The sequence below is a fragment of the Carboxylicivirga litoralis genome, assembly GCF_025499605.1.
Classification (GTDB): Bacteria; Bacteroidota; Bacteroidia; order Bacteroidales; family Marinilabiliaceae; genus Carboxylicivirga; species Carboxylicivirga litoralis.
In genome coordinates this window covers 1-57,671 of the sequence record NZ_JAFMVC010000011.1, presented here as the reverse complement: position 1 = coordinate 57,671, position 57,671 = coordinate 1, and the positions used below count along the sequence as shown (strand labels likewise).

The following is a 57,671-nucleotide window of genomic DNA, read 5'->3' as shown; positions in this document are numbered from 1 at the left end:
GTCGGACATGGAAGATTTCCGCTTTATGACCACCGGTGAATATGCAGGAATTGGTTCCTTAATTTCGAAACGTGGCGAATACGTGGTAATTGCCGAGCCTTACGAAGGTTTTCCGGCCGCATTGGCTGGTTTAAAAGCAGGTGATAAAATACTGGAGATTGATGGCAAAGACATGGTGGGTAAAAATACACCTGATGTGAGCAACAATCTGAAAGGCCCTGCTAATACTGAATTAAAAATCAAAGTGCAGCGACCAGGAACCGAAAAACCAATAACTGTTGAACTGGAACGTCAAAAGATTTCGATTAATCCGGTGCCTTACTATGGCATGGTTAACGAAGAAACAGGTATCATCCAGCTAAATAACTTTACACAAGACTGTTCACGTGAAATTGAAAAAGCCTTTTTGGACCTGCGTGATAAACAGGGAGCTAAAAGCATTGTATTAGACTTACGTGCCAACCCGGGAGGATTGTTGGACGAAGCCGTGAAAATTGTCAACTTATTTGTTCCTAAAGGTTCAGAAGTGGTGAGCACTCGCGGAAAAGTAAAACAGTGGGACAAAACCTACAATGCCATGCGTCAGCCAATAGATACAGTGATGCCACTGGCCGTATTAATCAGTCGTGGTTCAGCTTCGGCTTCTGAGATTGTGTCAGGTGCTTTGCAAGACCTTGACCGTGCTGTGGTTCTTGGTCAACGCTCGTTTGGAAAAGGTTTGGTTCAAACAACTCGCAACCTGTCGTACAATGCCAAGTTAAAAGTAACAACGGCTAAATACTATATTCCTTCAGGCCGATGCATCCAGGCCTTGGATTACACGCATCGCGACGAAGATGGTGCGGTTGGTTTAGTAGCTGATTCGTTAATCTCTGAATACAAAACATTGAATGGTCGCTCGGTATTTGATGGTGGCGGTATTTCACCAGATATCAAAGTGGAATCGCCAAAATATGCTAACGTTACCTTTGCATTAGTGGTGCAAAGCATGATTTTTGATTATGCCACGAACTTTGTTTTAAAGAACAAAACCATTGATGCGCCTGAAAAATTCGCTGTTTCAGAAGAAGCCTACAATGAGTTTATCGAGTTTGTGAAGGCTAAGGATGACTTCCGTTACGAATCCTTATCACAGGAGAAATTCAAAGACCTGGTGAAAACAGCCAAACGCGAAGGTTACTACGAAAAAGCTGAAGCTGACTTTACGGCCATGGAAGAACTATTGAAGCTGGACGTAGAAAAAGATATGCGCCAATTTGAGGATGAAATAAAGGAGTTAATGGTAATGGAGATAACCAAGCGTTACTACTACCAAAAAGGCGCCATTAAAGCCAGTTTAAATAACGATGTTGAATTGGAAGAAGCCAAGAAGCTGTTAAAAGACATGAGTCAGTATAATGGTTTGCTCGATGGCACTGTGGCCAGCCATGCCGGCGACCGCCCTTCAAGAGCTAAGAAAAGCTAACAACTTAGAAAGATAGATACAGAAAAGCGCTTGCCGATTGGTAAGCGCTTTTTTAATAGCCTAAAACGATTCTTGTATTTTGGTTTTAAATGGTCATAATTGAGCATTATACCGGCATCCACCTGAAAAAATACAAGTCAAAATCATCCATAGGTAATTTTATTTGCTTATACAGCTCAAAGCCACTTCTATTATAAAAATGAAGGTTGGCTAATGTTGATGTTTCAAGGTAAATAGGTAGTTTTTGCTTATTACATAAACCCATAATTTCAGCCAGCAATTTACTTCCTATACCTTGTCCTTGCAAAGATGCATCGACTCCAATAAACCACAAATGACAATAGGGTATCTGTGGATGAAATTGCTTAATAAGCTTTTCGCGCTTCATCAACTGAAACCCCATTCGAAGACCTGATACTTTAAACACATAAAACAGGTCATCCCATATGGATGCTTTTTTTCTATTGGATTGGCTACACAATACTGCTCCTGTTTTATCCGAATTTAAAAAAGCCTGCTGGTTACGAATACTAATACGACTAACGTAAGCTATTTGATTTTCGATACGCTGCAGTCGTTTCCCATCCTGCTTCACACAGCGGTTAACACTTCGGTTATTGACAAAAGCTGGAGCAAGTATTTTAATGATGGTAGGAATATCCTGACTGGTAGCGGTAATCATTGGTTTGAGATAAAAGTTGCCAGACATGAAAACACATGCAGTAGCTTAATTTAATTATTCACTTACTTTTTAAATATAAAAGTGGTGCAAATAACATTATCCGAATTACCACCAGTTGTTGAAACCAAGGTATATCCTTTTGTTTCAATCTCATTGATTTTAGCATGAATAGCTAATAAGTTTTGCTCTGGTTTACTCGCATTGAGTTTGCCCAAGGGCTCTTTCTCCACCGTTCCGTCTTCATAAATAGTCACCATACTCGATGGTTTCATACCATATATCTCAAAGGTACGAACCATAATGACTGAATTATTGGGTGATGGAGTTTCCGGCTCTTGTGGAGTCATTAAGCTGGTGAGTGTAAATATTCCCACAAGCGAAACCATAAGGAGTAGAATGATGTGTGATTTTTTCATAAATATATTGATTTAGAATGTGTGTTTAGACTTTATCATCTGGATTATTTAATAGAGTTAATAAATCGTTGTTATAATTTTACTGCATGCTATACTTTGCACTCTCTTCCTTCATTCCTTCGTTTTGGTATGCCATGGCCAAAATCTTAAAAGCCAGCTTTTTATTTGTCTCATCCAATTTATCGAGTCCTTTTTTATCAACCAATTGCTTGATTACCTTTTTATTTTGATTATTCAAAACACTGGTATACAAGGCTAATAACTCTATTTTTTCAAGCAACAAAGCGTCTTTTTTACCACAAACTTTTGACGCTTTTTTAAGTAGTTTTGTATCCTGATTAACTACATAACGACGATATCCACCTTCTGTGTTTTTTATTTCTTCTTTTAATAAGCGGTCGGCTTCTAAGCAATTTTCAAAACTAAGCGTTTCTTGTTCCATCAAATACATCGCTCTGGTAAGTCCACTTACATCTTTAGGAAATGATGCCAATGCTTTAAACATACTACTATGATTACTAACTCCATTTAAAACCTCAACAATATTACCATGACAATCCATAACAATAATAGCCGGGATAGCTTTTATCATGTAGCTATTAGCAACTTCAGAATAGATATCTACATCAACTTTAACGCAGTTAAAGTTAGCCATGGCTGTTTTTACCTCTTCTTTACTCCACACCTCTGCATCCAATTCGCGACATGGACCACACCAATTTGCCCAAAAATCAACGAGCAATAATTTATTATTCTTTTGGGCCATGTTTTTTGCCTCATCAAATGAATATACCCAATTTTGTGAATAACATGCACACGTTAATACAAATGCGATTATAGTAAGGTTAATTTGTTTCATAATAATTACTTTTAAAATATTATTAATATAAATTAAATCGTAAAGCGGCAGTTCAACACTGCCACTTTTTACTTTTGTTATCTAATTATCAGGTGTAATACCAACACCGCCAGTACCCGACCCTTTGCGCTTAAATGTTATGGTTTTACGACGCAATACCTTAGGCACACGTTCTAATAACTCATCCGGCGCTTTTTCATAGGTGTAATCGGCACGTATAGTTATCTCCTCGTTTTCTCCCGTAGGATGTTGAACCCCCTTTATCTCCATACGCAATGTATTGGCATCAACCACATGCAAATACCCACTAACAGAAATCTGGTTAACTCCTCCTGCAAAATCAGAAGGTCCAATGCGAAAAAATATCGTATTTAAGTTATTAATATCATCGTAACCTGTGCCACCTATAGATATATCAAAGTTAGTTTGAAAATCGGGGTGGGTAATGTTTTCAGCCAAACACCTATCAATATAACCTGAACAACCCCATTCCATTCTTTCTTTGTATTGTATATCAAACTTTAGATTTACTTCTTGCGCCAGCCATTGTCCAACCAATTGACGATAGGCAATCTTTGCCTCAAGTTTATCCTTCAAATAATCCTTTCCATTATAGGTATCCATCATACCTAGATTTCCATATTTTGTATACAGCATTTTTTCCTGCATGGGTGTGATGGGGGTAATATCAGGATTTATTTCAATATCTTTTTGTGCTAAACCATTTATTGTTAAGCTAATGGTAAATGCAATTATTATTAACGTTTTCATATACCAAACAGTAATAAGCAAAGAAGCTGTCCAAAAACACAGTTCGTTCATCAAGTTGCGTCCTGAGCTAATTGAAGGGGTTCATCTCATTGACCGAGTTCATTTTTCGTTTTCGGACAACCACTTTATATTTTACTAATTATCAGGTGTAATACCAACACCGCCAGTACCCGACCCTTTGCGCTTAAATGTTATGGTTTTACGACGCAATACCTTAGGTACACGAGCCAATAACTCATCGGGCGTTTTTTCATAGGTATAATCGGCACGTATAGTTATCTCCTCATTATCTCCAGAAGGATGACGCACCCCTTTTATCTCCATGCGTATAGTATTGGCATCAACCACATGCAAATACCCACTAACAGAAATCTGATTAACGCCTCCTGCAAAATCAGAAGGCCCAATCCGAAAAAATATAGTTTTTAAGTTATTAATATCGTCATAGCTACTACCACCTATTCTTATATGGAATCGAGTTTGAAAACTTGGGTGAGTAATGTTTTCAGCAAAACATCTATCTCCATATCGATAGCTGCGATAATCATCCCGTTCTTTAAATTGTATAGTCAATTCCAAATCACTTATTTCCTGTGCCTGCCATTGACCAACCAATTGACGATAGGCCGTCTTTGCAGCCGGTTTATATTTTATATATTCCTTTCCATTATAGGTTTCTATTGTACCTATGTTATTAAATTTAGTATACAGCATTTTTTCCTGCATGGGTGTGATGGGTGTTGCATCAGTATTAAGATTAGGCTTTTGCGCAAAGCCATTTAATGCCATGCCTATGGTAAATACAATTATTATTAACGTTTTCATATATTTTGGGTTTAGTTATTACAAGGTGTTACTTTATTTTTTCGATTACTTGGATGTGGATTTTCCTGAGTAATATGGTACCAGGTATCCGCTGATGAAAAATCAACATTGTTATTATTACTTGAACATAATAAACTTATACCATATTGACCAAATAATTCGGTAAAAACTTCTCGTGATATTTGATCCATATCTATATATCCATTAGGATTAAAATCCTCTATTTCATTCTGCATTCTCATTTCTTGTTGCTCCATTAACTCATCTGCTCTATTGTGAAAATTGGAGTCTATAAAAGTTTGCTTGTCATCAATCTGCAATATGTAAGTGGCTTTATCGTGTATGACCATAAACACAAAATCGGGTGTTATTGTAGAGGTACCGTCGGTTAACATATCGTGTACCAGTCCCACATCAGTAGCACTAAAGCAAGTGACAGTCAGCGGTTGGTCACCGCCATTGGCCGCCCGTTTAGTATGGTTGTGTACCATCATATCTACTGTTCTGTATCGTCTCCAATGCATATCCACAGTGCCTCCATTAGCTGCGCCCTCTCTATCGTCGCGAGTGCCATCGGAATAAAAAATAGTGGCATGCTCGGTGTCATATTTAGCATTTTGCCGTAACTCTTTTAAGCGGTCAATATATGTTTGAGGCAATCCGGTATTAATGTAATATATACCTTCGCAAGGATCTTTTGTTATAGTATTCGAATTTGATGAGTCACTACCTTCACCTGTTCCACCACCACTACCTCCATCAAATCCACTGTAATCACTACCTCCACCGCCACTTCCGCTATCTGTATTTTCCCAAACATGTACATATGTGGTTTCGCACTCATAGCGTGTACTAACAAGTTCGCCATCAACATAACCTTCAATGGTATAACATTTTTGCACAGCAATCGTTCCTTTTAATTGTGTTCCCGATTCTGCCGAACCTAACCTAACATTACCATTTGGCAAATAGTCACTTTGACCAAATACCTTAAAATCGGCCAATATAAATAAGTCAATCACTTTTTCAAGTGTTAAATCGGGTTTAAGCGAATCAACATATGCATCGTATTGACCGCGCCTTATAACATAACACTGCAGGTAATTGTCTTTAAATGCCGAAATAATCAATGCCTGCACTTGCGTATCAGCATCATTATAAACAGGTACTTGTAACACATTTTCGTTTTCGATAGTAAAATACCGGGCATTCTCCCAGTCACTATAACCAAGTTCATCTACAAACTCAGGAATAAAATTAACCCTATCGTTATAGGCCTTAAGTGAATCAATTGATAGGTTTGTAAACTCCACTTTTTCATTTGAAGCTCCACTCTTCAGATTTTGATAATCGAAAAAACGATTGACTTCCACATCATCGTTTACATGATTTGGGTGTTCTTCTTGTTCGCAGCCTATTACTGCTCCAATTAAGATCAAAAGGCATAGGTACTTTAGTTGTGTGTGTTTCATAGATTTTGTTTTAAAATAATAAATGGGTTTTAGTTGTTAGTAATTAGTCTGTAAACAGTGGCCCCGATAGTTATCTGGGTAGGCAGAAGAGAGAAGGCAGTAGGTGCTACTATAATGTAATTATTACATCCCCACCCCACTACCTTGGGCAGCGCACTTCCTCTTGCTTTCAAGTACAAAGGGAAAAGCCATCCTTGTTGCCTTACTGGCCATTGGCTATAAGCCAACAGCCATTAGGTTTATTCCACTACTCTTCTTCTTCGAGCTTACTGCCAGCGCGCAGGTCGACAATTACGCGGGCCGCTTTGTAGATATTATACACCTTAGGCTTACTGGCTTTGAGCAGTTCTATTAGCTTATCGGCTTTATTGCGCAGCAGGTCGTTGGCTTCTTTCATCAATACATCAAGCTCCTGGCGTGCCTGGGCACGGGTAACAATGGCATTACGCGGAGCGGCAATAACCGTGGCAAACTCGTCTATTTCGTTTTTAAGTTGTGATACATCTTCAACCGATTGTCCATAATCAACCAATGCATCGCCCAATTGCGCACCTTGTGTATACACATTGGTACAGGTAATTTTCAATTTCTCAGCCGACATGGCGCCCAGCAACGACGGCGACACTTTGCAAGCCACCAGCAAGTCGGGTTTCCCCTCTATTTGAGCATACACATACATGGCAGCCGCCAACTTAACGGTGGCGTCAATCATTTCTTTTTCCGCCTGTTGTTTAAGCTGTGTACTACCGGTGGTGTTGCCTTGCTGAATTTGATACACCCCATCAATTTCGGTTAATGCGGCATAAAACTCATTAATAATAGTTTCGAATGCAGGGATGGTGTTCATCTAGTTTGAATAGGTTTCAAACACATGTTTTACGGCCATAAACATAGCCAGTTGATTACGTTGTTTTGCAGTCATTGTATAAACTTAGATTAGTTAAAAAAGAGCATACCAATGCCCTCTACTTATTAATTGCAAAACCGAAAAAGCGTAACACTTACAAAATCAAACCAAAGAGTGATTATAGGATTAACAAAGGATTTTATTAGATGAATAGTTGAATTTCATTGATGAATATTTAAAATAATTAATATCATAATATTATTTTATTATGTATTTATAATCTAGTATACCACCTCTTTATACCAATTTCATGCTCATATACTACTAAACCTATACCAAATACTAAAAACGTTTCGCAGCTAGGTCATAGTCTCTTCCAGAAGACTAATTGGTACTGACAGACACGAATTAGGTACCATCAGCATATTAATAGCCACAGTCTGCATGATAATAGATGCTGTTAGCATTATACTTAATATAGTTAGCACCAATCTAGGCGTAATCAGAGATGTAAAAGGTGTTTAAATACATGTCCTAGATACAGACAGTGTCGTGAAAGATATATTCAGGAGAATACTTGGCGCACACAAATTCACAATAGGTATTGATAATATCGTGATAGATACAAACAGCTTTACACCAGATACTAAAAATAGAGTAAATAATAGTAACAAAGCAAATACCGAAGAAACCACTTTTAGACATCCTTTTCCCCCAACCTTTCCACCTTTTCCAACCATTTTAAACGCGTATCGCGCCTCGATGATTTAACGGGTGAAAAAGCCGTAATTTTAATTGGTTTAATACCGCAGAAGTTAAGTATGCCTTTTTTCATTGCATTGTGTCCCGGCTGCTTAAAAATAAAACGGTAGTACCAGCCTGGTGTGTCCATGGTTACTATCAGGCGTGCACTTTTGCCTGTTAGTAGTTAATCCCATAGGGGCGAGTTGTCGCGATAGCTAAACGCAAAACCAGGTAAGAAAACGCGATCGATAAAACTTTTGAGCAAGGCAGGTTGCGTGCTCCACCAAATGGGATACACAAACACCAGGTGGTCGGCATCTTTTATGGCTTGTTGAGCCATCACCAGATCAGGCTCCAGATCAGTTCGCTGATGATAACCATGTCCCAGCATGGGTGAGAATTGCAGGTCAGCAAGGTTAATCAAGCAGCAAGTAGCTCCTGCTTGTTCGGCTCCTTTTTGATAGGCTTTGGCCAATGCGTGGCATAGACTTTTATTATTGGGATTTCCGTTGATAATAAGGATGTTTTTCATGCCTTGAGGGTTTGGTATTGATGCAAGGTAGGAAATTTTTTAGCTTGCTTAGAAATGATAAAGTGTCGAACTGAGAAATCGAGGAACTGATAAATCGGGAAACAAAAAACCGGCAAGCTCTTCGAACTTACCATGAAAATATCGTGGGTTCGAACTATCTTACATCATCAATCAAACATCGCAAATCCTCACATCCACTACTTCATTTCATAAAAATTCTCGCCATTCCTTATACAGTTCTCAATGGCTTTTAATTCGTTTTCGGCCAAAACCTCCGACTCGTATTTACCTAACTCCTCTCCTGCCTCCAAACTGCCTTGAGCTACCATTGCCCCAGTTAAATAATATTTTCCAAAGGACTTCACCAGTTTAATTTTCGAAACATCAACTAAGGTCTTTTTGTCTTTTGTTTTAATCCACATAGGTTTGGTTTATAATTGATTATTATCTGTCGAATTGAAAAATTGATGATCGAGGAACTGTTAATACAAAACTCTGAACCCGAAACTGGGCACCTCAGAACTATCAAGCATCTCATATCTCAACATCCTAATGCGCTTCTAGCCAATTAACTCCAACGCCCATATCTACATCGAGCGGTACCGATAATTGAATGGCATTTTCCATTTCTTCTTTCACAATGACTTTCACCTGCTCTTCTTCTACCTTTAGTACATCGAAGTTCAATTCATCGTGCACCTGCAATATCATTTTTGAAGCGATATTTTCGCTTTCAAAACGTTTTTGGATATTCACCATGGCCTGCTTGATAATATCGGCTGCAGTACCCTGTATGGGCGCATTAATAGCATTACGCTCGGCCATGCCACGCACCACCCCATTGCGCGAGTTAATATCACTCAGGTTACGCTTGCGACCATACAGTGTTTCCACATAGTTGTTTTCGCGGGCTTTGGCCACGCTACCATCCATAAACTCCTTCACACCCGGGAAACTCTCAAAATAACCGTCGATAATCTCTTTGGCTTCCTTGCGTGGGATGGTGAGGCGCTCGGCCAGTCCAAAAGCCGAAATACCATAGATAATACCGAAGTTGGCCGTCTTGGCTTTGCGTCTCATATCACTGGTCACCTCTTCTAAGGGCACTTTAAATATTTTGGCAGCTGTAGCCGCGTGAATATCCTCGCCCCGGTTAAACGCCTCGATCAAATGCTGGTCTTTGCTAAAATGCGCCATCAATCGCAACTCTACCTGTGAGTAGTCGGCCGATAAAAACACATGCTCATCATCCGATGCCGTAAAGGCTTTACGTATCTCTTTTCCATTCTCATCTCTAATCGGAATATTTTGCAGGTTCGGGTTATTGGAACTTAATCGTCCGGTCACCACAGTAGCCTGGCTATAGCTGGTGTGAATCTTACCGGTTTTTTCATTAATCAGTTTTGGCAGAGCCTCCACATAGGTATTTAAAAGTTTAACTAAACCACGGTATTCCAGAATAGCCGGAATAATCTCGTGTTTATCTTTAAGTTTCTGCAGAATCTCTTCTCCAGTGCTGTATTGTCCACTCTTAGTCTTCTTGGCTTTGGCATCTATTTTCAGATGCTCAAACAACACTTCGCCCACCTGTTTCGGACTGGAAATATTAAAAGGCATACCTGCCAATTCTTCTATCTTTTTTTCCAGCTCGATGATTTGTACACGTAGTTTTTCCGCGAAGTCTTTCAAAGCCTTGTCATCAAGCTTCACCCCTTCAAACTCCATATTGGCCAATACGGCAATTAAAGGCATTTCAATGTCGTGAAACAACTTCTCCACATCACTGCCCTTCAACTCCTCTTTGAATTTCTCCGCCAACTGAAACGTTATATCCGCATCCTCAGCGGCATAATCAAGAATATTCTCCTGGGCAATATCGCGCATATTCTTTTGATTCTTGCCTTTAGGCCCAACAATTGCTTCGTAAGATATTGGTGTATAATTCAGATAGGTCTCGGCCATAAAATCCATGCCATTCTTCAATCCCGGATACAGCAGATGATGCGCCACCATAGTATCAAAATACGGCCCTTTAACATTGATGCCATAGTTCTTCAGCACCAGCAGGTCGTATTTCAGGTTCTGAGCAATTTTTGTTGTTCTTTCATCCTCAAACACGGCTTTAAATGAATCAACAATAGCATTATCTATCAAACCATTATGCATCACAGGAACATAATAAGCTTCATGGGCTTTCCAAGAGAATGACATCCCAACTAGTTCAGCCTCCATCGCATTTACCGAAGTGGTTTCCGTATCAAAACAAAATTGCTTCTTAGTACTTAACTCAGCTCTTAAAGAAGCTAGCTTTTGTTCGTTGTCAACCAGGTAGTAATGATGTACCACATCTTTTAGGGTCTGGCGCGATGTATAAGTTTCTTCCACCACTTCTTCTACGGGTGCTGCTGCCATCCCAAATAAATCGCCCTGAACAGGCTTTGTTCCATACAAGGCATTGATGCGCGATATCAGATTCTTAAATTCCAGCTCATCAAACAATTGATTGATGGCCTCCATGTTAGGCTTTTCTTTTTTCAAGGACTCCACATCCAGCTCTACCGGCACATCCAGACGAATCGTTGCCAGTCGATACGATAATTCCACCTGCTCGCGGAAATTTATCATATTCTCCTTCTGCTTGCCTTTTAGCTCGTCGATGTGCTCATAAATACCCGGAATGCTGCCATAGGCCTTAATTAGGTCTTTGGCGCGTTTCTCGCCCACACCAGGGCACCCCGGAATGTTATCAGCTGCATCGCCCCACAAAGCCAGTATATCAATGACTTGAAGTGGATTTTCGATTTCAAACTTTTCCTTTACTTCGTCAATGCCCCAGATGTCGATACCACCTCCCTTGCTGCGAGGCTTATACATAAACACATTCTCTTTCACCAACTGGGCATAATCTTTATCGGGCGTCACCATATAGGTTTTAAAGCCAGCTTCGGAAGCTTTAGCAGACAAGGTGCCTATTACATCATCGGCTTCAAACCCGTCTTTTACGATGACTGGAATATTCATGGCCTCAATCAATTGCTTGATATATGGCACCGATGCCTTGATATCTTCAGGTGTGGCATCGCGATTAGCTTTGTATTCGGGAAATTCTTCGTGACGAAAATTAGGCCCTGACGGGTCGAAAACAACAGCAATGTGCGAAGGATTTTCTTTGGTTAAAATCTCCAAAAGCGAATTGGTAAATCCAAAAATGGCGGATGTATTAAACCCTTTGGAATTGATTCGTGGGTTACGAATAAATGCGTAATAGGCTCTGAATATTAATGCATAAGCATCTAACAAATACAAATCCTTCCTTTCTTCTGCCATAGCTATTGTGTGTTTTTTTTGCTAAGATAAATAAATAGCTGCTAGCAACTAGTGTCATGCCAAATCTAATGCTGTAGTTTAAAATATAAATCCCTCTCTCCCTTCGGGTGTCTCCCCAAGGGGAGTATGGTAGAATATACAAATCTTCCCCTGGGGAAGTGCCGATAGGCGATGGGGGCAATAAAATTAACAATACAAGCCGCTGGCTTATTTGCAGCTTGCTTAAAAATAAAAACGGATAACATCGCTATTTTAAAATTAAAAATAACAATGTCATCCGTTACTAGAAGCTATTGGCTATCAACTGGAAGCCATCAGCTTTTATTCATTATCACTTGCGAACCACTCAGCATAGCTGGTGGCAGTTTCGTTGAGCTTTAAGCTGAATAATTGAATATTTTCAGGCAACCTTTTTTTAATGCGTTCAGCAAAATCAACCAACATATTTTCACAAGTCGGCTGATAGTCAACTATCTCATGACGCTCTCCCATCTGAGGTAAAGCCAACAGTTGTTTCGAAGGCGCATTGTTACTAAGTACAACAGCATGGTCAAGCTTATCCACTATCTCTTCGTTTACAATCTTTTTCAAATCACCAAAATCCATGACCATGCCTAGTTTTGGATTGCTCATATCATTAATTGGCTCTCCCAACACTGTCACATTCAATATGTACGAATGTCCATGCAGGTTTTTGCATAAACCATCGTAATTCCATAAGGCATGTGCCATTTCAAATCGAAACTCCTTGGTTAATCGTATTTTTGCCATCATCACTAAATAAAAAAAGACTGAATAAATCAGCCTTAATATCTTCAACTTCTTACTCGATTACTTTACTATTGTACATTTACTCACACAGTCAACTATATTTCTCAGACTATTGTGTTTCAGATAGTAAAATGTATTTTTTCCCTGGCGCTCACTTGCCAAAACACCTTTATCCTTTAGAATACCTAAATGATGAGATGTAGTTGATTGCTCAATATTTAGCAATTTATGAATTTCAGTAACCGTTAATTTACTACCATCTTCTAAGTGGCTAAGAATGGCGATGCGCATGGGATGTGCAATAGCTTTAAGCATACCTGCTGCCCGGTCAAGCATCTCCGTATCTAAATCTTTAATCTTCATCATTTGGTCAATATTATTAAAATACTTACAAATGCAAATATATAACTATCTTGTTATATTAGCATTACGAACGGGCAAAAATATTTAAATATTTAGATAATATCAATATGATGGATAAAAATCCTGAATATTATTTAAATTTGGCATCCATCGCTAAAAGTTGGTATTAGAAAGAAATTGACATGTCAGATACATCAATCATAAAAGCTCCTATACAGGAGGAAATGAAGCAATTTGAGCCTTTTTTCAAGGAACAATTGAAGTCTAAAATTCCTCTTCTCGATATTATCACGAATTATGTATTACGCCGCAAAGGGAAACAAATGCGACCGATGCTGGTGTTTTTAGCCGCAAAATTAAATGGTGAAATATCTGAAGCCAGTTATATTTCGGCCACTCTCATTGAGCTATTGCATACAGCTACACTTATTCATGATGATGTAGTTGATGAAACTTATCAGCGACGAGGATTCTTTAGTATTAATGCCTTGTGGAAATCAAAAATCGCGGTTTTAGTGGGTGATTTCTTTTTATCCAAAGGTTTAAGCTTATCACTAAAGACTGACCAAATTGATGTATTAAAAGTCGTTTCGGAAGCCGTTACTGAAATGAGTGAAGGCGAATTGCTTCAAATCGAAAAATCACGTAAACTGGATATTACAGAGGATGTTTATTACGAAATAATTCGTAAAAAAACTGCTACCCTCATTGCTGCCTGCACCAAAGCCGGTGCCCTGTCTGTTGGAGCCAATGGTGATAAATTCCAAAGTATGGCTGATTTTGGAGAAAGCCTGGGTATTGCCTTCCAAATTCGTGATGATTTGTTTGATTACGAGCAAAATGGCCTAATTGGCAAACCTACAGGCAATGATATCAAGGAGAAAAAATTAACGCTTCCTCTGATTTATGCCCTCAACAATGTGGATAAAAGCGAACAACGCCGCATTCTGCGCATGATTCGTCGCCACCATAAAAATGAAAAGAAAGTGCAGGAGATCATCGCGTTTGTTAAGGCTAACGGTGGCATTGAATATGCTAACGAACAAATGGAAGCCTATGCACAAAAAGCGAAAGATACGCTCAACAACTACGAAGATTCAGAAGCTAAAACGGCTCTGTTAACAATGGTTGATTACACGCTAAAACGTAAAAAATAAACTATCACAACATAAAAAAATCGCTTCTTGATCCCATGTGGAACGATTGAAGCGATTTTTTTTATTTCAATACTTCAGATTAAAAGTACTTAATCTCTTTTCGATAGCCATTTTCCAGTTCAAACACATCACTTAATAAGTTATTGGCCAATCGACTGGCTCCTATCCTGAATAGTTTATTATTCAGCCATTCTTCGCCACATATCTGTTTCACCAGGCAATAATAAATCAAGGCATCTTCGGCGGTTGAAATTCCTCCGGCAGGTTTAAAACCAATCTTCTGTCCTGTTTCGTTGTGGAACATTTTAATAGCTGACAGCATCGTAAAAGCTGCTTCAAAGGTGGCTGCCTGTTGTTGTTTACCAGTCGATGTTTTAATGAAATCTGCGCCATATTCCATAGCGATGATACTCGAATTCCATACATCTTCTTGCTTATCAAATGTGCCCGATTCAAGGATTACTTTTAAATGCGCCTCCCCCATTACACTTTTAATAGCTTTAATCTCCTCGCCTACAAACTCGTAGTTGCCTTCCATAAACTCACCAACCGACTGTACAATATCAATTTCGGTAGCACCAAAATCAACAGCACGTTGCGTTTCCATCTTTTTAACATCAAGGAAGGTTTGTGATGAAGGAAAACCAGCTGAAACGACGGCACGTCCTATTGCTTCATCCTTCAAACCACTTTTTAATACGGCTGCAAATGCCGGATAAACACACATGGCAGCTACCTGTGGAACAAAATCGAAGTGAGTTGGCAATTCATTCACTTTTTCTACAAAGTCCCTGATACTATCAGCAGAGTCTTCTGTATTTAAAGATGTAAGGTCAATGCAATTGAATAATAGTTTTAAAACCTCCTTATCCTGTTTTAAAGCCTTAGCTTCTTGTTTAGCACGTTCAATTCCTTCTGCCATTTGCGCATCAGAAATTGTAAATTTGAACTTATCCAATAGTCCTTCCATATCCTTAAAGCTTATAGCTGTTAGCTACTTGCCACCAGCTTGTTATAATTATTTTAATTTATCGTTATCTAAGTGTCGTGTCTTATCACGCTCTGTCTTTTTGGCCATGTTTTTAGCAAAAGCTTCTTCCAGATCCACCCCTGTTTGATTGGCCAGGCAAATCAACACCCAAAGTACATCGGCCATTTCGTCGGCCATATCCACTTTTAAATCTGATTTTTTAAAAGACTGGTCACCATATTTGCGAGCCATAACACGGGCTAATTCACCAACTTCTTCTGTTAAAATGGCCATATTGGTCAATTCACTAAAATAGCGAACACCAAAAGTCTTAATCCACTTATCAACGTGTTCCTGAGCTTCAGATAATTTCATTATTCCTTTCTTTTAGAATCAATTATAATGGTTACAGGCCCATCATTAATCAATTGCACCTGCATATTTGCTCCAAACTCGCCTGTTCCTACTTCAACGCCACTCGCCTGTTCAAGTTTTTGAACAAACTCTTCATACAAAGGAATAGCAAGCTCTGGCCCTGCGGCGTTTATATACGATGGTCTGTTTCCTTTTTTTGTGCGCGCCTGCAGTGTAAACTGACTAATCACTAATAAACCGCCTTTGACGTCTAAAACTGATTGATTCATTACCCCTTCTTCATCATCGAAAATACGCAAATTAACAGCCTTTTTAACCAGCCAATCAATATCATCCGAAGCATCATTAGGTTCGATACCAACTAAAATCATTAATCCCTGTTTAACGGATGATTTAACCCGACCAGCAATTGCAACGGATGCTTCACTCACTCTTTGAATTACCAAACGCATAAATTGTATTTTAAAAGTCGAAAATACAATATATCTTTCGATAGTTCACATTAAAAATTCAAAACCCGACCATTTGGTCTATTTCTGTCCTAAACAAAAAAGGTAGATTGAAGTTTATTAGGAAATATAAAACCTCAGAAAATAAATGAACGGACTATTAAGCACTACAAATAATCCGGCCTTTAACCTGGCTACAGAAGAGTACTTGTTAAGACATTCGGATAAAGACGTTTTCTTTTTATACACTAATTCGCCTTCGATTATTGTAGGGAAGCATCAAAATACACTGGCGGAAATTAATTATCGCTATGTCAATGAAAATAATATACCAGTATATCGCCGATTATCAGGTGGAGGCACCGTTTACCACGATAATAATAACTTAAACTTTTGCTTTATACAAACAGGTAAAAAAGGTGAATTAGTGAATTTTGCTAAATATTCAGAACCTATCCTTCTTGCGCTTAAGTCACTAGGTATCAATGCCACGTTTGGCAAACGCCATGACATCCAGATTGAGGGTAAAAAAGTATCAGGTAATGCCTCACACGTCTACAAAAATCGCGTAATGCACCATGGTACTTTACTCTTTAGTTCTGATTTACATGTATTAAATAAATCGCTTAAAAACAACCCTTTAATAATAAAAGACAAAGCAGTAAAATCAGTTCGGAGCGAAGTAACCAATATTTCAAATTATTTAGAAGCCTCGTTTGCTTATGAGAAATTTGTTCAAAGCATATTTAAGGCGCTTTTAAGCTATTATCAGCATTCATCTACACTATTACTCACTTCTGATGAAATAGACAAAATACGGACTATTTCGGAGGAAAAATACAACACTTGGGAATGGAACTATGGTTACAGCCCAAACTTTGAATTAAACCAACGCTACAAGCTTAAAAATGGGGTTCGCATAAATAGTCACATAAAAGTTGAAAAAGGATTGATTACTGAATGCAATATAAAATCATCGAACCAAACATTCGAAAATTTAATAACGGAAATTCAAAAATTAGTCTTGCATGTTCAACACGATAAAAAAACACTAAAAGATATATTATTTTTAACAATAGGTAAAAATCAATCAACTCAAATCATTTCTCAACTGATTGATGGGTTTTTTAGCTAGAAGTAGTTTTTATCAGATAGAACTACAGATACATTATAACACTGTTCTACTGGTATTTACAAGGTTTTACCTTCATTAAAATATGAATGTATTTTATTAGCCTTATCATTCCCCACAACAGCCGCTAAATTTTCGATTGTAGCTGCTTTTATATTGTTAAATGACTTAAATTGTTTATATAGCACCTCAATTGTTTTATCACCTATGCCAGAAATATTGTTTAGCTCTGATTGTATAAAATTGATGGAGCGTTTTTGTCGATGAAAGGTAATTCCAAATCGGTGTGCTTCATTTCTAAGGTGCTGAATTATTTTTAAGGTCTCTGAATTTTTATCCAGGTACAAAGGAACGGGATCACCTGGATAAAATATTTCTTCCAAACGCTTCGCGATTCCAATAACCGAAATTTGCTCCGTTAATTCCAGGTCTCTCAAAATTTTTACAGCAGCTCCAAGCTGGCCTTTACCACCATCAATGACGACTAATTGAGGTAATCCCTGCCCTTCATCTTTAAGACGCTTATAACGCCGATAAACCACTTCTTCCATTGAAGCGAAATCATTGGGACCTTCAACCGTTTTAATATTAAAATGACGATAATCCTTTTTAAACGGCTTTCCATTTCGAAAGACAACACAGGCAGCCACAGGATTTGTACCTTGAATATTGGAGTTATCAAAGCATTCAATGTGACGAGGTAACACTTTTAAACGTAAATCTGATTGCATTACTTTCATCAAACGTTCTTCCCGTGGTTCCTTTTTATGAAGAGACTGTTGCTTTAGTTTATCTAGGCGATAGTATTTAACGTTTCGTTCCGATAAATCCATTAATTTCTTTTTATCACCAATTTTAGGAACACTAAAACGAATCCGTTCAAAATCTACATCCAACTTAAATGGTACCAAAACTTCACGCGCTAATAACTTTAAACGGGTTTGAATTTCGGTGATCGCTAACAACAATATTTCTGCCTTGGTTTCATCCAAACGCTTTCGAAATTCCATTGTGTGCGATTGAATAATGGCGCCATTAACGACTCTAAGAAAATTAACGTAAGCTGATTTGTCATCATCAATGATGCTAAACACATCAACATTGGTAATCTTAGGATTGACTACAGTTGATTTCGACTGATAACCTTTTAATAATTCAATTTTATTTTTTATCTCTTCTGCCCTCTCAAACTCTAATTCTTCTGCATAATTCATCATTATCTGATGCATGTATTTCAATACAGAAGATATATTTCCCTGAAGTATTTCTTTAACCGCTTGTATGTTTTCCTGGTAAATTACTTCCTCATATTGACCGATACAAGGTGCTTTACACTTTCCAATATGAAACTCTAAACATTCACGAAATTTACCTTCAGAAATATTTTCCTCACTTAAGTTATGCTTACACGTACGAATTGGATATATCTGTCGAAATAATTCAATAAGGGTTCGCACCATTCCCACCGAAGTATAAGGACCAAAATAAGCACTTCCATCGCGTACAAAATTACGTGTTTGAAATACACGTGGAAATCGTTCATTTTTGACGACTATATATGGAAAAGATTTATCGTCTTTCAGTAGTATATTATATCGGGGCTGATACTTTTTAATAAGGTTATTCTCGAGCAATAAAGCGTCTTCTTCCGTATCAACAACAATGTGTTTTATGTCGAAAATATTACGAACAAGTATCCTGGTTTTACCATCATCATGCTGTTTTGAAAAGTAAGATGAGACGCGTTTCTTTAAGTTTTTAGCCTTACCTATATATATGATAATACCATCTTCGTTAAAATACTGGTAAACACCAGGAGAAGATGGTAGTGACTGAACCAATAATTTCAGTCTGTTTTCACGTTCAGAAGTACTATTTTTCATCCAAAAATAAACTGGTAAAGGCGAATTTGTTCACATCAAAAAGTCCTTTATCTCCAATTTTTAACGAAGGAATAACCAATAAAGACATAAACGCTAAAGTCATAAATGGTGCCTTCATGTTACATCCCATTTGTTTTACAAAGGTGTTTAATGCAGTATATTTACTTGCAACTTCATCACCCGGTTGTGTACTCATCAAGCCGGCAACAGGCAGTTTTAATAATAGTTTCTGTTCCGAATTACAAGCAATAATACCTCCTTTTGATTCAATGATACCATTAATTGCAGTTAATAAAGACTCATCATCACATCCAATAGCTACAATATTATGACTATCATGAGCTACAGAACTAGCCAATGCACCTTGTTTTAAACCAAAATTTTTAATAAACCCTATAACAGGTTTAGTCGGAGAATAACGATTTACAACAACAATTTTTAGAATATCTTCGTTTATATTTGATTGTAAACACACCCCTTTTTGACTACTTGTTTGCCAAATGTATTCATCCGTCAATAACTCACCATCGTCCGCTAGCATCACTTTCACTTTAGAATTATCATCTGGAGCTATAACTTTTAAATCATTTAATACTAACGGAGAGCAATTAAACTTATTAATCACATCCGACTTTGGTAGATCGAATAATATATTTCCTCCTTCAGCAACTTTTACACCGTCAATATAGGTGGCTAAAACATTAAAAGAATCCAGCGAATCTACTTCAATAAAATCAGCATTATCTCCTTCACGAAGTAATCCAACAGGTAAATTGTAATGCTGAACAGGGTTAATTACCGCTGTTTGATACATGTCGAAAATGGAATACCCTTTACTTAATCCAAGGCGAATTAGTCGATCAATATGCCCTTTTTCAATAATCAAATCAGGGTGACTATCGTCGGTACACAACATTGTATTGAGCGGTTCTTTGATAATTAATTCATGCAAAGCCTCAAAATTTCGTGCCGCACTTCCCTCTCTAATTTGTGTTTTTATACCAAGTTTAATCTTTTCCAGTGCCTCTTCAATTGTAAACGATTCATGATCGGTACTAATTCCACCATCGGCATATTTAACCAACTCATCCCCTTTTACACCAGGTGCATGTCCATCAATTGGTACATTATATTGCTGCGCCAATTTTAGTTTCTTCCAGACTTCTTTATCCTGATAAATCACTCCTGGAAAATTCATCATTTCTGCTAAAAAAGGAGCCCCTTTTCGAAGTAAATATTCTACATCATCACTTTCAATCCGACTTCCTGAACTTTCAAAATCAGTAGCAGGCACACAAGATGGAACGCCAAAAAAACACTTCAAGGGTACCTTTTCTGCATCATTCATCATATACTCCACTCCTTTAACGCCGAGTACATTTGCTATTTCATGAGGATCAGAAACTACTCCGACCGTTCCACGTGGAACAACTAATTCCGCAAATCGAGATGGTATTAACATACTACTCTCAATATGAACATGACTATCAATTAAACCAGGTAAAATATAGTTGGAATAATTTAATTCACTTTTTTCAATTTTTATAATTACATTATTACTAATCGTAATCCTTCCAGGAGAAACAGAACGGTTAAAAATATCAACAATATTACCTTCTATAATCATATTATTTGTTTCACGTGGAACACTATCGCCCCATTAATACTAATAGAACATTTATATCACTAGGAGAAACACCAGAAATCCGACTAGCCTGCCCAATCGTTTCTGGTTGAATTTTTGTTAGTTTTTGACGAGCTTCGGTTGAAAGAGACTTGATAGAGTCGTAATCAAACTTATTGAGAATATTTAAATTTTCTAGTCGTTTAAACTTGTCAGCTAATATTTTTTCACGATTAATATAACCAGAGTACTTTAAAATAATTTCAGCTGCTTCTAAAATTTCATTTCGACGATTATCAGGAATCGTTTCAGAAAACTCTTTAAAAGAAACAACTCCATCTAATAAGTCAGAAATCGAAATTTGAGGACGCATTAAAATATCAACCAACTTTACCCCTTGCTTTAAGGGCGAAGTACCTTTTGATTCTAACCAATCGTTTAAAAATTTTGGTTTAACACTATAATCCTTTAGAAATTGAATGACCGAGTCACGCAATTCTATTTTTTGATTTAGGTGGATCATACGCTCCTCTCCTGCTAAACCAATTTTAAAACTTTTAGGTGTAAGACGTGTATCCGCATCATCTTGGCGCAAAAGAATTCTGAATTCAGCACGTGACGTAAACATGCGATATGGTTCATCTACCCCTTTTGTGACCAGATCATCAATTAACACACCAATATACGCTTCATCCCTTCGAAGAACAAACTCTTCCTTCTGATTAATTTTTTGATGGGCATTAATGCCAGCCATCAACCCTTGTGCTGCCGCTTCTTCGTATCCTGTTGTTCCATTAATTTGTCCAGCAAAATAGAGATTACTAACAGCCTTAGTTTCTAAAGTATGATATAATTGCGTAGGTTCGAAAAAGTCATATTCAATGGCATAGCCAGGTCTAAAGACTTTAACATTTTCTAAACCAGGAACAAGCTTTAAAGCATCAATTTGAGTTTGAAGCGGAAGTGACGAACTAAACCCATTAAGATAATATTCGATGGTAGTTTCACCTTCGGGCTCTAAAAACAGCTGATGCCTTTCTTTTTCTGCAAACGTAACAATCTTAGTTTCAATACTAGGACAATAGCGAGGACCAATGCTTTGTATAGTACCGTTATACATCGGTGACTCATCAAGCCCTTCTTCTAGTTTTTTATGAACATCAGGATTTGTATAAGTGATATAACAACTCCTTTTCTTTAATCCATTATCAGGTTGAGGAAGATAACTGAAGTGATAATTATCTGAATCACCCTTTTGCTCTTCACATTTATCAAAATTAATACTTCTTTCATCAATACGAACCGGTGTTCCTGTTTTCATACGACCAACAGTAAACCCTCTATCAAAAAGCTGTTCAGATAAACCTTTTGAAGCTGGTTCAGAAACACGACCACCTTCGGAAGTTACTGAACCAATGTGCATTAACCCATTTAAGAATGTGCCTGTTGTTAAAATCACAGCCTCTGATAAGAACTCCACATTATTTGCAGTTCTGACGCCTTTAATTATGTTATCCTGAAAAATTAACTGCACAACTGAGTCTTGCCAGAAAGAAACATTTTTAGTTTGCTCTAATTGTGATCGCCATTCTGAAGAAAAAACCATTCGATCACATTGTGCTCTTGGACTCCACATAGCAGGACCCTTAGATCTATTAAGCATCCTAAATTGGATTGAGGACTTATCAGTAATAATACCAGTATATCCACCCAAGGCATCAATTTCACGAACAATCTGTCCTTTAGCAATACCACCTATAGCAGGATTACATGACATTTGAGCAAAACGTCCCATATCCATAGTAATGAGCAAAACCTTACTACCCAAGTTGGCTGCAGCAGCTGCTGCTTCACAACCAGCATGCCCTCCCCCTACGACAATAACATCGTATTTAAAATCCATACGTCAAAAATTATTCATTCACTGTTAGATAAACAGCAAAATTAATGAAAAGTTGATAACAATGATAAAGCCTTATCTTCCTCTCTACGCATTATGGCTTTTTCATCGTCTGTAGCATCTTTAAATCCTATTAAATGAAGTATTCCGTGAATAATTACTCGATGTAATTCGTTTTTAAATTCAGTATTAAACTGCTCGGAATTACTTTTAACCGTATCAATACTGATAACTAAATCTCCAGATATAATATTACTTATACAATAATCGAAAGTAATAATATCTGTATAGTAATCATGATTTAAATATTGCTTGTTAACAGAAAGTATGTGATCATCAGAACAAAATAAATAACTAATATCACCAGCTTCTTTAGAATATGAAGCTATTATCGTATCAATCCAATGCTTAGTTTTATCATTTAAGAACTCAGGAAATGGAGTATCTTGATTATAAAATTCTATCATTTAGATGATATTGAAGGTCATTTTTACGATACTTCCTTCTTCTTCAAACTCGATATCGTCAGCTAAATGATGCATCAGAAAAATACCTCGACCATGTGTTTTTTCAAGGTTTTCTGGCTTGGTTGGATCGGGAATATTCGTATAGTCAAATCCTGTTCCCTCATCTATAATAGTAAACTCTACTTTCTCGTCGTCTATTGAGTATTCGACTGTAACCAGCTTCTCCTTATCTAGTTTATTTCCGTGAACAATTGCATTATTAACCCCTTCAACTACAGCCAATAATAATTTCCCATATATATCACTGTGCAAATCATATTGACTCGACATATCATCGATTAATTTCTCGACAATATTGATATTTTTCGTTTCGGAGTTGAATTCTAATTTATTCACGGTCAATTCCATTATATATAGCTTAAAATTAGAAGAAGAAAGGGAATATTAACATCCTCTTAATCAATACTCTAATAACTCTCACGTTTTATACGAAATATTCGTAAAATGGTTATAAATTATTTAAAATTATTTTAGTAACCATAGCTCAGGGTTCAATTTCACACTTTCTTCCCAAATTTCAAAATGAAGAACACCAGAATTTTCACCCTTTCCGCTGTATATAGTACCGATATTCATGTTTTTAGTTACATTTTGTCCAGGTTTTACATGAACATTCTCAATATTGGCATAAACAGTTAAAAATCTTCCATGACGGACTAAAACAGCTTTATTATAACCAGGAATTGGAACTATTCGACTAACTTTTCCACTGAAAACTGACTTCGCTACATTATCAGAAGTACTTTGAATATCAATTCCATTATTATTAACCTTAACATACTTTAATACTGGATGTTGATGCTCACCAAACTGACTCACCACTATTCCTTGTTTGACAGGCCACAATAATTTCCCCTTTGACAAGTGAAAATCGGATGGTTCAACACTTTCCTTAGTCATTTCAGCAATAACTTTTACAATAGCATCTTCAAGCTTTTTTAGCGCACGCTTTTGTTTTCTTAATTCTTGTTTGACCGATGATTCTTTACGCTTTAAATCTTGAATATTTCTATTTACCGACTGTTTATCATTTAACAGCTTTTTATGTTGCGATTTGACGCTGTTTAAGGCATTATTTTGAACTTTTAATTTAGTGTTGAGTAATTGGTATGAATTATCTAATTGTTCAGCATTTTTTTCGATTAAAAGGCCCTGATTATGCCTGAAACGATTATACTCCTTGAGCATTACAAAACGCCTGTAAGCTTCATTAAAAGATTCAGCACCAAAGAAAAATGAAAGCTCATTATAACGTTTTTTATTATTATATGTCTCAGATATTAATTTCGCATATTGTTGTTTTAATTGCTCCAACTTATCCTGAGTAGTACTAATTTCAATCTCAATGGTTTTAATATCTGTTTCCAAAAGCGCAATTTCCTCTTCATAAAGCGCAATTAAACGTTCTCTATCCTTAATTTGCAGACTAAGAAGGTTAACATTCTTTAAACTCGTACGTTTTTGTTTATTATAGGTAACAAGCAGCGCATTTGCATTTTTAATACGTTGATTAAGCTGCTTTTTTTCGCTTTCAAGCTCGTCTAATGTTTGCGCTGAAGCCTGAAGACTAAGGAACAGACTAAAGAAAAAAAGGAACCAAGTATTAATTCTCATTGTTCAAATCAATTTTCTTGTATTTATCGGAAAACTTAAAACCTAAGGAGCTTTCGCCATTGATATCTATATGATCAAAATTTAAAAGAATTGTAAAAGCGTTGTTTCCTCGATTTCCATTAATTATAACTTCAGAAGGAAAAAGCGAATTATTGATGTCTACAAAATTATCGTAACCGATAACTAGCTCACTATTAACATCAAAATCCTTAATATTTACTTTTGATATTTTAAAGACATCTGGCATAATTGCAAACTGATGATAAACAATATTCATTGTTTTTTCTTTCTTATACTTTCGTTCAAACTTGCCATTTTTTAGGGATTGAAGCAAATAAACATCCTTACCTACTTCATGTTTATAACGCTTAATTAATTTTTGATCATTACTAATCGGATAAACAAACAATTCATTAGTTAAGATACTTTGAAGAGTATGATAATCCATTTCAACTAAAAACCTATCCCATAATAACTTATAATCACCACGCGTATATGTCTTCTTCCTTTTATCGAGTATTTCAACAGCATTAGGCGTTAAACGAACTCTGTACCATTCTATCCCTTTAAGAATGGAAATAATTATTGATGAATCCTTTTGAATGTATATATTACCGGAGATTGATAAAGAATTATTGTCATCGCTATATTTAGCTTTGAAGCGTTTATAAAAAAGCGTATTATAACTAATATAATTATCTTCTGTAGAATTGATTAACTTATAGTCCGCTATATTTTTTAAAGTCCCCTTTTTCGTATAAAATTCCTGCGTTGCCTTACATCCAGAAAGCACCAAAATAATTCCAATCAGTATAATCCCAACCTGCCTCACTACTCAATATATGTTTTAGCTTCTATCTTTTGCTTTATTGTTTCACTTTCACTACCCATATCAAGGGCTTTTTTCCATTGCATAATGGCAGCTTCTACATCGCCGTTATTATAAAGAATATCACCATAATGCTCAACAATAACAGCACTGTCATCACCGCCATTATCAATCGCACGTTCGATAATATATTTAGCTTCGAAATACCGACCTCGTTTGAACAAGACCCATGCATAAGTGTCTAGATAAGTAGAATTACCGGGTTCCAGTTCAACACACTTGCTACTCATCCGCTCAGCTTTATCTAAATCCTTATTTTCAAGGGTTAAATAATAACTATAGTTATTTAGAACGATAATATTTAATTCGTCAATTTTTAGAGATTTTTCATAAGATGAAAAAGCCTTTTCACTGTCCTTGTTAGCGTAAGCGATATCGCCAATATTAGCATAAAATTGAGCTTTCATAACTTTATTATCCTTCACCTTTGATAAACCGAGCTCTAACAAGCGTAAAGCTTCGTCATTATCATTTAACTGACCTGCAGAACTACCTGCAATCAGATAAAAGAAAGCATTATCAGGATAATGTGTTAACGCCACTTTAGCATTGCCATAAATATTCTTAAAATCCTGACTATCGATCATTAGTAAAAGATAATCCTGCCAAATCAGTTCATTTTTCTCTTCAATCGATAATGCATCACGATAGGCAATTATGGCATTTTCATTATCATTTAATGCCCTATAGAAGTTCCCTTTATAAACATAGGCCATGGCTTCATAAGGATGTGCCTCTATAATCGTATCTAAGAATTCAACTAAAAACCCTTTGTATTTTTGTATATTCTTACTGTCCATTAAAAATGGTAAAATACGTTGGAATTTAAGTTCGAAAGGCGTCGTTTTTGAAGCTAATGCTTTGTTATAATAATTGACAAAACTAGTGGTATCATTTGCTTGAAAGGACAAATTACCAAGACTAAAATAAGCAGTTACATTATCAGGATCCTTATCAAGTACAATGTTATAGTATTTGCGGGCATTATCATGATCTTCAAGATACAGGTAATAGTCTGCTATAAAACCGTAATACCTGGCTTCATCAGGATACTTTTTAATTAATTTATTTAACTCTTGCAGTGCCGACTTATTTTTACCTAAATCAAGTAATATCTTCTCTTTTTCAAGAATAATCACTTCGTTTAACCCAAGCCTCTTTTCAAGTCTATCGTAAGCTGATAAGGCCTTCTCCTTTTCTCCATTACGTTGATATACTTGAGCTAATCCGTATAAGTACTCATCGTTATTGGGATGATCTTCAACAATTTGCTCATATAATCGTATAGCCTGAAAACCCATCTTATTTTGTTGATATAACTCGGCTAACATCAAACGATACCATATGTTTTCGGGTTCAATAGTAATGGCACGCTCAAGTAATCCCTGAGCTTTAACTACCTCTTTACCTGCAACTAATATATTAGCTAATTCATACATTGATGCACTACTGGTAGGATCAATTTTTAAACACTCAGTCAGATACATGGCAGACTTTTCGTAGTTACCTTTCATTTTTTCTCGGTTAGCTTCGTAGAAAAAATAATCGAACTTACGTTTTTGAATATCGTCCAATTGAACCTTTTGTATCTGTTCTTTACTAACTTCAATAGTTGAAGTAGGCTTAACAGAACTACACCCTACAAACAGAATAGCAGTAAGAGCTATGAACCAGAATCTAATATACATTGCAATAAATAATTTAATAAGAGTTAATTAGTTCCAGTATGACCAAAGCCACCACTTCCTCTTACGGTTTCTTCTAGTATTTCAACTTCTTTAAGCTCAACTTTGGAATACTGAGCTATCACCATTTGACAAATACGTTCCCCATCATTAATGGTAAAATCTTCATTAGACAGGTTAACAAGTATCACCTTAATTTCACCTCTATAATCAGCATCAATGGTACCAGGAGTATTTAAAACAGTTACACCAAACTTAGCAGCCAAACCACTACGAGGACGTATTTGAGCTTCATGACCATCGGGCAATTGAATATAGAGACCTGTTGGAATTAACACACGCTGTAGAGGTTTTAATATAACAGGACCATCAATATTGGCCCTTAAATCCATACCAGCAGAGTGTTCTGTACTATATCCAGGTAAATCGTGCTTGCTTTTATTAATAATTTGAACTTGTGTCATGATAAAATTTTAATTAACTCCTTTCTTTCAATAATATAAAGAAAGGCAAAATAACTAACAAATATAGTGCCTTTGATGGCATAATGAAATAATAGATTATCTGAACCTAAGAGTTGACTAACATAAACGACAGCAATTGCTACAAAAATATGTAAGACAACTTTCAACACAGGATAATGAATCGGATAATACTTTTGTCCCAGTACGTATGAAAGAACAGTCATAATTAAGAAACAAATTAAAGAACTAATGGCTGCACCAACATATCCGAATAATGGCACAAATACAATATTTCCTACAATAACTAACACTGCACCAACGCCACTTATAACCGCACCGTAATGCGTTCTGTCAGTCAGCTTATACCATAATGATAATGAGTAATATATACCGAAAAACAATTGTCCCATCAGAATGAACGGGATAATTACATTTCCTTCATAATATTCAGGAACTAAAAGAATATTGACGACATCGATAAAAACCAATACACTTACGAAAATAATGCAACCGAAAATGACAAAGTATTTCAGTATTCGGGCATACAAATCTTTTGATGCTTTTTCCTTTCCTTCCTTAAAGAAAAATGGTTCGAAGGCTAAGCGATAAGATTGTATAAACAAAGCCATCAAGATGCCAATTTTGTAGTTGGCGCCATAAATAGCTAATGCTTCCATTGCATTCTCGCTTATTAAATGCGGCATTAAAATCTTATCGATATTTTGAATTAACATACCAAATAATCCAACAACCATAATAGGTGATGAATAATGAAGCACTTTTTTGATTAATTCTACATTGAACTGAGCTTTGACAAACAGCATCTGTGGAATTAAGAAAAAGCTGATTAAAACAGAGCTGAAAAGATTAGATACAAAAACGTAATAGAGCTTGTTATTTGGATTAAAAATAAGTTCAATAAAGTCATACCCCTCTTTTAATAGATAAGGGCAAATAACAAGAAAAAAGACATTAAAACCGATATTTAATAGAACGGATATGAACTTCAATGAAGCATATCGAACCGTTTTATTCTGTATTCGTAAATCAGCAAAAGGAATGCTGGTGATGGCATCAATAGCGACTATAAGCGCACCAATGACATAATATTCAGCAACTAAATATTCATTACCAAGTACATGCGCAATTGAATCTTGAAATAAAACGACTAAAGCGACAAAAAGCAAACTAAAAACAGTGATAACAGCGCCAAGGTTTTTCAGTAAAACCTCACGTTTGTATTCTTTAGCAAATCTGAAATAGCCAGTTTCAAAACCAAGCGTGAGCAATACTAAAACAACGGCTATGTAACTATAAATATTTACGACACCGCCAAATTCAGAAGTATCTAGTGTTCTGATATAGAATGGCATTAACAGCCAATTCAGCAATCGTCCAAGAATAGTACTCACACCATAAATGATGGTATCACCGGCCAGCTTTTTTAGTTTACTCAAAATATTATGAAAATAGGGTTCCCTGGTTTAAATTGGTTTCTCGTCCTAAATGTTCATAGGCATGGGCAGTGGCCATTCGTCCACGAGGAGTTCGCTTAATGAAACCCTCCATGATCAGAAATGGTTCATAGACTTCTTCGATGGTACCAGCGTCTTCTCCAACCGCGGTTGCGATAGTATTAACGCCAACAGGACCGCCACCAAACTTATCAATTAAAGTCAATAGAATTTTATGATCCATCGTGTCTAAGCCAAAAGTGTCAATGTTTAAGGCATTTAAGGCTAATTTACTAATGTCCAGATTAATGGTACCATCACCTTTAACCTGGGCAAAATCACGGACACGACGAAGCAAAGCATTTGCTATACGAGGTGTTCCACGACTACGGCGAGCTATTTCATCAGCTGCATTCTGATGAATACGAACTTCAAGTATGTCAGCTGAACGTTCTATGATATGCGCTATCGTTTCTGAATTATAATATTCAAGATGGCTATTAATACCAAAACGAGCCCTTAAAGGCGCAGTTAATAATCCACTGCGTGTAGTGGCTCCAATTAATGTGAAGGGATTTAAATCAATTTGAATACTACGCGCACCAGGCCCTTTATCAATCACAATATCAATACGGAAATCCTCCATTGCACTGTATAAATACTCTTCAACAACAGGACTTAATCGATGAATCTCATCTATAAAAAGAACATCGTTTTCTTCCAGACTGGTTAAAATACCAGCCAAATCACCAGGTTTATCCAAAACAGGTCCACTGGTCAATTTAAAACCAACACCAAGCTGATGTGCAATTATATTTGATAAAGTCGTTTTTCCTAATCCCGGAGGACCGTGAAGCAAAACATGATCTAATGCATCGCCTCGCATTTTGGCGGCTTGCACAAATATTTCAAGGTTTTCGACAATTTTATCCTGCCCTTTAAAATCAGAAAAAGAGAGTGGCCGTAAAGCCTTTTCCAGTTCTTTCTCCGTATCTCCATTACCTCTTATGTCGAAACTCATACACAGCTTAAATAATATTCAACTTCTTTAAATTATTGAAGAATTCCTGAAGGTCGAATGGTTTGGCCATGTATTCGTCCATACCATATGATAAACACTTTTCCCGATCTGCATCGTAAGTATTGGCTGTTAAACCAACAATGGGCATATGTTGCTTTGTGTCCTTTTCTTTTTCACGAATAGCAACAGTGGTTTCGAGGCCATCCATTATTGGCATCATCAAATCCATCAATATCAAATCATAATGCCCGCTTTCTAACTTGTCGAGTGCTTCACGTCCATGGTTAGCTATATCAATTTTAAATCCATACTTCGACAGATTAAGAAAAATAAGCTTTTGATTTAATACATTATCTTCTACCAGTAAAACAGATACAGGATGTTCTAACTTTTCCATTACAGGTTGGGTTGATTAAGTTATTAAAGGCCGGCCTTTTTAGAAATATCCAACATTCTATTAATTGGTTTAACAGCATCATTGCGTATATCTTCATCAACATCAATTGATGGCCATTCATATTTTAAGGCGTTATATAATTTTTCGAGCGAATTTAATTTCATGTACTCACAATCGTTGCACGCGCAGGTTGAATCATTAGGCGGAGCAGGTATAAATTCCTTATTCGGACTTTCCTTTTGCATCTGATGAATAATACCCGATTCAGTAGCCACAATAAACTGAGTGGCTTCATTGTTGATAGAGTATTTCAATAAGGCAGCTGTACTTCCAACATAATCGGCTAACAACAATAAAGGCTTTTTACATTCAGGATGTGCTAAAACCAATGCCTCAGGATGCTCTTTTTTCAATTCTACAATCTTTTCTACTGAAAATTTCTCATGCACGTGACATGCTCCATCCCACAACACCATTTCGCGCCCGGAAATACTATTCAGGTAATTACCAAGATTACGGTCAGGACCAAAGATAATCTTTTCATTTTTAGGTAAACTATCGACCACATTCTTCGCGTTCGTTGATGTCACCACAATATCCGATAAAGCTTTAATCTTAGCAGTTGTATTTACATAGGTCAATACCGTATGATCCGGATGTTTCTCAACAAAAGATTTAAATTTCTCAGGAGGACAACTATCGGCCAGGCTACATCCGGCATTTAAATCAGGTACTAACACCAATTTATCAGGCGAAAGAATTTTAGCAGTCTCTCCCATAAAGTGAACACCGGCTAAAACGATGATTTTAGCGTCTGTTTTGGCCGCTTCTTGTGCAAGGGCTAAACTATCCCCAACAAAGTCGGCAATGTCTTGTATTTCGTCTGTCTGATAGAAATGAGCCATTATTATAGCATCCTTCTCTTTCTTCAAACGAGTAATTTCTTTTACAATATCCACATCAGTTGGAACCGGTTCGTCCACATATCCACTTTTCAACCAACTATCCTTTATATTCATATAATATTTAGAAAGAAATTAAAAAATATAGTAATAATAATATCCTGTTAGTAAGGTTAGTATTTTTATTCAATAAAGTTTGTTTGTTCTGTTTTTACACTCAAATAAAGCCTTACTAACTGCTTATTAACATGTTTAAAATCTGTTAATTCATTGATATTAATTATCTTTTAAACGATTTTAACAATCTGTTAATAGGCATCAAATTTAATAATTTCTTTGGTTGTTAATGTTTAAAGTGGGGTTAAAAACGGTTTAAAAATCGCGATAAAATAAATGGCTTACCAACATCAATTATTCAGAAACATGCCTGTATTGTAATAATAGATTAAAAAATCAAGACAAACTTTTAAAAAATAATCAAAGAAAGCTGACAGGTTTTTAACATTAAACAACAGGTTTTTTAACATGTTTTAAAATGCCTCAAGCATCGTTATCTTTGTCAAAAAATAAATAAGATGATTTTCAAAACTGTAGCATTAGCAGCCGACCATGCAGGCTATCCGGTCAAAGAAGACATTAAGCAATTTTTAACTGACCAAGGTGTAGAAGTAAAAGACTATGGTACTTATTCTGAGGAAAGTACAGATTATGCCGATTATGCTCACCCAATGGCGAGTGCGGTTGAAAACAACGAATTTGAAATTGGAATTGCTGTTTGTGGCAGTGGAAACGGAATTAACATGACTGTTAATAAGCACCAGGGAATTAGAGCTGCACTGTGTTGGAGTGTTGAAATCTCGGAGATGGCGCGCCTGCATAATGATGCTAATATATGCACTGTTCCAGGACGTTATGTTAGTAAAGAAGAAGCCATCAATATTGTTGATAAATTTGTTAACACCGAGTTTGAAGGTGGAAGGCACCAAAAACGTATTGACAAAATACCTGTAAAGTAAGTTTTATTGAGTACCGTTCGTACATTTAAAAAAGATGCTGCTCGTGTAGCCAGTGATTTAAATCACCGTCGTATTATTCAATTTAATATGTCGAAATACGATGCGGCTGTTTGTGCAGGAAAAGAAAGGTACGACAATTTAAAGCTTGCCAAGGAAACAGCTTCATCTATAAAAGATAATGTGATGGAGCGCCTGCCTCATTTTCTCGAAACATTTGAGATAAATGCTATTAATAATGGTACTGAAGTTAGGTGGGCTGAGAATTCTACCGACTTAATCGAACAGTTATCCCATATTTTACAAGTTGAAGAAACTAAGATGCTTGTAAAAAGTAAATCGATGGTAACTGAAGAAGTTGAATTGAATTATCATCTTGAAAATATTGGTATTAAGTCTGTTGAAACCGATTTAGGTGAATTTATTGTGCAGGAGGCTGGCGAAAAACCATACCATATTGTAACGCCGGCTATGCATAAATCGAAACAAGATATTGCCGATTTGTTTCATGAACGTTATCAAATAGCTAAAGACCTGACAGCAGAGGAATTAACAGGTTTTGTTAGAAACTTGTTAAGAACGAAGTTTATTCACGCTGATGTGGGAATAACGGGCGCTAACTTCTTATGTGCCAATGAAGGTGTAGTAGCGGTGACAGAGAATGAGGGGAATGCATTACTATCTGCTTCTTTTCCTAAACTACATATTGTTATTACCGGTATTGAAAAAGTTATTCCATCTATTGAGCAATTGCCACTATTTTGGCCATTGTTGGCAGCACATGGAACCGGCCAGCAATTAACGGTTTACAGTAATTTATTTTTTGGTCCCAAAAAAGCAGATGAGATTGATGGACCAGAGCGTATGATAGTTTTTCTCTTAGATAATAAGCGTTCGGAGATTTATACAGATAAGTCGATTCAGAAATCACTTAAATGTATTCGCTGCGGGGCTTGCCTAAATGCTTGTCCGGTTTATAAAAATATTGGTGGATACTCCTATGCAACAACCTATAGTGGCCCGATAGGTTCGGTATTATCCCCTCACTTTAAAAACTTTGGCGAATATAACCATTTAAGTTTTGCTTCATCGTTGTGTGGCAAGTGTGAAGAAGTGTGTCCGGTAAAAATTCCTCTGACCAACATGTTACTTTATAATCGGCAAGCTGCTCAAGAGTATCAAACTGTGGTTGATAGAAGTGTCAATACTATATTATATAAAGTATTATCCAGTAGGATTTTAATGAATGTATTTGGAGGGTGGATTAAAAATAATTTGCTAACAATGGTCAGGAATAATACGATTGGAAAGCAAAAGAAATTATCGCCATTTGCAGCAAAAACATTTAATCAACAGTGGAAAAAGCATATAAAGAGATAAAGGTTTTTTAATGATTTTATTACCTTAGCCACAAACTCAATAAAAATGTTATCAAACACTTGCAAATATGCCATTCGGGCTGTTATCTATTTAGCTGTAAATGATGAGGATGGTAAGAAAATAGGTATCAAGCAAATTTCAAAGGATCTGGATATACCTACTCCTTTTCTTGGAAAAATTCTTCAGAGCCTGGCTAAACAAAAACTTTTAAAAAGTACAAAAGGACCACACGGTGGTTTTAGCATTGGTCGCTCTGCTGAGGATATTACACTTTACGATATTGTTTCTATTATTGATGGCAGCGATGTGTTTACCAATTGTTTAATAGGCATGCATTCGTGTAAAAGTAATAGCAGCGATGGTTATGCTTGCCCGGTTCACGAGCAGTATAGTTCTATCCGTAAACAAATGTTTGATTTCTTTTCAAATGAAACAATCGCTAAGATTCTTTCAAACATGGAAGAAAAATCGGATTACATTAAACTTTAAACATTGGTTCTTTTAGCGGGAATAACATCCACTTACTGAAAAAGGTGTTATTCCTAAAATAAGCTACAGCAACAAATGCTGCAATAATACCACATCCGTTTGCCAACATATCCCACCAGTCACCACTTCTATAGGGAGTGATGGTGTATTGAAGCACTTCCATTATTCCACCATAGATAAGCGGTAAAATTAAAATCTTTGAAATTCGCGTAATGGTTTTATGGTGATGAATGTAATATTCAAACATAAACACAAAACCAAGTGTGAAATACATCAGGAAATGAACAATTTTATCGAAGTGTGGTATAATTGGCAGGTTATCTGGTTTAATTTTAGCAGTATTCACCAAACTTAATACAGTAATAATGAAAATAATACTTAAGGTTTTATGGTATTTTTTGAAATAATACATTTAACTGTTTAATGTGTTAATAACTTTAAATTTAATGTTTAAAAACTGTTGATAACTGGTTAATAACCGGCTGTTTTTCAGTGTTTCACGTGAAACAATCCTAGTAATGGCAGGCATTTATATACATGTTCCGTTTTGTTATACACGATGTTCATATTGTGATTTTTACAAAACAACTGATCAACAATTAAAAGACGAATATATTAAAGCTCTTTGTAAAGAAATAGAGTTAAATCGTTCTTTTTTGTTAAAAGAAACGATTCAAACCATCTATTTTGGTGGAGGAACACCTTCAACCCTCAACGTTGATAAACTAGAAACGATTCTTCAAACACTTCAACAATTTACTTCATTTAAATATCTTCAGGAGTTAACGCTTGAGGTGAATCCCGATGATGTTAATGCTAATTATATCAAGCATATTGTTGGTATTGGCGTCAATCGTTTGAGCATGGGTATTCAAAGTTTTTTCGATGCACATCTTCGTAGAATGAATCGTCGACACAACGCTGAGCAAGCACGAAATGCGATACGTATTGCCAAAGAAAATGGTATTAAAAACATGAGCATTGATTTAATTTATGGTTTGCCCTATATGACTTTTGATGAATGGCAGGAAAATGTGAGATTGGCCATTGAAAGTGATGTGCAGCATATATCAGCCTATCACCTCACCTTTGAAAAGGGCACCTTGTATTACGATTATTTGAAGAAAGGAAAGCTAACTGAAGTGCCTGAAGAGTCAAGTGTTGAGCAGTTCGATTACCTGGTTTCGCAACTAAAAAAAGCTGGTTTTGAGCATTACGAGATTTCTAATTTTGCCAAAAAAGGTCTTGAGTCGAAGCATAATAGCAACTATTGGACGGGTTTAAAGTATCTTGGTTTAGGTCCTTCAGCACATTCGTTCGATGGTGAAAACCGCATGTGGAATGTACGCGATATTAAAAGATATTGTGACGCCCTAAAAAATAAACAGTCGTATTTTGAGCAAGAAACATTATCAGATACCGATAGATACAATGAGTTTATCATGCTCGGTTTACGCACCCAAAAAGGATTCAAAATGAATTTATTGGATGCTTTTAATGCGACAATTAAGCAATATTTTAATGATGAGTTAAAGCAGCAAATCGCTCAAAACAACGTAACGCTTCATAATGGCTATTGCTTTGTGTCTGAAGATAAAAAAATGATTATCGATAGTATTATATCTGATTTTTTCTATGTTGAATAAAAATGTGTTTCCCGCAGATGACGCGGATTATCGCAGATTATTAACTTGATTTTTTGTTGTTTCTTTAGCTAGTCAAAGGGCAACACGTAAAAGCACTTGTCGAAGGCCTGTGGTAAAAACCAAGCATCATCATGAGGGCTGTAGACCCGATATATTACAAATAACACCTTACGAATACATCACGTAACGACCTTTCAAGTCTATTTTTTGGATTTATAAATACATCCGCTCCTAACTAAGGTTAAATTATGCTTTCGCAAGCTCAGCTAACATTTTTTCTTATAGTCTATTGTCTTTTGTCTAGAGTCTAATGTCTTTTATCTTACTTCTTTTTTTATAAACAAACGCCTATTTTCGTTTGTCTTAATCATTGATAAAACAGTGTTTCAATGGAAAATAAAACCGGCATACTAGCCACCTATGGTTCTATCTTATTAAATATTTTTTTATTCGCTATTAAATTTTGGGCTGGCATGGTAAGTGCTTCGGTTGCTATTATTGCCGATGCCTGGCATACGCTGAGCGATAGTATCTCATCGGTAGCTGTATTGATTGGCTTAAAAGTATCGGCCAAGCCCGCCGATAACGAGCATCCCTATGGCCACGGACGCGCCGAAGTAATTGCTTCCATTGTGGTAAGTATGTTGTTGGCAATCATTGGTTTTTCTTTTTTGAAAGAATCGATAATTAAACTACAAACGCGCAGTGAAGTACATTATGGAACTATTGCCATTGTTGTGACGGTTGTTTCTTTGGTGGTAAAAGAATTTATGGCGCAATATTCGATTATGATAGGCAAACGTACCAAATCAAAATCGATGATTGCCGATGGCTGGCATCACCGCTCCGATGCTATTTCGTCGTTAGTAATATTAGTGGGAATATTTATTGGACGGTATTATTGGTGGATTGATGGCATATTGGGCATTATTGTGTCTTTGCTGTTGTTTTATACCACCTACTCTATTTTAAAGGAAAACATCAGTCATTTGTTGGGCGAGCGGATCGATGATGATTTGCGTGGTGAAATTATTGCTTTGGCACCTGAAGTAGCTGATTTTAATTTGTATCCGCACCACTTTTTGGTGCATCAATATGGTAGCCATACCGAAATGACCTTTCATATTCGTTTACCGGCTGATTATACCATTCATAAAGCCCACGCAATTGCGACTAAGTATGAAATATTAGTGAAAAAACGAACCAATATACAGGCAACGGTGCATATTGATTCGCTGGAAGAGTAATTGTTTCTCTTATAACCTATACAATATTCGTCCCTGGCTGTTGTACTGGTTCACTCGTGTGATTTGTTGTTTAAAATATCACGCGAAAGAATTCGCGATAACGGGGTACAACTTAATTAAACGACTGTCTAAATTTTAAAGGAGAAGTTTTTGTTTTTGTTTTGAATAATTTGCTAAATGATTGTGGATGTTCGAATCCTAATTCATAAGCAATCTCGCTTATAGACGCTTGGGTAGTTGATAGTTTCTCTTTCGCTTTTTCAATTAGCTTTTCATGTATGTGCTGCTGTGTGCTTTGGCCAGTAAGTGTTTTTAGCATCTTGCTCAAATAGCCTGGTGTTACATGCAGGCTATCAGAAACATATTGTACCGTAGGTAATCCATTTTCAATAATCATACTGCTGTTGATATACTTATTCAAAACCTCTTCAAATTGGTCAATAAGAATGTGATTGCTTTTTTTGCGAGTGAGGAACTGACGGTTGTAAAAACGGTCGGAATAGATAAGTAATAACTCCAACTGAGCTATAATTAAGTCGTGGCTGAATTTATCAATATTTGATTGGTATTCTTGCTTAATAATTGCTACAATACCGGTAATTATTTTTTCCTCTTTTTCGGATAAAAACAAGGCTTCATTGGTGGAGTATTCAAAAAACTCATACTTCTTAATATTTTTTGCCAATGAGGTACCCCAAAAGAAATCGGGATGAACAAGAATTAAAGTAGCATTAAGAGGTGCGCTCACATCGTTTTCAATTGAAAATACCTGTCCTGGAGCTACAAATGACATAACGCCTTCATCAAAGTCATATTCTTGCTGTCCGTACCGCATTTTACCTTTAAAATTGCGCTTAATAGCAATGGCATAGAAATCGAAGACAAAAGATAACGAACCATTCCCCTGCAAATTAACAACCAATTCAGAATCAATCACACTAATTAATGGGTGCTCCGGGCTGGGAAGCCCCATTAACTGGTGATACTGGTTGATAGTTTTAATTCTCTGCAACTCGTTGTTTTTCATAAAAGCGTGTTTAAAACTCCGTCTAAAGTAGCATGACAAGTTCTGTAATTAAGATAAAATGGTGTAAATATCCTGATATTTAGTTAGTTTAACACTATCTTCCCAAAGTTCCTTTGCAATTGTTTTATTGTATGAATCTTTTGATGAGGCAATCTCCTCATATATCTGAAAATATTTTCCGCTTACGTTCTCTAATTTAGAATCCAGAAGTAATCGGGCCATCGCTTCACCTGATTTTTCTGGCGTACTGGCGACAACACCCATTATTTTAAGTAACGATTTGCCTAACCAACTATCCATGATGGTTTTTCTTATATTATTTTCCCCTGCAAGGTTTGTCCCAGGACACGCCCCTGGATCAAACGAATTAACTGTTATCTGTTTATTCCCTTTTTTAAGAATTCTATCGAGTTCATAAGCAAATAAAAGATTGCACAACTTCGAGCTTGTATATTTTTGGCCTGATGTTAGCTTATATTCTGAATTAGGATGAGCTAACCTCTCAGCTCCCAGATACATTGCTTGACCTACTAATTTACCTTCTCTAATAGCCGGATTATGGGTATTACTGCTGACAACAACAACTCTTGCTGGTTCAGCAAAACTGGGTAACAAGAGGTTTGTTAACAAGAAGTGTCCTAAATGATTTACCCCAAAAGTTAATTCAAACCCGTCTTTTGTGTATTCGATAGATTCACCGGATGTTATACCCGCATTGCAGACAAGCCCTTGCAGTGGTGGTAAATTCTTCGACTGAAATTCTGCAACAAAATTTCTTACAGATGCCAGTGAAGCTAAATCCAATTTTAGGAAACTCAGATTTTTGTTTCCTGTTTCTTTTGTGATAGTCTCAGCCGCTTGTGTTCCTTTGTTGGCGTTTCTGCAAGCCAGTATAATATGCCAGCCTTGGTTGGCGTTGGCAATTGTTTTGGCACATTCAAATCCTAAACCTGAATTGCCACCAGTAATAATTACTGTTTTTGTAGTCCTTGTATTTCCCATATTTATCTGTTATTAATATGGTACAAAATTAAGGGGCTAAAGCAGTTGATTTGTAGCTAAATCTATCTTTATTGTAGCCAAAAAATAATTAACATTGATTAGCACTAATACTCATCAATGTCAATATAAAACACAAAAATCGCTTTAATACAAAATTTATAAGCACTCTTGTTAATAGATAAGTTGTATATACTTTTCTCATATTTCAATGCCTCTGGCTGCCGTACTGGTTTACTCGTGTGATTCGTTGTTTAAAATATCACGCAATAGCGGGGCATTATTTTTTCTCTAATTCCTCTTAATAAGAGAATACAGAAAATGATTTCACTATTCAATAGGCTATTAGCTTTTTGTCTTTCTTAACCACCTAACTTGAAAATAAACGAAAAGAAGATTTATTGCAATTGATAATCCGATAAATAACCCAGTCAGGAAATCTATAATATCACTATTGGATGCATAGACTTTTAATGCTAATGCAATTGTTAGGAAAATCATTCCTAATGGAATAAATAATAAGTGATTCTTTTGCATAGTGTACTATTTAAAATTGATTATACGACTTTAAAAAGAGAAAACTACCTCTAATCACCAATATCTGCATAAAGCCATAAAATTAACGGTTATTTTCTTTTCATTTTTAACACCAAATCAATCTTTGGCGGTGGTGGCCGAAGCCACGAACCATCAGAAATTCACCTCGCCCCTTTTGCTTTATGTTGGCTTGTTGGCGGTAGTTTTTATATTTTCTTTTCGTAAAGGTTATAGCTAGATAATGGAAATTCTTTCATTCCAATTTTTTTAAATCCTAGATTTTCATAATATCTGCAAAGCTTTGGGTTTTTAGAATCTGCATCAAGTCTTAAATAGTTACAATCATCGTTTTTTGCATTTCTTTCAATCTCCTGAAGTATTTTGGTTCCGAGCCCTTTCCCATTATACTTTTCTTTTATTACTAAGGAATGTATGTATTTTGCCTTTTCTTTTTGTTCTCCCCAGTAAAGCAAGTCGTCATTCAGAATTCTAACCATACCGATATTTTCTCCACTTTGTTCGTTTATGAAAAAAAATTCATTATTTCGAATTCCTTCTTCTACCCATTCTATTTTTTCTTTGGGAGGATTTTTCCAATATTGCCAATGGTCAATTTTCATTTTGCTGATTTTTTCAGCTGCCTCTTTAAGTAATTCTAAAACTTTAGTCTTATCCTTTTCTTCTATTTGTCTAAACTGAAATTCCATTTGTAAATTTTGAGGTTAAATTACCGCCAACGTTACGTGTATTGTGTTGTAAGGGATTGCGGGCTTCAAACCTATCAAGTTACCACCCAAAATTGATGTGGGTGACACCATTCGAAAACCTCTGTAATCCTTATACACTATACACATTGTTACCGCCAGTATTTATTTTAAAAAAGTCTCATTATAAAATATATTCGAATGTTTCTGATTCCTCGAATTTCCATTAATCATGAATATTAAGATAGTCAAACTAATAGTGCTTGTTTCATGTTTTGAAAGCTTAACAATACTATTCTTACCATCCTTGTTTTTAACAGTTTTTTATTTCTAAATTATTTAAACCCATTTCTTTCTTTTAAAGTATATGAATGGTATTATAGCAGCAAATAACATTGCTAATATTGCAATGGGGTAGCCATACTTGTTATTTAGCTCGGGCATATTAACGAAATTCATTCCATATACACCTGCAACTAATGTGGGTAAGGAGATGCACACGGTAATTACTGTTAGTATTTTAAAAATATTGTTTTGTTCTAGTTCAATTTTATTGGTAACATTTTCTTTCAAATCGTCTAACCTATCAAAGTTAAACTGTATATAATCCGAAACGACATTCAAATCGTTTAACTCATTTTCGATACTGTCTTTTAGCATTATTTGCTGTTCCCATTTACTTTTTCTATATAAATTAAAAACTCTTGTGGTTTCAATTAGTGACTCTTTTATAAGCAAATTATTAAAGTTGTATTTAGTAATCACATCCATATCCACCTTTGTAAATTCCTTTTCAATTAAAACCCTGTTGGCAAGCAATTTCACTTTTTTAGTAAGGTTTTCGGTGATATCGGCATAATAATCAGTAATAAACTCAATCATTAATTTAAATATCATATTTACATCCGATAATTCACGCATTTTTATAAACTTATTAGCATAGGTTTTATTGAAGAACTCATCGGGCCCTAAACTCGAGAAAAGGAATAATCCATACGACGACATGATTAAGAATATAGGCTCTTCAACCAGTCTGTCTTCAGTATTATAAAAGGGTATTGAAAAATGAAAGGATGCCTGATTCTTATTTTCCAAAAAGTGAGAACTTATTTCGATGTCCTCGTATTTTTGCATTATAGAAAAATCAAGTTCGAAATTATCTTTAAGCCAATTTATTTCTGATTCCTTATAGTCAATAAACTGAATAACATTGAAGTCCAGTTCCTGGTTTTCTAATTCTTGAATATTTTGAACTTTAAGTATTTCGTTGCTTTTGAGTATAATATCAATCATGATAAATGCATTTAAAATTTGGACTATTAAATTTATTGTATTTTTTACAGTATTTGAAATCTAATGTGTCAATCCTAAGTAATGTACAACGACTACTTAAATTCAATGTGAAAATAGGCAGTCGTCGCACATCCTCTGAATAAACTATCCCTCTTTAACCGGAAGTTGAAGATATGATGGATGAGAACCACCGGTATGAATAATGTGTTTGCCTTTGTTTTTAGGTACGAAGCCTGCTGTTCCGGGCATTATAGCACCCAAATCGTTTCTTGAGCTAATTATAAATCGTAATTGCTCGCCCGGATAAAAGATCATACCTAAAGGGAAAATGTCGATTTCGATTTCTACAATCTCGCCTAGCTTGAGTTTTTCAACACGGTCGAATGTATGTGCCGGAACTTCTTCAGTAGATAAATTTTTGTCCAGGTTGCGTGATGAAACCCGCAATCTGCCGTTTGCACCTTTGTACCGTAGGACCGAAGCACCACGTTCACTTAAATCCTGCATAAGAGGCCCTTGGTTAGGCACAACAAATTGTTGCAACTGGCTACCATACTTATCTAACTTTTGTATAAGTACAAAAAGATCCATATCATCAGCACCGTCGGCTTCGACCCACAAATGAGCTTTTGGATAACCAACTAATTCGGTTTCTTTATCAAAGCGTATTCCAAAAGATGCCAGTCCATGTTCAGTATCTGTGTCATACACCACAGGTACTTCACTGGAAGGATTCTCCTTTACCAATCCGCGGGTTAGACCATCAAAGTAAAATTTATGGTTTGAGACTTCTTTGGGCGGAAATTGGGAGGCTGGCAAATTGGTTCGGTCACCACCTTTAAAATCGTGCAGTGAATAACGAACTCTGGGTGTGTTTTCCCAACCGTTATCTTTACCCTTTAAGTAGTGATCGAAAAAGCGCAATAGATCTTCTTTATTACTTTCTTCGTAATAGTCGGGCCATTCCTGTGTATTATGTATTCGCAACCATTTCTCTTCAGAGGCCATTCTTCTCCACGCCCTGAATGTACCTGCCGTGTGCAATGTGTTGGAATAGCTGGCTACAACATACGCAGGAACCTTAATCTTTTCAAAATTAGCGATTTTGTCTTCCCATATGTTGTTGTCAGCCAAGGGGTAATGCAAAGCTTCGGCATGAACATCTTCTCGTTTACCTTTTCCTACATGGTTTACCTGAAGTCGTTTTGTAAAGTTAAGATCTGGCATTCCACCACGCATTACCAGATCGCGATAACCATCACTTAATCCTTCCCAGGGATTAATCGCAACCAAATGAGGAGGTTGTTCGGCAGCTGTAAACCACTGCGAAAAGGCAAGATAAGAGGTGCCACTCATTGCAACTTTACTGTTACACCATTTTTGTACGGCGAGCCACTCGATTAAATCATGACAGTCTTTTGCTTCTTGTCTTCCTATCATTGAGCTGTCTCCTTCTGATTTTGCAATACCCCTAGGGTCAGGATTGCAAACAGCATAACCTTTTGAACACCAATATGCAGGATCGGGACCTTCAAATTTAGCTAAGCCAGACAGCATGCTGTTATCCATGCCTAACATATTAAAAAGTCCTGTAGTTTTGGGTGCCGAACCGCCGCTTTTCCCATAGGGACTCCACACAACAATTACCGGAACTTTTTCATTATTTGCCGGACGAAATATATCTGTGTAAATCTTAACACCATCGCGCAATATAACTTCAACATCTTTTTCTAAAACAATATCTACTGGCAAGGATAAAAATTGTGAGTCTAACTGAAAACCTTTTGGTAAGGTTCGTGTTCCTGGTTCGAACTTACTTAGAATTCCATGAGCAATTCCAGCTTCATACGTATATGAAGGCTTGTAAATTGGGCTTACACTTTCCTGTCTTTTTTCTTGATTTTTCATAATTCAACTTTTTTAAATTCCTTTTCCTAAGCCAAGAAATTTTTCGATCGATCAACTTAATAACTCAGCATAACAAAAGTATTTCAGCGAGCTATCAAAAGTTGATAGTAATCAAACCAAAAAGTATAAATATCAAACCTAATTATTGCGAAAGTATTTTGGCGTATGTCCGGTCGCCTTTTTAAAGAAGTTGCTGAAATAATTTGAATATTCAAAACCAAGCGCATAGGCAATATCAGCTATACTCCAATCGGTAAATCTTAGCAAGTTTATTGCCTCGGCTGTTAAGCGTTCAGCAATTACTGTGATGGTAGACTTACCCATTATTTTCTTAACGGCTCGGTTTAAATAGTTAATATGAATAAAAAGTCGGTTTGCATAATCCTGAGCTGCTTAAGTTCCAATGGAGCACTTAAGTCTTCTATTGGAAATTGACGCTCCAGCATTTCCATAAAATGAGAACAGATTCTTAATGAAGCATCGTTAAATTGGCTATAATGCTCAGCCGGGCGCATATCCATAGCCTCGTGAACCATTAATTGAATATAATTACGCATCAGGTCATCTTTATAAATATATCCTGTAGAGGCTTTATCAATCATCGTTTCAAATATTTCTATAAACTTATCTAGTTCCAAATCACTAAGTTTAAAGGCCGGGCTTTCAGAATATTTGAATAAAGGAGATTCCTGAATACTTTGTAAACGTTCAATTGGCTTTAAAAAACTTTCTGTAAACACACAAGTATAGCCCATTTGGTTTTCAGCCAGAATCTCAGTTGCATATGGAATTCGTGGGTTTGCAAAGAAAAGATAAGCTCCGTCTAGATGAAAAGAACGATTGTTGTAGTGCACTTTGCTATTTCCGATACTTAAAAGTATTAAATAGAAATATCGTCTTCCAAAGGCTGACGGCTCACCCTTAGGAACATAGTTTTTACTAACCCGAAAGCCTTTAAGTTTTAAGGCAGCATTTACTTCTGGACTCGAAAATATCCTCTGCGTTTTCATCAAGCCTAAAGTTAAAAATTCGAAACAAATTTATCTTATTAAAAGGAATGTGAAATTATTTGTTAGTTTGTTTTATTAATTTACCGTATTCTACTCTAAAGCTTGAAACCCGATAGAAATAGTCCATTCCCAAAAGCTACCACTTATATGAATCATGTTTGTATTTGGGTATAATCCTTTGTAGTTATATTTGGCATAATCAAATTCAGAATCCACATTTACAAAGCTTAGTATTGAATCGTACGTCATGATTAATATACTATCTGAACTTATTTTTGCAAAATCATCTTTTCTTAAATCATAATTTGGAGTAATTGATAAATCCCCATATTTGTTATAAAGTGTGTCTGAGATTGATTTTAAAATAAAGGCATTACCACTAATTATTAATTTATCAATAGCCTTTCCGTTTAATTTAATTGAAATATCTGTGTTTTGAGTTAAAGTTAAATCCTTTTCTATCAATTCTTTTTTTTCTCAACAATTGAAAGATCTACCTCTTCCTCTTGTTAAGTATTAGTTTTACAACCGAAAATTACGATAAGTATAAGCAAATAATTAATTGTTTTCATATGTCATTTTTTATCAAAAAAAGATTTAACTAAAATTTCAAGATCACTCATTGTTTCCATTAAAATAAGTTAATCTGAACAATCTTAAAAATTTCAAATTCATATATATTTTTTTAGTTTTAAATGCGATTTAAATATTGTGTTTATTCTGCATTTACACTTTACAAGATATAAAAAAAGTGCCCGTGTGCCTTACCGAACAGGGTTTTATAATTAACATGTTATGAACGGTAAGGGAGAAAGATTAAGGTTAAGAATAAGGTTTAGGTTTATAGGAATATAAGTGCGTAAGGAAAGCCGTGGACAGCCAACGAACAAGGCTAGGGTTGTAAAATATAAATTGCGTTGGTTTTGATTTAAATAATGTCCGTAGCCAGGGGCGCTACGGATAGCGGGAAATTGAATTACAGATGGCAGCGTTACACTCGCTATGACGAAATGTATTAAGCATACTACCCCACCTGCAATTTCTTTTTAAATGCTGCCGGCGATTCGCCCATATAGCGTTTAAAGAATTTCCCAAAGGTTGACTGATCGGGAAAGTTGAGTTCACGGGCCACCTCGTTTATTGTTTTGTGAGGTATACGAAGCAATATTTTGGCTTCGGTAACAACGGCATTGCTTATCCATTTCATGGCCGACTGACCATCGTATTCCCGCACCATGCGCGATAAATAGTCGGGGGTAACACAAAGTTCGCGGGCATAATAACTAACGTCGTGATGTTGATTACATTTCTCTAAAAGCAGCTCCCTGAATTGCTCACACAATGTTTCGTTTCGTAGTAATACAATTTCCTCCGGGCTACTCCCATATTTCATTCGCCGGCTGTTATCGAGTTCGTATTGCAGGTTGATTACTTCGTTCTTTATAATGGGCGTGCGATTAAAATGTTGCGTGTTGTTTATGTATTTCACAATGTGCTTTATGCGCCACTGAATGATGTCACTCTCATCGGGGGTAAGTTCGTGAATGGGATAGTTACGTTTTAATAAATTCGATTTTGGCATCCGGAAAGCAATGGTTTGTGACAACAATTCGGTTCGCAAATCGGGCGAGAACAATATCTGGCAGGCTTTAAAATCGGACGAATGTGAAATATTTTCGATGATGTTATTCACGGCAAGCTGCATAACCATATTCTTTTTAAGGGTATAGGGCCGGTAATCGACCGTAATACTCATTTCGCCTGAAGCCACCACCATAAGCGAACTTATCTTTAGGCGAATGGGGTACGATGCCGCACTGTTTTCATTAGCGGGTATCCCCTCAAGCTGCAGAACCGCCAGCTGATCATCGAAAACATGTAACGCCCCCGCTCCTTGGTAACAATGGTGAAAAACCGAATTGAAAATCTCTGTCATCTCCTGCATACAATGCACTTCGTTAATTGACTATTTTACCAAGACAAAACTACGTATTTAAATTAATTCAACCATACAAGGTTCGTTTATTGACTAATTATTAACGGATAATGCTCTGGTGCGAACAAAATACACTTAGCATTTTTGCATCGTATTCCGATGTCAGAAAAAAGCGAAATGATAAACCTTTCAGGAAGCCCGGAATGCACAACAGGCAATTCAGTTTACACAAAAAAACACAAAGCGACATGAATTTTAAATTCACACGATTCCTATTCTCTATTCCGCTCATATTGACAACATGGGTGAACACCTACAGTAATGAAAGCGACAACAAAAATTTGAATATACATATGGAACAACAAAACAAATCTTTTGAGGAATTATACGAGCGCATTGAACCGGCCGATTACAGAGATTGGCTATCGAAGCTCATGAAAGAGGAAGACCATACACTTATTACCGCAGGAAACGACTCGCTATTTAATTCGATGCCTGCCCGGTGGGATGCGCTAGGCTTATATTTTAACACCCCTACTGTAATGACCCTTTTTGGCGCAAGCCGGTACACCCTTGAATTTATACGAAAACACAAAACTTATACCCTGTCGTTTTTGCCCGAACAACACGTGGGCGAGCTTTACGCCCTTGGCAGACAGAGTGGCCGAAACTCGGATAAAATGAAGGAGACAAAACTTAATTACATTACCACACCATCAGGAAACATAACCTACCGGGAGGCTAAGGTTGTAATTGAAACTCAACTTTTTGAAATTACCACGGTTAACCCTAACGACTTTTACATACAGGATGGTAAAGATTTTGTTGAAAATGGCTACACTGATGCCAACGACTACCACAAGCTTGTAATGGGCAGGGTAACGCAAATTTGGGTAAGCAAGGATGCTATACAAAAAGGGTTTACACTGCAAAACGATTCGAACATGGGTGCCGATGCTGTTACGGGAGCTACCAATACAACACCAAACGCATCGTGGAACATGCAGGCCGAGAAAAAGCCTGACAACACAAAGCCTTTTCCGTTACTTGACATTACGCTTAGTACTATACTGGCTTATGCGGGTTCGTTTTGGGCACTGCAAAAAAAGCTTATTACAAAGCTAACGCATCGTAAAATTTGGAATAGTGTATTGCTTGTAAGCTTTATAGTATCGGGACTGTTGGGCTTGTACCTTGTGTTTCAGATAAACTACCATGTTACCTTCTGGCAATTTTCAAGCTTGCGTATGCTGCACATAAATTTTGGTATTGTTATGGCCATAGTATCTGTTTTTCATAGCTTTTGGCATATCCACTATTTTAAAAATATGCTTGCCAAACGCAGTGTTTAAATACTACCCGCACGCTTTACAAATTTCCTGTTCTTTTGTCTGCCGTACAAAAGAACCAAAAACCCACCACGGCTTACGATTACACGCTGCTCTTGCCACACAAGACCAGCACGAACTAAGGCCGAACAGCTTGTATTCCACACAAGCCGTGGACACCCAACGCACAAGGCAACGTTAGTAAAATATAAATTACGTTGGTTTTAAATTAGTGATAATTTAATACTACTTCGTGATAAACTATACTTCTTGGATGCATAGTTTATCGAAATTCTACCATTCTGAATTTCGTCAATGATAGATAATTTTAATTCAAATCCAATCTTTTGGTAATTCCTTTTTTGACAGGGGGTGTTTTCCTCTTTCATGTTATCCTTAAATTAGTGACTAAATTTTAGTCAACCTATTTCAGGATTCTTCATTTCCGGTTAAATGGCATATAACGGCAGTCTGTCTAAAAACCTAACAGGCCACCGCATTCATTTTTAAAAATAGATTTAATTTTCGATAACAGTAGAAAACGTTTATGTTTCTGAGCAAATAAGCGGCTATCAGTTTCAGGGAGCAGGTAGTGTTTGTGAGTGTGTTTTTGCCTTTTAAAAGCGATATAAAGCGTACTAATGTGCCCATTAAGCTAACTATTCCCAGGATATTGATGATTCGTCGCAGATTATAAGCTATTATGATTAAGCCAACATCGGCACTGGCTCTTTTTATGGTCTGTTTTGTTGTTATATAATTAAATCCCCATTGCCGCTTGATAGTGCCATAGGGGTGTTCAACAATGGCCTGTCGACGTTTGTAGAGTTTTGGATTAGCTTCTACGCGTTTCTTATTGGCCACTACATACACATTCTCAGCCGCATGTCGGATAATGCGCCCATTGACTTTAGCGCTTGTACATTTAGCTCTGCTTGTACATCCTTTGCAGGCAGGCGTTCTGAATAGCTGAAAGTCGCCACCTCGAACAGCTTTGTGCCATCGGCCATTGGTCGTCAAGACCTGACCTGCCGGACATGTATAAGTATGCTGCTCTGCATCGTATTTAAAATGTTCGACATTAAAAGCCGGATCAGGAGCTTGAGAATTCTTTGGGGTAGCTGGAATGGCCACCATCACATCCACTCCCAGATTAGCAGCTATGGCAAACTCACTTCCAGTATGATAACCTTTGTCGTAAAGTGCTGTAAAATTGTTATGACCAATAATATGCACTGCTCGTGTAAGCATCTTACCCATCGCTTTACTGTCGTTTTGGTTGGTTACCTGATAGTCGATAGGCAGGTTGTGTTTGGCATCAACCGTGGTTTGAACATTGTAGGCCACCTCAGTAATGTTGTTCCGCGTAATCATATGCCGGCTTTCCGGGTCTGATGTTGACACTTGTTTAGCTCCTGTTTCCTTTAGTTCTGCCTCCAGCTTGTGGTACTTCTCTTTTCGCTGCTTCTGCTTTTTAATCTCATCCTTCAGCTCTGTTTTACGTGTTGAATCACCATCTTCCTGAGCCAATGCCTGATTGTACTCGTCCAGCTTGTTTTCGATGTATTGTAAGTGACGGTCAATCTTCTTTCGGTTGAAGTTGTTCTTCTTACTGTTTTGAGCCATTAGCTTGGTGCCGTCTCCTGCCAGGAGCTGACCGCCTATCAGGTCAAAATATTTGGCTACCCGCACCGTTTCCTTAAACACCCGTTGAATGGCCTTGGGGTTATCGCGCCGGAAATTAGCAATGGTATTGTGGTCGGGCTTTAACTGCCTGAGTAACCACATCAATTCAACGTTACGCATGCACTCTTTCTCAAGAGAGCGTGAAGAACGTATACGGTTTAAATACCCATAAATAAACAAACGTAATAAATCGCCCGGATGGTAACAGGGGCCCCCGTTTTCACCAACCTGCATATCAAAACCCAACTCTTCAAGTTGTAGGTGCGATACAAAGGCATCTATCAACCTGACTTCATTGTCCGGCTCAATAGCATCATCAAGTGTGAGAGTGAATAACTGGATTTGGGAGCGGTTTTGGCCTTGAATGTATTTCATACCTGAAGATACAAAATATCTGATCTCGTGATTCTTTAAATGATAGGTTTTTAGACAGTCTGACGGTGGCTAGATGAAGCGTTTGGTGATTTAATGAACCGAACCTTCCAAAATCCCACTGAGCCAAATCTTTTATTTGTTTTTATCTTTTCATTTATAAAGCCAAATCAAAGATTTGGCGGTGGTGGCCCTTGTTGAAACTCTCCAAATTGCGGTGAACCCCCAATTATTTATTAGCCATTGTTGGCAAATCGTTTTTATTCTTCAATTAATGACAAACTTAATCTAGTGTATTGGTTTTGAGAATCATTTGCATCTATCTGATATGTATAATATCTATTTGCAGATAGTGATTCTGTATCCCAATCAATAGGTTGAATTGTATATGTCTTTCCATTAATTTCTAATTCTACAAAAGCATAACTATAAGCCTTTTCAAAATCCTTATATGGTGTTTTTTGTCCAGAAGTTAGATTATTAAAATTTACTCTTCCTGTTGAGGTATTAACAATAATATTTTGAAAATTGTATTGGCTAACGTTAGACAGTCGTATCATCACTCTCGCCGTTTTATCATTATCATCTTTTGAGCAACTTATTATTGCTACAATCGAAATAACTAAAATCAGTATTTTTTTCATAGAGTTTATCATTATAAATAGATAGATGCAATTCTGTCTTATTAGGTTGCGTATAACTACTTGCTTTGCGTGTTTTTTGACAAACACATCTAATTATTTATTAGCTAATTGAAAAAAATGTTATGGTATTGAAATGTTTGCCAACGTTTAGTATATGCAATGTAGGCGATTGCGGACTTCAAAACTATCAAACCGTTAAGAAGTTGAAGCGGGCTACAACCCTTGAATTTACTACTGTCTCGCCTATTTTGTATATACATTGTTGTGTGCTGCTAATTTGGTTTTTCACATATCAAAACTGTTTCGTCTTTATTAAAACCATGAAGATTCTCATAGTCCGAAGTAAAATGCTTTGGGCTTACATTAAAGCCAACATTTTCCAATCTTTTTATTAGTCCTTCTATTGAATAAATCCTAACATGGTCAAATTGTCCGAATTGTATCTCTCTTTGCTTAGGTGACTTTATAGTTTCATCTTCATATATTTCTCCTTTTTTAAAAGGTGTCTGAATTAAACAACTCCCACCTTTTTTAAGAACTCTAAAAAGTTCTTCCATTGCTTTAATATCATTATCAACATGTTCTAAAATATGATAACAAATAATTAAATCAAATCTCTCATTTTCTGTTTCAATTTTTGTAATATCAAATGAAACTTTTGATAAAAAATCTCCAGACAAATCTGAACTTAGATAATTAGGATTTTTCTTCATTAATCTATACAGACTTCTTGATGGAGAGAAATCAAGAATTTTTGAATCGCTATTAATAAATCCATCGTTGAGGACATGCCACAACCTCCTGGTTCTTTGAAGGCTACCACATCTAGGGCAAAGTCTATCATTTTCTATTAATACAAAATTAGAAAGTTTTCTATCGCATATATTGCATTGAAACTTTCGACCAGCATAGAATAAATAGTAAAAGAAACGTAGTGAATATTCATAGTGAAATAAAATTCGTTTCGGAATTATGTTTAAAATCAATCCTTTAATCCTTGAATACATATATTTTAATGTCAGTTTCTAAAAATTCAGTTTGCATAGATAAAAATTATTCCTATTCGTCTGTTATGAAATGCTTTTGATTCAATCTTGTCTTGTTCATTAACGCACAATTTTTAGTTGCACCCAACGGCCTGCCGCATGGCGTCGTAAGGCGATTTTAACCTTACAAACTTTCCAAAATGAACGTAGCTAAAGCGCTGAATTTGTCTTTAACTTTTCATTTCAAAAGCCAAATCAGTGATTTGGCGATGACTGCCGAAGCATCGAACCGACCAGAATGAATCGAACGCCTTATGCGCTATTGCGGTTTGTTGTAGCACGTTATTATTCGAATAAGTTTCCAACGACAGTTTTTGCAATGATATACCTATCGTCTATGGGTTCTTTTTTTATAAATCGGAAACAATCTTCGGGTTTTGTAGCATATTCTTTGGTATCAAGAAGCAGTTTGTCAATTTTAATTCTCCATTCGTTGTAAGCACCAACACTTTTATTGATATATACATCTTGTGTATAAGAGTCCACAAGAGTAGTTCTCATTTCAATGGCTTTTGCTTCTATCGATTTAAACATCATTGAAATAATACCGTAACCTCTAATAGAATCTTGCAAATGATGTAATTGTTGTCTAGCAGTTCTTGCTGATAATTCAAAAATATCAAATATTACTTCTTGTTTTTCAACTCCAAGCGTATCATGACTTAAAATGAATGATGTTGTTTTGTCAAATGCTGGAGCAAAATAAACTTTCTCTAATAACTCTCCGCGTTTACGTTTTTTCTTAGGAACGTCAAGAACAGCAAATAAGCCAACTGAAGCGACTGTATACAAATCAAATTCATTGCAATAGTTGACAATTTTTTCATCTTGCGTTCCATCATATTGAAAGTCATCTTCTGATAGTTTTCTGTCTGCTTGCCAAAAAATATGTGTTTGAGATTCAGTAGCTAGGTGTTCACCTTGTCCAAATGAATCAACTAGAAAGCCTGTTAAAAAGATAAATAATCCTAAAGTAAAAATTCTTTTCATATTCTTTAAGGTTTGATTCATTATGTACTGTTCAATTTAATTGTTTTCCCTTAAATACTCATTATTGATTAACTTTTATTGTGAGATGTGGGGGAATGTGCTACAACGGATTGGGCATATGAACCGTGCGGGGATTGAAACAGTACGCCCTTTCTTTCATCGCACAGAGCCCAATGGTTTTATAGGGACTAAATTTAACAATAATAAGTTTCTAAAAAAGCATTGGGCGGACTTATTGAAATCACCGCAACTCCGCGAATCACCTGCGCCCCGCATGGTTTATGATGCCGTGTTGTGCTTAGTTTTTTCTCTACCATTAACTTTCTATTACATAGATTGTTCTTCTATTTATTTTTACATAAATACATTACTCCAAATCTTAATCCGTATTCATGAATTATTCTGGAAAACGTTCGAACTTATCGATTTCATCAAGAGACTCATCCCAATTTGCTTTATCTGAAATAAAGATATGTGCATCAGGTCTCATTTCTAAACTAGTATCTAAGCACCCTGCTGGAACCACTAAAAGATTGCCTCCCATTTGCAAATTAGGTAATGCTGAGCCACAATTCGTACAAAATGCTTTAACATGATTGCTTTTAGGAGGTTGAAAAGTTTTAATTTTAGTTTCTTCCTTTATCCATTCTATCTTAGCTTTCTTTGCAAATAAATTTGCAGCATGAGACGCCCCTGTATCTTTCCTACAATATCTACAATGGCACAAATAAAAATCTTCAAAGTCACCTATAACTTTAAATTTCACCCCTTTACATAAACAAGAACCAAAGTATTCCATATATGATATTTTTCACAATTGATATTTAGTCGAAACACATGCTTCTGCATCAAAACTATATACCGATTTTCTCTGATTTATTCTTTCCATGTTAACCCTATAAAGCAATAAACTTCATCTCGATTGAAATTAAGCACAACGGATTGGGCATATGAACCGTGCGGGGATTTAAAGAGTACGCCCTTTATTTCATCGCACAGAGCCCAATGCTTTTACAGGGACTAAATTTAACAATAAATAGTTTCTTTAAAAGCATTGGGCGGACTTATTAAAATCACCGCAACCTCGCAAACCACTGCTCCCCGCATGGTTTATGATGCCGTGTTACCCACAGTTTTTTATTTATCAATAGAACAAATCATTATTAATTTACTCCCTAATTCTGTAATTCTATGATATGACGAATATGATTCATATTCAGCATCAAAACTTGGTGTTTCTTCCAATGAATCTAAACCAAATCCTTCAACTTTTATTCTAGGAGGTACCTTCTCGACAAGTCCAAGTCTAATAAGGTTTGCCATTTCAAATTCATCTAGAAATACGATAAAACCCTCTTCATCATTACTTTTCAACTTTTCCTTAATTTTTCTATCTGTTAACGACAATCCCTCTCCTGAATTTTCAATCTCATGCAATCTCTTCCATTGTGCCCAATGTTCATTTTCCGCATTATTTAGCTTTTCTAAAGCTAAGAACTCTTCTATTGATATTTGCCCTAGAATATAAGGAAAAACATGGTTTACTAAATTTGTTTCAGCATCCACCATATTACAAATCATATTTGACCATTTAACTTGAAGTTCTTCATTCTCTTCAAGTGAAGCATTTTCTAATAATGGAACTAATACTTTTACTGGAATTTGTTGCAATGAAATATTTTTCCTTACGATATATTCTTGTGCTTTGGTTAATATTTTAACTTGGTTTTTGAATCTGAAAAAACGAATATTATCTGACATTAATAATCCTATTTCTTCAGCTGATGGTCCAATTATTTTAGTTAAAAAATCTTTCGCTAATTCTAATCCTTTTTCTATCGCTTTTGAATTTGCCGTAATGTCTTCCATAATAATGTTAACTAATTTCTTTCTGCATTGAGTGTAAATTGTGGGTAACGGTTGGCCGCATGGCGCTGTAGCAGATTTGCGTTGAGATTGTCTGTCCGAGAGGACGAGACCATCGAGGCGGGAATCTGCCCAACCAAAGCCCTGCGGCCCCTGCTATGCGCTATAGCGGCGTGTTAGGCAACGTATTTATTTATAATATTCGATAATCCTTTTGGTTTGTTCAACTGGTCTGTTGTTGGTCCAACTAGTTCGTTTAATCCAGTTACCATTTGAGTCATATTCATAGTTCGATTTCCAAATCCTTTTGTGTTCATCTAGTTCTCTCGTGATTTCTATTTGATTACCATGGTCATCAAATTTTCTAATCTGCGTTTGAACTCTATAACCTTTATTTGGGATTAGCTTTTCTTCAATCAATATGTTTTCTTCATTATACTTTCGATGAGTTTCAATATAGTTTGAATCTACATTAAAAACCTCTTTAGAATATATGAGTCTATTCCTGTTGTCGTATTTATAACTGAATTTAGTATTTAAAGTGTCCAAAAATGTGTATTGGATTATATTTTCTTCTTTCAATCTATTATTCTCGTATGTCTTAGAAATTAGAATGTAAGGTGTATTTGCACCAACAAAAGTGTTTTCATTAATCAAATTTCCTTTTTTGTCATACTCAATTTCATAGGAATAGTAAATTGTATCATTCCGCTTTTCGATTCTATTAATTAATCTTTCATTGTCATCTCTAACTAGAATGATTTCGCTTTTGTAATTATCTGATTCATATGCTATTTTCTCAACACTATCTTTGTCATTATAGCTATATTGGAATTTCTCAAAAGAGCCTGTTCCATAGAAATCTTTAATCAGTAAACTCTCCAGTAATTCGTTGTCATATATACAATTAATTGTCTTAAATACTTTTCCTGAATATGAATATGAAATCTCACTGATTAAGTTTCCTTCTTCATTAAATACTGTGTTCTGTATTTTTTCGGGTACAGTATCAAATTTCCAGTAATTGGGAGAAACTGAGTCTATCTTAACTATATCAAAATGCTCTGATTTCAAAAATCTTACCCTTCCTTTCAATTCTCTTTTTGATAAATCAGAGTAAAGTGAAACTTGTGTATCACAACCAATTACTAGGATTGATATCAGAAATATTATTTGGTATTGTGCTTTCATATATGTTGCCTAACGGTTGGCCGCATGAAGCGTAAAGTGAATTAACCTTACAAAACTTCCAAATTGAGCGGAGCCGAAGCGCATATTTGTTTTAACTTTTCATTTTAAGCCAAATCTGCGATTTGGCGCTGATTGCCGAAGCCACGAACCAACCAAATCACACTGAACCGCTTTATGCTTTATGGCGGCGTGTTAGCTGCTGGGCTTTATAATTTTATATATTTTCTCATTTTCATACCAAGTTTACTGTTCACATAAACTATTGTGTTTCTATTTTCTTCAATTATTACAGATTCTCCATATAATGATTTTAAATCTTGAATTATAGGTATCATTAATCCAAGTGAACTAAGATTTACTTGAGTATCTTGAGATAAATCGTCATAACTTTTCATCTCTGCAAATTCCTTAAGGTTATCTATAAACGCTTTTTCTACAATGGTGCACATTTGATTCAATTCTGATTTAGAAATTTCAGAATTACCGTATGCTGCGACTAAATTTGCTATAGTTTGTGTTTTATCAAGTTCATTTAATTTATCAAGAATCATTATAATAGTTTGAGCAACTTGTGTTCTTTCTTTATTATTTGATTCAAGCTTTGTTAAAATTAAATCTTTGTCAGATTGTTTTATTTGGTCAAATTCACAAATAAATTTATAAACTTTCATTCCGAATAATGCATCTCTGATTCCTGTGATAGTCTTTATACCTTTGTAAAAAACTGAGAAAAACGGGATTTCTTTTAACAATCCATTTTCTAAGAATTGGTCAATTGTTAATTCGGATATGTCACCTGATAATTCGAGTGAATTTGTTGTCAATGTTTTTAATAACGAATTTTCTAAATTCATAACTTCGATTTTATCAAGTTCGGTTTTAGCCTTGCAGCTAACGGTAATAATATGGGGCGTTTGGCAATTCAAAGCTCCAAAATATCAAACTACTATATGTTTTATTAAATGTTACCATGCTCAAAATTAGCACTAACCGCCAAATGACCTATATTTATTGTTACAAGCTTTTTGTTTTACATTGTATCCCAGTGTGAATGCCAACCATTCTTGTCATTTATTAAAAAATATCCCAATCCACTATCGCAAAACATAAAGACTTCATTTGAATCAAACTGAAAGGCAAAGTCTGGCTCATCCATCTGCAGAAAATATGTTTCTTGAACTAAATAAGGCCAACCACCTATCTTAATGCCGTGATGATTTGGAAATTCATCCATTAAATATGAATTGTTATCAAGATATTTTCGATATTCTCCTTCGTCAAGATTTAGTTCTAATTGGTATCCATTGGGGTAATCAACAACTTTCCTCCAATTTAACTTAAAACATGGTTTCATTAATTCATCAGGCATTTCAAGAGGTTTTAGCTCTTTCAAGTCTGTATATGTCCGAATAACAACAGAACCTTCTTTCTCATCAATTGGCGCACCTTCCTCATATGCAAAAACATTAATCAACTCAATATTGTCGAAGTGTGGTGTTCTAAAGGGAAGCTCACTTGTAAGAATTGAAAGAATCGGAATCAGTGGTTTAGAGTTAAATAATGGCCAAGCTTCATCATTCTTTCCCCAAAAGACTCCACCGGTCATGGAGGTTAAAATTGACTTGTCCAATTTGTACTCAATCTGCTTTGCCAATAAACAATCCTTTTTAAGTGACTTTATCTTTCTTTTCAAGTTTCTCATCAATCAGCATATTTATTTGCAGTGTGGTTCATTTCAAATTGCTTGTAACGTCTTGCCGCATGAAGTGTGCCGCTGCGTATGGTATATTCGCTTTCTTAATTTCGCCTTTGCTCGCGCGGGAGCAAAACCTCCAAACCTTG

General features: G+C 36.0%; 56 protein-coding genes (1 of these 56 running past the window's edge). 9 read left to right on the top strand and 47 right to left on the bottom strand.

Features of this window, described 5'->3' with window-relative positions:
* Positions 1-1,465, top strand: the 3' portion of a protein-coding gene (locus J1N10_RS11685; RefSeq protein ID WP_262326889.1) for a S41 family peptidase. Its footprint begins 257 nt before the window's first position; 1,465 of the gene's 1,722 nt are visible here — the last part of the coding sequence; its start codon lies off the left edge, out of view; the stop codon is at positions 1,463-1,465.
* Between the two features lie 106 nt (positions 1,466-1,571).
* On the opposite strand, the gene J1N10_RS11680 is transcribed toward J1N10_RS11685, so the two are convergent.
* From J1N10_RS11680 to J1N10_RS11625, 12 genes are all read right to left on the bottom strand, one after another.
* Positions 1,572-2,147 carry a GNAT family N-acetyltransferase gene (locus tag J1N10_RS11680; protein WP_262326888.1) on the bottom strand — a complete coding sequence of 192 codons (576 nt, stop codon included), beginning with the start codon at positions 2,145-2,147 and terminating at the stop codon, positions 1,572-1,574.
* Positions 2,148-2,209: 62 nt separating this feature from the next.
* On the bottom strand, positions 2,210-2,563 hold the full coding sequence (locus J1N10_RS11675; RefSeq protein WP_262326887.1) for a hypothetical protein: 354 nt from the start codon (positions 2,561-2,563) through the stop codon (positions 2,210-2,212).
* A gap of 79 nt (positions 2,564-2,642) precedes the next feature.
* Positions 2,643-3,422: a thioredoxin family protein gene (locus J1N10_RS11670; protein WP_262326886.1), complete on the bottom strand. Its 780-nt coding sequence runs from the start codon at positions 3,420-3,422 to the stop codon at positions 2,643-2,645.
* An 81-nt stretch (positions 3,423-3,503) separates the two neighbouring features.
* Complete coding sequence (locus J1N10_RS11665) at positions 3,504-4,193, bottom strand: hypothetical protein (RefSeq protein WP_262326885.1); 690 nt, start codon at positions 4,191-4,193, stop codon at positions 3,504-3,506.
* Between the two features lie 135 nt (positions 4,194-4,328).
* On the bottom strand, positions 4,329-5,018 hold the full coding sequence (locus tag J1N10_RS11660; RefSeq protein WP_262326884.1) for a hypothetical protein: 690 nt from the start codon (positions 5,016-5,018) through the stop codon (positions 4,329-4,331).
* Between the two features lie 11 nt (positions 5,019-5,029).
* Positions 5,030-6,490, bottom strand: a complete 1,461-nt coding sequence (locus J1N10_RS11655; protein ID WP_262326883.1) for a hypothetical protein — start codon at positions 6,488-6,490, stop codon at positions 5,030-5,032.
* A 247-nt stretch (positions 6,491-6,737) separates the two neighbouring features.
* Positions 6,738-7,337 (bottom strand): hypothetical protein, encoded by a 600-nt coding sequence (locus J1N10_RS11650; RefSeq protein WP_262326882.1) that lies wholly within the window; start codon positions 7,335-7,337, stop codon positions 6,738-6,740.
* A gap of 928 nt (positions 7,338-8,265) precedes the next feature.
* Entirely contained in the window at positions 8,266-8,613 is a 348-nt protein-coding gene (locus J1N10_RS21200; protein ID WP_316044929.1) for an NAD(P)H-dependent oxidoreductase, read from the bottom strand.
* Positions 8,614-8,810: 197 nt separating this feature from the next.
* The gene (locus J1N10_RS11640) at positions 8,811-9,035 is read right to left on the bottom strand and encodes a hypothetical protein (protein ID WP_262326881.1); all 225 of its coding nucleotides are present in this window, start codon (positions 9,033-9,035) and stop codon (positions 8,811-8,813) included.
* Positions 9,036-9,162: 127 nt separating this feature from the next.
* Positions 9,163-11,940 (bottom strand): DNA polymerase I, encoded by a 2,778-nt coding sequence (gene polA, locus J1N10_RS11635; protein ID WP_262326880.1) that lies wholly within the window; start codon positions 11,938-11,940, stop codon positions 9,163-9,165.
* A 321-nt stretch (positions 11,941-12,261) separates the two neighbouring features.
* Positions 12,262-12,759, bottom strand: coding sequence for a 6-pyruvoyl trahydropterin synthase family protein (locus tag J1N10_RS11630; protein ID WP_262326879.1), 498 nt, complete (start codon positions 12,757-12,759; stop codon positions 12,262-12,264).
* Positions 12,760-12,771: 12 nt separating this feature from the next.
* Positions 12,772-13,077, bottom strand: a complete 306-nt coding sequence (locus J1N10_RS11625) for an ArsR/SmtB family transcription factor (RefSeq protein ID WP_262326878.1) — start codon at positions 13,075-13,077, stop codon at positions 12,772-12,774.
* Positions 13,078-13,256: 179 nt separating this feature from the next.
* Between J1N10_RS11625 and J1N10_RS11620 the strand changes: the two genes are divergently transcribed.
* Positions 13,257-14,231, top strand: a complete 975-nt coding sequence (locus tag J1N10_RS11620) for a polyprenyl synthetase family protein (protein ID WP_262326877.1) — start codon at positions 13,257-13,259, stop codon at positions 14,229-14,231.
* Between the two features lie 79 nt (positions 14,232-14,310).
* On the opposite strand, the gene deoC is transcribed toward J1N10_RS11620, so the two are convergent.
* The 3 genes from deoC to dtd are packed head-to-tail and all read right to left on the bottom strand — an operon-like array spanning position 14,311 to position 16,028.
* The gene (deoC, locus tag J1N10_RS11615; RefSeq protein ID WP_262326876.1) at positions 14,311-15,201 is read right to left on the bottom strand and encodes a deoxyribose-phosphate aldolase; all 891 of its coding nucleotides are present in this window, start codon (positions 15,199-15,201) and stop codon (positions 14,311-14,313) included.
* A gap of 48 nt (positions 15,202-15,249) precedes the next feature.
* Positions 15,250-15,576, bottom strand: coding sequence for a nucleotide pyrophosphohydrolase (locus J1N10_RS11610; protein WP_262326875.1), 327 nt, complete (start codon positions 15,574-15,576; stop codon positions 15,250-15,252).
* On the bottom strand, positions 15,576-16,028 hold the full coding sequence (gene dtd, locus J1N10_RS11605; protein ID WP_262326874.1) for a D-aminoacyl-tRNA deacylase: 453 nt from the start codon (positions 16,026-16,028) through the stop codon (positions 15,576-15,578). Before dtd ends, J1N10_RS11610 begins: the two co-directional genes overlap by 1 nt.
* A 145-nt stretch (positions 16,029-16,173) precedes the next feature.
* Between dtd and J1N10_RS11600 the strand changes: the two genes are divergently transcribed.
* Positions 16,174-17,160, top strand: a complete 987-nt coding sequence (locus J1N10_RS11600) for a lipoate--protein ligase (protein ID WP_262326873.1) — start codon at positions 16,174-16,176, stop codon at positions 17,158-17,160.
* Between the two features lie 56 nt (positions 17,161-17,216).
* On the opposite strand, the gene uvrC is transcribed toward J1N10_RS11600, so the two are convergent.
* The 13 genes from uvrC to nadA all read right to left on the bottom strand — a co-directional run bounded on the left by uvrC (position 17,217) and on the right by nadA (position 31,634).
* On the bottom strand, positions 17,217-19,040 hold the full coding sequence (gene uvrC, locus J1N10_RS11595; RefSeq protein ID WP_262326872.1) for an excinuclease ABC subunit UvrC: 1,824 nt from the start codon (positions 19,038-19,040) through the stop codon (positions 17,217-17,219).
* Positions 19,030-20,667 (bottom strand): adenine deaminase, encoded by a 1,638-nt coding sequence (gene ade / locus J1N10_RS11590; RefSeq protein WP_262326871.1) that lies wholly within the window; start codon positions 20,665-20,667, stop codon positions 19,030-19,032. Before ade ends, uvrC begins: the two co-directional genes overlap by 11 nt.
* Positions 20,668-20,689: 22 nt before the next feature.
* Complete coding sequence (gene mnmG / locus J1N10_RS11585; RefSeq protein ID WP_262326870.1) at positions 20,690-22,567, bottom strand: tRNA uridine-5-carboxymethylaminomethyl(34) synthesis enzyme MnmG; 1,878 nt, start codon at positions 22,565-22,567, stop codon at positions 20,690-20,692.
* Between the two features lie 41 nt (positions 22,568-22,608).
* Positions 22,609-23,031: an rRNA maturation RNase YbeY gene (gene ybeY / locus J1N10_RS11580; RefSeq protein ID WP_262326869.1), complete on the bottom strand. Its 423-nt coding sequence runs from the start codon at positions 23,029-23,031 to the stop codon at positions 22,609-22,611.
* Entirely contained in the window at positions 23,032-23,439 is a 408-nt protein-coding gene (locus tag J1N10_RS11575) for an ATP-binding protein (protein ID WP_262326868.1), read from the bottom strand.
* Positions 23,440-23,556: 117 nt separating this feature from the next.
* Complete coding sequence (locus J1N10_RS11570) at positions 23,557-24,705, bottom strand: murein hydrolase activator EnvC family protein (RefSeq protein ID WP_262326867.1); 1,149 nt, start codon at positions 24,703-24,705, stop codon at positions 23,557-23,559.
* Positions 24,695-25,537 carry a DUF4292 domain-containing protein gene (locus tag J1N10_RS11565; protein WP_262326866.1) on the bottom strand — a complete coding sequence of 281 codons (843 nt, stop codon included), beginning with the start codon at positions 25,535-25,537 and terminating at the stop codon, positions 24,695-24,697. Before J1N10_RS11565 ends, J1N10_RS11570 begins: the two co-directional genes overlap by 11 nt.
* The gene (locus J1N10_RS11560; protein WP_262326865.1) at positions 25,537-27,282 is read right to left on the bottom strand and encodes a tetratricopeptide repeat protein; all 1,746 of its coding nucleotides are present in this window, start codon (positions 27,280-27,282) and stop codon (positions 25,537-25,539) included. The genes J1N10_RS11565 and J1N10_RS11560 overlap by 1 nt, the downstream gene beginning before the upstream one ends.
* 23 nt (positions 27,283-27,305) lie before the next feature.
* Positions 27,306-27,743, bottom strand: a complete 438-nt coding sequence (gene dut, locus J1N10_RS11555) for a dUTP diphosphatase (RefSeq protein ID WP_262326864.1) — start codon at positions 27,741-27,743, stop codon at positions 27,306-27,308.
* Positions 27,740-29,200, bottom strand: a complete 1,461-nt coding sequence (locus J1N10_RS11550; RefSeq protein WP_262326863.1) for a lipopolysaccharide biosynthesis protein — start codon at positions 29,198-29,200, stop codon at positions 27,740-27,742. The genes dut and J1N10_RS11550 overlap by 4 nt, the downstream gene beginning before the upstream one ends.
* A gap of 4 nt (positions 29,201-29,204) precedes the next feature.
* Positions 29,205-30,218: a Holliday junction branch migration DNA helicase RuvB gene (gene ruvB, locus J1N10_RS11545; protein WP_262326862.1), complete on the bottom strand. Its 1,014-nt coding sequence runs from the start codon at positions 30,216-30,218 to the stop codon at positions 29,205-29,207.
* 7 nt (positions 30,219-30,225) lie between these two features.
* Entirely contained in the window at positions 30,226-30,615 is a 390-nt protein-coding gene (locus tag J1N10_RS11540) for a response regulator (RefSeq protein WP_262326861.1), read from the bottom strand.
* Between the two features lie 23 nt (positions 30,616-30,638).
* On the bottom strand, positions 30,639-31,634 hold the full coding sequence (nadA, locus tag J1N10_RS11535; RefSeq protein WP_262326860.1) for a quinolinate synthase NadA: 996 nt from the start codon (positions 31,632-31,634) through the stop codon (positions 30,639-30,641).
* A 458-nt stretch (positions 31,635-32,092) separates the two neighbouring features.
* Between nadA and rpiB the strand changes: the two genes are divergently transcribed.
* From rpiB to J1N10_RS11520, 3 genes are read left to right on the top strand one after another with little or no spacing between them, the layout of a single operon-like run.
* Positions 32,093-32,533, top strand: coding sequence for a ribose 5-phosphate isomerase B (gene rpiB / locus J1N10_RS11530; RefSeq protein ID WP_262326859.1), 441 nt, complete (start codon positions 32,093-32,095; stop codon positions 32,531-32,533).
* A gap of 6 nt (positions 32,534-32,539) precedes the next feature.
* Positions 32,540-33,910 carry an LUD domain-containing protein gene (locus J1N10_RS11525; RefSeq protein ID WP_262326858.1) on the top strand — a complete coding sequence of 457 codons (1,371 nt, stop codon included), beginning with the start codon at positions 32,540-32,542 and terminating at the stop codon, positions 33,908-33,910.
* 45 nt (positions 33,911-33,955) lie between these two features.
* Positions 33,956-34,399: an RrF2 family transcriptional regulator gene (locus J1N10_RS11520; RefSeq protein ID WP_262326857.1), complete on the top strand. Its 444-nt coding sequence runs from the start codon at positions 33,956-33,958 to the stop codon at positions 34,397-34,399.
* Here the strand turns inward: J1N10_RS11520 and J1N10_RS11515 are convergent.
* Complete coding sequence (locus J1N10_RS11515; RefSeq protein WP_262326856.1) at positions 34,389-34,811, bottom strand: VanZ family protein; 423 nt, start codon at positions 34,809-34,811, stop codon at positions 34,389-34,391. The two genes, J1N10_RS11520 and J1N10_RS11515, sit on opposite strands and share 11 nt — an antisense overlap.
* Positions 34,812-34,917: 106 nt before the next feature.
* Here J1N10_RS11515 and hemW point away from each other — a divergent pair, with 106 nt between their 5' ends.
* Positions 34,918-36,045, top strand: a complete 1,128-nt coding sequence (gene hemW / locus J1N10_RS11510) for a radical SAM family heme chaperone HemW (RefSeq protein WP_262326855.1) — start codon at positions 34,918-34,920, stop codon at positions 36,043-36,045.
* Between the two features lie 389 nt (positions 36,046-36,434).
* The gene (locus tag J1N10_RS11505; protein ID WP_262326854.1) at positions 36,435-37,292 is read left to right on the top strand and encodes a cation diffusion facilitator family transporter; all 858 of its coding nucleotides are present in this window, start codon (positions 36,435-36,437) and stop codon (positions 37,290-37,292) included.
* 112 nt (positions 37,293-37,404) lie between these two features.
* On the opposite strand, the gene J1N10_RS11500 is transcribed toward J1N10_RS11505, so the two are convergent.
* From J1N10_RS11500 to J1N10_RS11460, 9 genes are all read right to left on the bottom strand, one after another.
* Positions 37,405-38,319, bottom strand: a complete 915-nt coding sequence (locus tag J1N10_RS11500) for a helix-turn-helix domain-containing protein (protein ID WP_262326853.1) — start codon at positions 38,317-38,319, stop codon at positions 37,405-37,407.
* 48 nt (positions 38,320-38,367) lie between these two features.
* Complete coding sequence (locus J1N10_RS11495; protein WP_262326852.1) at positions 38,368-39,321, bottom strand: SDR family NAD(P)-dependent oxidoreductase; 954 nt, start codon at positions 39,319-39,321, stop codon at positions 38,368-38,370.
* Between the two features lie 740 nt (positions 39,322-40,061).
* A complete protein-coding gene (locus J1N10_RS11490; RefSeq protein WP_262326851.1) occupies positions 40,062-40,562 on the bottom strand; it encodes a GNAT family N-acetyltransferase in 501 nt (166 codons plus the stop codon).
* Positions 40,563-40,898: 336 nt separating this feature from the next.
* Positions 40,899-41,852: a CorA family divalent cation transporter gene (locus J1N10_RS11485; protein WP_262326850.1), complete on the bottom strand. Its 954-nt coding sequence runs from the start codon at positions 41,850-41,852 to the stop codon at positions 40,899-40,901.
* Positions 41,853-41,996: 144 nt separating this feature from the next.
* Complete coding sequence (locus J1N10_RS11480; RefSeq protein ID WP_262326849.1) at positions 41,997-43,760, bottom strand: CocE/NonD family hydrolase; 1,764 nt, start codon at positions 43,758-43,760, stop codon at positions 41,997-41,999.
* A gap of 138 nt (positions 43,761-43,898) precedes the next feature.
* Positions 43,899-44,084 (bottom strand): helix-turn-helix domain-containing protein, encoded by a 186-nt coding sequence (locus tag J1N10_RS11475; protein ID WP_262326848.1) that lies wholly within the window; start codon positions 44,082-44,084, stop codon positions 43,899-43,901.
* Between the two features lie 20 nt (positions 44,085-44,104).
* Positions 44,105-44,770, bottom strand: coding sequence for a hypothetical protein (locus J1N10_RS11470; RefSeq protein ID WP_262326847.1), 666 nt, complete (start codon positions 44,768-44,770; stop codon positions 44,105-44,107).
* A 90-nt stretch (positions 44,771-44,860) separates the two neighbouring features.
* Entirely contained in the window at positions 44,861-45,235 is a 375-nt protein-coding gene (locus J1N10_RS11465) for a hypothetical protein (RefSeq protein ID WP_262326846.1), read from the bottom strand.
* A 559-nt stretch (positions 45,236-45,794) separates the two neighbouring features.
* Positions 45,795-46,715 carry a helix-turn-helix domain-containing protein gene (locus tag J1N10_RS11460; protein WP_262326845.1) on the bottom strand — a complete coding sequence of 307 codons (921 nt, stop codon included), beginning with the start codon at positions 46,713-46,715 and terminating at the stop codon, positions 45,795-45,797.
* A 239-nt stretch (positions 46,716-46,954) separates the two neighbouring features.
* Between J1N10_RS11460 and J1N10_RS11455 the strand changes: the two genes are divergently transcribed.
* Entirely contained in the window at positions 46,955-48,058 is a 1,104-nt protein-coding gene (locus J1N10_RS11455) for a flavin reductase (RefSeq protein ID WP_262326844.1), read from the top strand.
* Positions 48,059-48,517: 459 nt separating this feature from the next.
* Here the strand turns inward: J1N10_RS11455 and J1N10_RS11450 are convergent, their stop codons facing one another.
* From J1N10_RS11450 to J1N10_RS11410, 9 genes are all read right to left on the bottom strand, one after another.
* On the bottom strand, positions 48,518-50,095 hold the full coding sequence (locus J1N10_RS11450; protein ID WP_262326843.1) for an IS1182 family transposase: 1,578 nt from the start codon (positions 50,093-50,095) through the stop codon (positions 48,518-48,520).
* Positions 50,096-50,352: 257 nt separating this feature from the next.
* Positions 50,353-50,736: a hypothetical protein gene (locus J1N10_RS11445; protein ID WP_262326842.1), complete on the bottom strand. Its 384-nt coding sequence runs from the start codon at positions 50,734-50,736 to the stop codon at positions 50,353-50,355.
* A 272-nt stretch (positions 50,737-51,008) separates the two neighbouring features.
* Entirely contained in the window at positions 51,009-51,743 is a 735-nt protein-coding gene (locus J1N10_RS21320; RefSeq protein WP_410053446.1) for a class I SAM-dependent methyltransferase, read from the bottom strand.
* A 324-nt stretch (positions 51,744-52,067) separates the two neighbouring features.
* The gene (locus J1N10_RS11435) at positions 52,068-52,772 is read right to left on the bottom strand and encodes a hypothetical protein (RefSeq protein ID WP_262326840.1); all 705 of its coding nucleotides are present in this window, start codon (positions 52,770-52,772) and stop codon (positions 52,068-52,070) included.
* A 397-nt stretch (positions 52,773-53,169) separates the two neighbouring features.
* The gene (locus J1N10_RS11430; RefSeq protein WP_262326839.1) at positions 53,170-53,571 is read right to left on the bottom strand and encodes a GFA family protein; all 402 of its coding nucleotides are present in this window, start codon (positions 53,569-53,571) and stop codon (positions 53,170-53,172) included.
* Between the two features lie 338 nt (positions 53,572-53,909).
* Entirely contained in the window at positions 53,910-54,641 is a 732-nt protein-coding gene (locus tag J1N10_RS11425; protein WP_262326838.1) for a DUF4393 domain-containing protein, read from the bottom strand.
* Positions 54,642-54,827: 186 nt separating this feature from the next.
* Positions 54,828-55,829, bottom strand: coding sequence for a hypothetical protein (locus tag J1N10_RS11420; RefSeq protein ID WP_262326837.1), 1,002 nt, complete (start codon positions 55,827-55,829; stop codon positions 54,828-54,830).
* A 206-nt stretch (positions 55,830-56,035) separates the two neighbouring features.
* Positions 56,036-56,683, bottom strand: coding sequence for a hypothetical protein (locus J1N10_RS11415; RefSeq protein ID WP_262326836.1), 648 nt, complete (start codon positions 56,681-56,683; stop codon positions 56,036-56,038).
* Between the two features lie 176 nt (positions 56,684-56,859).
* Positions 56,860-57,531, bottom strand: a complete 672-nt coding sequence (locus J1N10_RS11410) for a YwqG family protein (protein ID WP_262326835.1) — start codon at positions 57,529-57,531, stop codon at positions 56,860-56,862.
* Positions 57,532-57,671: the final 140 nt, after the last annotated feature.

What these genes read in the sequence shown, in the direction of transcription:
- J1N10_RS11505 (WP_262326854.1), top strand. Translation starts at nt 36,435, where the DNA reads ATGGAAAATAAAACCGGCATACTAGCCACCTATGGTTCTATCTTATTA.
- J1N10_RS11460 (WP_262326845.1), bottom strand. Translation starts at nt 46,715, where the DNA reads ATGCAGGAGATGACAGAGATTTTCAATTCGGTTTTTCACCATTGTTAC.
- J1N10_RS11610 (WP_262326875.1), bottom strand. Translation starts at nt 15,576, where the DNA reads ATGAAATTATCTGAAGCTCAGGAACACGTTGATAAGTGGATTAAGACT.
- uvrC (WP_262326872.1), bottom strand. Translation starts at nt 19,040, where the DNA reads ATGAAAAATAGTACTTCTGAACGTGAAAACAGACTGAAATTATTGGTT.
- J1N10_RS11665 (WP_262326885.1), bottom strand. Translation starts at nt 4,193, where the DNA reads ATGAAAACGTTAATAATAATTGCATTTACCATTAGCTTAACAATAAAT.
- J1N10_RS11680 (WP_262326888.1), bottom strand. Translation starts at nt 2,147, where the DNA reads ATGATTACCGCTACCAGTCAGGATATTCCTACCATCATTAAAATACTT.
- J1N10_RS21320 (WP_410053446.1), bottom strand. Translation starts at nt 51,743, where the DNA reads ATGTATTCAAGGATTAAAGGATTGATTTTAAACATAATTCCGAAACGA.
- J1N10_RS11620 (WP_262326877.1), top strand. Translation starts at nt 13,257, where the DNA reads ATGTCAGATACATCAATCATAAAAGCTCCTATACAGGAGGAAATGAAG.
- J1N10_RS11575 (WP_262326868.1), bottom strand. Translation starts at nt 23,439, where the DNA reads ATGGAATTGACCGTGAATAAATTAGAATTCAACTCCGAAACGAAAAAT.
- J1N10_RS11675 (WP_262326887.1), bottom strand. Translation starts at nt 2,563, where the DNA reads ATGAAAAAATCACACATCATTCTACTCCTTATGGTTTCGCTTGTGGGA.
- J1N10_RS11415 (WP_262326836.1), bottom strand. Translation starts at nt 56,683, where the DNA reads ATGAATTTAGAAAATTCGTTATTAAAAACATTGACAACAAATTCACTC.
- J1N10_RS11570 (WP_262326867.1), bottom strand. Translation starts at nt 24,705, where the DNA reads ATGAGAATTAATACTTGGTTCCTTTTTTTCTTTAGTCTGTTCCTTAGT.
- ruvB (WP_262326862.1), bottom strand. Translation starts at nt 30,218, where the DNA reads ATGAGTTTCGACATAAGAGGTAATGGAGATACGGAGAAAGAACTGGAA.
- hemW (WP_262326855.1), top strand. Translation starts at nt 34,918, where the DNA reads ATGGCAGGCATTTATATACATGTTCCGTTTTGTTATACACGATGTTCA.
- ybeY (WP_262326869.1), bottom strand. Translation starts at nt 23,031, where the DNA reads ATGATAGAATTTTATAATCAAGATACTCCATTTCCTGAGTTCTTAAAT.
- deoC (WP_262326876.1), bottom strand. Translation starts at nt 15,201, where the DNA reads ATGGAAGGACTATTGGATAAGTTCAAATTTACAATTTCTGATGCGCAA.
- J1N10_RS11435 (WP_262326840.1), bottom strand. Translation starts at nt 52,772, where the DNA reads ATGAAAAGAATTTTTACTTTAGGATTATTTATCTTTTTAACAGGCTTT.
- J1N10_RS11650 (WP_262326882.1), bottom strand. Translation starts at nt 7,337, where the DNA reads ATGAACACCATCCCTGCATTCGAAACTATTATTAATGAGTTTTATGCC.
- J1N10_RS11560 (WP_262326865.1), bottom strand. Translation starts at nt 27,282, where the DNA reads ATGTATATTAGATTCTGGTTCATAGCTCTTACTGCTATTCTGTTTGTA.
- J1N10_RS11450 (WP_262326843.1), bottom strand. Translation starts at nt 50,095, where the DNA reads ATGAAATACATTCAAGGCCAAAACCGCTCCCAAATCCAGTTATTCACT.
- J1N10_RS11660 (WP_262326884.1), bottom strand. Translation starts at nt 5,018, where the DNA reads ATGAAAACGTTAATAATAATTGTATTTACCATAGGCATGGCATTAAAT.
- J1N10_RS11670 (WP_262326886.1), bottom strand. Translation starts at nt 3,422, where the DNA reads ATGAAACAAATTAACCTTACTATAATCGCATTTGTATTAACGTGTGCA.
- J1N10_RS11445 (WP_262326842.1), bottom strand. Translation starts at nt 50,736, where the DNA reads ATGAAAAAAATACTGATTTTAGTTATTTCGATTGTAGCAATAATAAGT.
- J1N10_RS11420 (WP_262326837.1), bottom strand. Translation starts at nt 55,829, where the DNA reads ATGAAAGCACAATACCAAATAATATTTCTGATATCAATCCTAGTAATT.
- J1N10_RS11625 (WP_262326878.1), bottom strand. Translation starts at nt 13,077, where the DNA reads ATGATGAAGATTAAAGATTTAGATACGGAGATGCTTGACCGGGCAGCA.
- dtd (WP_262326874.1), bottom strand. Translation starts at nt 16,028, where the DNA reads ATGCGTTTGGTAATTCAAAGAGTGAGTGAAGCATCCGTTGCAATTGCT.
- polA (WP_262326880.1), bottom strand. Translation starts at nt 11,940, where the DNA reads ATGGCAGAAGAAAGGAAGGATTTGTATTTGTTAGATGCTTATGCATTA.
- J1N10_RS11470 (WP_262326847.1), bottom strand. Translation starts at nt 44,770, where the DNA reads ATGAAAACGCAGAGGATATTTTCGAGTCCAGAAGTAAATGCTGCCTTA.
- rpiB (WP_262326859.1), top strand. Translation starts at nt 32,093, where the DNA reads ATGATTTTCAAAACTGTAGCATTAGCAGCCGACCATGCAGGCTATCCG.
- nadA (WP_262326860.1), bottom strand. Translation starts at nt 31,634, where the DNA reads ATGAATATAAAGGATAGTTGGTTGAAAAGTGGATATGTGGACGAACCG.
- J1N10_RS11490 (WP_262326851.1), bottom strand. Translation starts at nt 40,562, where the DNA reads ATGGAATTTCAGTTTAGACAAATAGAAGAAAAGGATAAGACTAAAGTT.
- J1N10_RS11655 (WP_262326883.1), bottom strand. Translation starts at nt 6,490, where the DNA reads ATGAAACACACACAACTAAAGTACCTATGCCTTTTGATCTTAATTGGA.
- J1N10_RS11475 (WP_262326848.1), bottom strand. Translation starts at nt 44,084, where the DNA reads ATGGGTAAGTCTACCATCACAGTAATTGCTGAACGCTTAACAGCCGAG.
- J1N10_RS11430 (WP_262326839.1), bottom strand. Translation starts at nt 53,571, where the DNA reads ATGGAATACTTTGGTTCTTGTTTATGTAAAGGGGTGAAATTTAAAGTT.
- J1N10_RS11410 (WP_262326835.1), bottom strand. Translation starts at nt 57,531, where the DNA reads ATGAGAAACTTGAAAAGAAAGATAAAGTCACTTAAAAAGGATTGTTTA.
- J1N10_RS11515 (WP_262326856.1), bottom strand. Translation starts at nt 34,811, where the DNA reads ATGTATTATTTCAAAAAATACCATAAAACCTTAAGTATTATTTTCATT.
- J1N10_RS11480 (WP_262326849.1), bottom strand. Translation starts at nt 43,760, where the DNA reads ATGAAAAATCAAGAAAAAAGACAGGAAAGTGTAAGCCCAATTTACAAG.
- J1N10_RS11495 (WP_262326852.1), bottom strand. Translation starts at nt 39,321, where the DNA reads ATGGGAAATACAAGGACTACAAAAACAGTAATTATTACTGGTGGCAAT.
- J1N10_RS11500 (WP_262326853.1), bottom strand. Translation starts at nt 38,319, where the DNA reads ATGAAAAACAACGAGTTGCAGAGAATTAAAACTATCAACCAGTATCAC.
- J1N10_RS11640 (WP_262326881.1), bottom strand. Translation starts at nt 9,035, where the DNA reads ATGTGGATTAAAACAAAAGACAAAAAGACCTTAGTTGATGTTTCGAAA.
- dut (WP_262326864.1), bottom strand. Translation starts at nt 27,743, where the DNA reads ATGACACAAGTTCAAATTATTAATAAAAGCAAGCACGATTTACCTGGA.
- J1N10_RS11520 (WP_262326857.1), top strand. Translation starts at nt 33,956, where the DNA reads ATGTTATCAAACACTTGCAAATATGCCATTCGGGCTGTTATCTATTTA.
- J1N10_RS11600 (WP_262326873.1), top strand. Translation starts at nt 16,174, where the DNA reads ATGAACGGACTATTAAGCACTACAAATAATCCGGCCTTTAACCTGGCT.
- mnmG (WP_262326870.1), bottom strand. Translation starts at nt 22,567, where the DNA reads ATGGATTTTAAATACGATGTTATTGTCGTAGGGGGAGGGCATGCTGGT.
- J1N10_RS21200 (WP_316044929.1), bottom strand. Translation starts at nt 8,613, where the DNA reads ATGAAAAACATCCTTATTATCAACGGAAATCCCAATAATAAAAGTCTA.
- J1N10_RS11540 (WP_262326861.1), bottom strand. Translation starts at nt 30,615, where the DNA reads ATGGAAAAGTTAGAACATCCTGTATCTGTTTTACTGGTAGAAGATAAT.
- ade (WP_262326871.1), bottom strand. Translation starts at nt 20,667, where the DNA reads ATGATTATAGAAGGTAATATTGTTGATATTTTTAACCGTTCTGTTTCT.
- J1N10_RS11425 (WP_262326838.1), bottom strand. Translation starts at nt 54,641, where the DNA reads ATGGAAGACATTACGGCAAATTCAAAAGCGATAGAAAAAGGATTAGAA.
- J1N10_RS11485 (WP_262326850.1), bottom strand. Translation starts at nt 41,852, where the DNA reads ATGATTGATATTATACTCAAAAGCAACGAAATACTTAAAGTTCAAAAT.
- J1N10_RS11455 (WP_262326844.1), top strand. Translation starts at nt 46,955, where the DNA reads ATGAATTTTAAATTCACACGATTCCTATTCTCTATTCCGCTCATATTG.